The following is a 57,671-nucleotide window of genomic DNA, read 5'->3' as shown; positions in this document are numbered from 1 at the left end:
AGGCCGCTTTCATCCTCGATCAGCCAGGCCGGACGTCCCATGTCGGCGGCGATGTCGCGCAGCCGGCAGGCGTTGGCGCTGTTGGCGGAACCCACCACGATCACCGCCTCGGCTTCCCGGGCCAGCTCGACGATGGCCTCCTGGCGCTGCTCCGTGGCGTGGCAGATCGTGTTGTGCACTTCGATGTGCGGGAAGCGCCGGCGCAGGGCCTCCTCCATCCGGTCGAATTCGGCCATGCCCTGGGTCGTCTGGGAGACCAGCGCCACCCTCTCCCAGGAGGGCAGGTCCGCCGCCTCCTCCGGCTGGCGGATGCGGTGGATGTGGGCCGGGGCCACGCCCAGCACGCCCTCCACCTCGTCATGGCCCTCGTCGCCCAGGAGCAGCACCTCGTAGCCCTGCCGCACCAGCTTCTCCGCCGTGCGGTGGATCTTGGTCACCAGCGGGCAGGTGACGTCCAGCACCTCCAGTCCGCGCTGGTGGGCCTCCTTGACAACCTCCGGGCTGACACCGTGGGCGCTGATGACGAAGATGCCGTCCCGCGATCCATCCACCGAGTTGACGCTGCGCACGTCCTGGCGGGCGAAGTCATCGATGACGTGCCGGTTGTGCACAATCTCGTTCAGGATGTCGATGGGACGCTCCGGCGCGCTCTCCCGCGCCGCCTGGACCATGTCGATGGCCCGCTCGACCCCGAAGCAGAAGCCCGCCTCGCGGGCAAGATGGATGATCATGCCTCCCTGCTTTCTCCCCTTCCGGGGCATCGCTATGAGCAACTCATCGATATCGATATCGATATCGATATCGAATCAACCCTGGCCTTGGGACTCACACCAGTCCCGCTTCCAACACCGCTCGCCCCGCGGATCGGGGGTCGATACCGATACCGATACCGATCCCGATAGCGATCCGGATGACGATCCCGATCCCCTCATGCCAGGCCGAGATCCTTCGCCACCCGCTTGGCCAGATCGTCGCCGGTCAGGCCCACCGTGTGGAGCAGGATGCGGCGTTCGCCATGCTCCACCCAGTCGTCGGGCAGGCCCAGGCTTGTCAGGCGGCCGGCATGGCCGCGGGCGGCCAGTTCCTGTCGGAGCATGGCGCCGAAGCCGTTGAGGACGGCGCCCTCCTCCACCGCATAGAGCGGGCCGGCGTGCCGGGCCAGCTGGTCGAGCAGGGCCGTGTCCATGGGCTTGATGAAGCGGGCGTTGACCACGCCACAATCCACGCCACGGGCGGCGAGCAGGTCCGCCGCCTCGAGGGCCTCCCGCACCATGGCGCCGGTGGCCACCAGCACAGGGCCGTCGCCGGGCCGGAGCTGGCTCCAACTGCCCAGGGGCAGAAGCCGGGGGGCGCGCTCCGCCTCCCAGCAGAAACTGTTGTCCTTGGGGTAGCGGATGGCGAAGGGGCCGCCCTCATGGGCCAGGGCGGTGGCCACCAGGTCATGCAGCTCGTTGCCGTCGGCCGGGGCCGCCACCACCATGCCTGGCACCATGGACAGGTAGGCGATGTCCAGCGTGCCGTGGTGGGTGGGTCCATCCGCTCCCACCAGCCCGGCCCGGTCCAGCAGGAAGAGGACGGGCAGATGTTGGAGGGCCACGTCGTGCACGATGCTGTCCACCGCGCGCTGCAGGAAGGTGGAATAGATGCACACCACCGGTCGCATGCCTGCGGCGGCCAGACCCGCCGCGAAGGTGACGCCATGGCCCTCGGCGATGCCCACGTCATAGCAGCGCTCCGGGAACTGGCGGGCGAACTCGGCCAGGCCCGTCCCCTCGGCCATGGCCGCCGTGATGGCCACCAGGCGCTTGTCGCGGCGGGCGATGGGCGCCAGGATCCTCGGCACGAGGGACTGGTAGGCCGGGGCGGTGGGCCGGTCCGGCGGGGGCGGTGGCGCGGGGATGTCCCCCGTGTCGGTCAGCTTGCCGCCCACCCCGTGGTATTTCACCGGATCCTTTTCCGCCACTTCGAGGCCCTTGCCCTTGACGGTGAGGACGTGCAGGAGGCGCGGCCCGCGGATCTGCTTGAGGCGCTCCAGGATGCGGATCAGCCCGGGCAGGTCGTGGCCGTCCACCGGCCCGAAGTAGCGGAAGCCGAACTCGTTGAAGAGGAGGCCGGGCGTCACCATGGAGTGGAGGCTCTCCTCGAGGCGGCGGCCCAGCTCGCGGGCGCGGCGGCTGGTGCTGTCGGGCAGGCGGCCCAGGGCCTCCCACACCTGGTCGCGCAGGCGGTTGAGGCGCGGACTGGTCGTCATCTCGGTGAAGGTGCGGGAGAGGGCGCCGACGTTGGGGCTGATGGACAGGGTGTTGTCGTTGAGGATGACCAGCAGGTCCCGCTGGCTGATGCCGGCGTTGTTGAGGGCCTCCATCGCCAGGCCGCCCGTCATGGAGCCGTCGCCGATGATGGCAGCCACGTGCCGCTGCTGGCCCAGGTGGTGGGCGGCCTCGGCGAAGCCCAGAGCGGCCGAGATGGAGGTGGAGGCGTGGCCGGCGCCGAACTGGTCGTGCTCCGACTCGCTGCGCTTGAGGAAACCCGACAGCCCGCGGTACTGGCGGATGGTGGCGAAGCGCGTGCGCCGGCCCGTCAGCAGCTTGTGGATATAGGCCTGGTGGCCCACATCCCAGACCAGCACGTCGCGGGGCGTCTCGAAGACGCGGTGCAGGGCCACGGTCAGCTCGACCACGCCCAGGCTGGCGCCCAGATGGCCGCCCACCTGGGTGATGACCTCGATGACGAATTCGCGCAGCTCGCGGCAGACCACATCCAGACGGTCCTCGGGCAGGGCGCGCAGGTCGGCGGGCGAAGCGATGCTCTCAATCAGGCGCGGCATGCGCGCTCCTTCCTGGACACGAATGGACACGATGGTTGGCCGCGGCGGGCGGATGAGCGCCCGGGCGGGTCGACGCGGACCCGGGACGCGGGCGATGCAGGGCGGGGCGGTCTCATGCGGTCGCCACCCGGCCGGCCGGCCCCGCCTCGTCATCGAACTGGGCCAGGGCCAGGGCCAGCACCTGCTCGCGCAGGCCGGCCTCCTGCCGGACCGTGGCGCCGGCGGCGTAGCGGTGCCCGCCGCCGCCCAAGGCCAGGGCGATGGCGGCGGCGTCGCGCGGGGCCACGCAGCGCAGGTTGACCTTGGCCGCCCCGTCGTCCAGCTCACAGAGGACGATGCACATCTGGCAACCGCGGATGCTGAGCCCAAGGTTGGCGAAGCCGTCGCTGTCCTCCCGCGTGGCGCCGCTGCGGGCCAGCATCTCGCGGGTCAGGGCGAACTCCAGCAGGCGGCCCCCGGCATGGGAGCGCCGCGAGGCCAGGAAGAGGGCCAGCAGGTCGTAGCGCTCCGGCGGGTGGTTCTGGTCCAGTTCGGCATGGACCCGCTCAGGACGGGCGCCGGCCCGCACCAGGGCGGCGGCCAGCTCCAGGGTATCCCCCGTCGTGCTGCTGAAGGCGAAGCCGCCCGTGTCGGTGGTCAGCGCGGCATAGAGGGCCTGGGCCATGGCGGGACCGGGACGCACCCCCCAGGCGGCCAGCAGGGCGGCCACCACTTCTCCCGTGCTGCTCAGGCCGGGAAAGACGGCGCTCAGCCCGGCCAGGTCGTTGGCCAGGTGATGATCCAGCACGAGGGTGGGCAGGCGACGGGCCTCGATCAGGGCGGCCACCGCTCCCACGCGGCCCAGGCTGGAGACATCCAGGATGACAGCGCGATCCACGCCCTCCAGGTCGGCCCGCGCCACGTCCTCACCCTGCCAGATCTGGCCGGCGCAGCCCTCGAAGAGGAAACGGCAGTTCTCCTGCATGGGCGTCGGCAGCAGGATGACGGTGCGGCGGCCTTTCTCCTGCAGGGCCTGGGCCAGGGCGGCCAGGCTGCCCAGGCCGTCGGCGTCCGGATGGACGTGGGTGGTTAGCAGGAAGCCCCGCCCCTCCTCCAGCCAGCTCAGCACGGCGGACCAGTCGTGGGCGCGGGGGTCTCCCGCCTCGCCGCCCGATCGGGGCGGAGGCAGGCAGGGGCGCGGGGCGGCCGGGGCAGGGGACATGGAATCCTTTCAAAAACAGGTGTCCAACATAGCATTGGACCCAAGGGGTGACAAGGATGGGGGGAGGTGCGGGGAGTCCGGCGGTCTATCAGAGTGTGCCCGACAGGCTGCTAGCAGCCTGTCGGGCTTGGGCCTTGGATGGGATTCGCGCCCAAATCGTGGCCGGTTTTTCGGAAGTTTCGCAGGGCATACTGGTGGTCTGTTCAAGAAACTTGCGGAAAATCCGGACCGATTGGGGCGATGAAGACCGCCAAGTGGCCAAGTCCGACAGGCTGCTAGGCGTGGCGGAAGCGCTGGCGCATGGCTTCGATGTCCAGATCCAGCACAAGCAGGCGATCGAGGGCATGGCTGTAGTAGACCGGATCGGCCGGGCGCAGCTGCCGCAACTGCTGGGTGGCCTCCAGCACGGCCCCCCGGCAGGGCTTCTCCCGTTCGCAGAGCTTCAACCAGCGCAGGCGGTCCAGCGAGGCTTGCTCGAGGGGCAGGAGCAGGTGTTCCGGACTGGGCCGGCTCCACAGTCCCAGATCCAGTCCGTCGTCCGGCCGGCAGACGGCCCGCAGGAAGAGGTGCAGGCGGGCAGTGGCCGACCCCTTGGCCGGCCGCGGCAGAAGGTGGCCCAGCCGATGCTCGCGGCAGGCCGCCTCATCCAGCCCGTGGGACAGCTCCACCACGAAGCGGTCAAGAGTCACCAGCGGCGGGCGGGTGCCGGCCGGCCCCAGGCTGGCCTGGTACAGGTCGGCCAGGCTGCGGTGGCGCCGCAGGGCGTTGCGCAGGCCGGACAGCCACAGCCCCAGGCCCTCCGGCCCAATGAAGCCCAGCTGCAAGTCCCGGCACAGGTCATGCAACATCTGGCGGCTGGCCTTGACCAGGGTGAGGCCCGGCTGCCGCCCCAGGCGGTTGAGCAGAAGCCCCGACACCTGGCGCGAGGCCGCCGCGTCGCCCACCTGCAGCATGCAGAGCAAGTAGGCGGCCAGCTCCCGGTCGCGGGGATGGGCCAATTCGCGGGCCGGTTTCAACACATGGTGGGCAGGGGGTTGGCGCAGCTGTTCCTCGGCCAGCCCCCCCAGGAAGCGTCTCAATCGTTGCAGGCGGGCCGCCTTCACGGCCGCCCCGCCATCACGCCGCCCATGGTTGTCATTGGCTTTGCAGCACCTTCTCGATCACGTCGTAGTGCACGGCCTCGGCATAGGCGCGCAGATCCGCCTCGCTGACGGCGTTGCCCTGCACGCTGACCAGCACCTTCTGGCCGACGACCACCATGATCGTCCCATCGCGCTCCTGCGCGTCGTAGTCGAGGGTGGCCTTGTGGGCGCCGATCTTGATCAGCTTCTGGCCGGAGGAGGTCAGCATCATGGGCGAGGCGAAGGAGGCAAGCAGCATGCCCATCATCGGATTGTCGGTGGCAATGCTGATGGAGCAGGTGGAGCCCTCATCCCCGGCCGTCCGCTCGTACTGGGCATTGGCGCCGGTGGCGCCGCCGAAGAAGGCCGATCCCAGGGCGGAGCTGCCCGAATCCGTTTTCCGCCAACCGGCCAGGGCGGCGGGCAGGGCGGCTTCCAGCCGTTCACCCTTCTGCTGCCTGATCAACTGGGAGGCATAGTCCAGGCTTTGGATCGCCTCGTCGGGCTTGCCCGCCAGCCAGGCCGTGCGTCCCTCGTCGATCCAGTCGGTCACCTCGTCGGCCGGCAGGGGCCGCGTGAGCAGCAGCAGGAGAAAAGCGATCCGCAGCATGATGTGCTCCTATCCATGGTGTGGCAGGCCGGACGGGGCGGGCGGCGGGCCAGTCGCGAGGCCACGTCTCCTCCACCGGCCGGGGGAAGATACCACAGCCGGCGGCAGGGTGCAGGCGCATGGGGCGGGCCGGCCAGGCCGGATCCCGAAGCGGAAGGGCCAAGAAAAAGTCCGGCCCCCGCGCGAGGACCGGACCTGAACGGGGCTTTTTCGCCGGCTACTCGAATGAGATGAGCTCCACCTCGAAGACCAGCACGGAATTGGGCGGAATGACGTTGCCCGCGCCGCGGGGACCATAGCCCAGGTCCGGCGGAATGACGAAGCGGTACTTGCCGCCCACGCCCATGAGCTGGAGGCCTTCCGTCCAGCCCGGAATGACGCCGCCCAGGGGGAAGGTGGCGGGCTGGCCGCGCTTGACGCTGCTGTCGAACTCGGTGCCGTCGGTCAGGGTGCCCGTGTAATGGACGGTGACGGTGCTCTCGGTGGTGGGTTTGGGGCCTTCCGCCGGGGTGATCACCTCAAACTGCAGGCCGCTGGCCGTGGTCGTCACACCGCTCTTCTTGGCATTGGTCTCCAGGAACACCTTGCTCTTCTCCTCGTTCTGCTGCGCCATCTCGTCGGCTCGACGCTGGCCTTCCGTCATTTTGATGGTCTGGGATTCCTCGTCCGAGAGGAGGAGGCTGCCGCCCGTGCGGGCATCCTCCAGGCCTTGCTGGAAGGCAACCAGATCGATCTCGCCCACTTGGTCCTTGAGATAACCGCCCATGTCCATGCCGATGGCATAGCTGAACTTCTGCAAGTCCGAATCCAGCTTCTCCAGACGGACCGGCGCCTTCTTGCAGCCTCCGCTGGCGGCCAGGCACAGGGTCAGGATCGGAACCAGGATGCCGAAGCGTGCGGCAGTGATCATGCTCATGGTGTCCTCGAATTGGCCACCGGCCGGATCAACCGGCCGGCGATGAATGCTTGTTTGGCGTCACGGCGCCAAGTAAGCAAATGGTCCTCATTGTCGGCAGGCTTGCACCAAAGACCAGCCTTTCCCACCATCAGGCGTCCGGAACACGTGCCCATTCCCGCACTCACGTCAGACTGGCCGATACGAGGCGCCGCCGATGGGCACGTCAAGCAGGGAGCCTGACCATGGCCGCTCTACGTCCTCTTGTCGTGTCGCTGGCATTTGCGCTGGCCGCCGCTTCCATGGCGACCGCCGCCAACCAGGATGTCCTGGCCGAGCTGGAGGCCCGCACCCGGGCCTGGCAGGCGGCCAACCCCGGCTCCCTGCCCCACTGGCTGACGCCGGACGAGCTGGGCCGTCTGGACGAGATCGGGCGCACCTTCACCGAGACGCCACCCCCCGCCCTGCCGCCCCGCTCCATCGCCGAGTTCGAGCGGCAGGCCGCCGTGCTCGTGCGCTATCCTTTCGGCGTCTCCCTCGCCCTCATCGCCGCCCTGTCCGTGGAGACCCCCGTCCTCACCCTGGTGAGCGGACCCTCCCAGGAGAACACGGTGCGCGCCCAGTACACGTCGGCGGGTGTCAACCTGGCCAACTGTAGCTTCCTCCACGCCTCCACCAACTCCTACTGGACGCGGGACTACGGACCCATGTTCGCCCAGACGGGGGACGAGGTGGCCGTGGTCGATTTCCCTTACAACCGGCCGCGGCCCCTGGACGACGACGTTCCCTGGCGGGTGGCCGCCCACCTGGGCCTGGACTGCTACGGCATGAACCTCGTCCACACGGGGGGCAACTGGATGAGCGACGGCTACGGCGCCGCCGCCTCCAGCGACCTGGTGGTGACGGAGAACCCGGGGCTGACCATCCAACAGATCGGGCAACGGGTCCTCGACTACCTGGGGGTGGAGCGCTACCACACCCTGCCCGACCCCAACAACACCTACATCGACCACATCGACTGCTGGGGCAAGTTCCTCGACGTGGACAAGGTGCTCATCCGCGAAGTGCCGGCCAGCCACGCCCAGTACGACGAGATCGAGGCGACGGCGGCCTGGTTCGCCGCGGCCACGAGCAGCTGGGGCACGCCCTACCAGATCTACCGCGTCTGGACGCCCAACAACCAACCTTACACCAACTCCCTCATCCTCAACGGCCGCGTCTTCGTCCCTATCATGAACTCCACCTGGGACGCCGCCGCGCTGGCCGTCTACCAGGCCGCCCTCCCGGGCTTCGAGGTGCTGGGCTTCACGGGCAGCTGGGAGAGCACGGACGCCCTCCATTGCCGCGCCATCGGCCTGGCCGATCCCGGCCTCCTGCGCATCCACCACCTGCCGCTGGCCGACACCCTGGTCGCGGGCCAGCCCCGCGAGCTGCGGGCCACCATCACCGCCTGCAGCGGACAGGCCCTCATCGTGGATTCCCTGCGCTGCTGGCACCGCGTGGACGGCGGACCCTGGACGGCGTTGGCCCTGCAGGCGGACGGGGCGGAATGGCGGACTTGGCTGCCGGCGCTGGCCGCCGGGCAGGAGCTGGAGTACTGCCTGCAGGCGGCCGACCTGAGCGGACGCTTCGAACAGCATCCTTTCACTGGACGGGCCGATCCCCACCACGCCACGGCCGTGGCCACGGCCCTGGCGAGCCCCCTCCTCGCCGTGGAGCTGGTGGCCGGCCAGGTGCAGCTCAGTTGGGAGCCGGTGCCGGGGGCGGCCCGCTACCTCGTCGAGGGCGCGGCGGGACTGGCGCAGCCGTGGACCCTCCTGGCGCAGACGGTGGAGACCTCCTGGTCGGAGGCGGCATTGCCGGGCTGGACGAGGCTCTACCGGGTGAAGGCCGTCACGCCCTGAGCCGGCGGCCTGGTGGCGGGGGGGGGGCTGGGTCGACCAGCCCTGTCAGGGAGTGGCGTCCTCGGCGCGGTCCAGGAAGTCGATGAAGCGGCGATCCTGGGTGTGCAGGTGGTCCGTGATCCAGGTGCGGAACATTTCCTCATAGACGGACCGGCTGCGCAGCTGGCCCAGGGCCAGGTGCTCCTTCTCGCCGCGGAGCTGGTCCAGGCAGGCCTGGTGCAGCAGGCGGTGGGCATGGAGGCCCGCATAGCCGACCCGGCTCATGATCTGTTCTTCGGATATGAAGTGCTTCTCTAAATTACTCAACAAATCATCAAGACAATCATAAAGTTCGCCTTGGCCGCGATGCTGTCCAGCCGCATCCAGGAAGCGGGAGGTCGCCGCCTGCAATCCCTCATGCTGCTCCTCGATGAGGGCGAGGGATTCGCTCCAGGCCCGGGATCGCTCCGCCATGCTTTCCACCCTTTCCAGGAGGCCAGCGCCGGTCCCGGCCTGGCCGCCACCCACATGGTAGGTACGGGATGGAATTGAAAACAGACTCTATTGCTGAACTGATTTTGACGCCGCGTCCTCCTATGGGGTCAAGGCCGTCACCCGGAAAAGCCGGGTGCCCACCGACCGGCAGGGCAGGCTCCAATTGGTCACGGTGCATTCCGCCAGCGGCAGGAAGGGCTGGTCCAGGCCCTCGCTCTGCCAGATGCGATAGGTGGCGGCCTGGGGCACGGCCTCCCACTCCAGGCGCAGCAGGCAATTGGCCTCCTGCACGATGCGCAACCCGGCCACGGGCGGCAGGCCGCCCACCTGGAAGCTGATGGGCAGGTGGAGCAGGGGCCGGACCGGATCGTTGCTGGACAGGACAAGCAGACCCGTCCACTGGCCCTCCTCCAATCCCAGCGCGCTGGCCGTCAACATGGCTTGCAGCGACCCGCCGGGCGGGATAAGGCCCTGGGCCGGCTGCACCTCCAGCCACTGGGGCAGATCGTCCCCCGTGTGGGCAAGGGTGAAGGCCCCGCTCACCACGTGGGGATCGGCCCCGTAGATGTCGCCTGTGATGTCCCAGGCCAGGGTCAGATCGCCGCTGAAGGAGTACGGCACGTCAAGCTGCACCGTGCCCACGGCCGTCTGGTTGGGGTAGATGTTGCCCCAGCCACCGTCCGGGTCGCTCCAGGTGAGGCGGACCCCCTCCCCGGTCACGCCGTCCGTCTGGAGGCGTCCGCCCCCGGCCACCGCCAGGTCGCTGGAGGCCAGCGCCGTCACGCCGGCGGGCAGTTGCAGCGCCGCGGCGGAGGCCCACTCATTGTCGGGCGAACCATTGAAGAGGCTGAGATGAAGGGTGAGGGGCGCGCCGCTGACGAATTCCGTCTCGGCGGCGCTTAGGGTCGAGCCCAGCATGGACCGCTCCGCCGATGCCGGGCTGGGCGGACCGGCCGCGGCCAGGCTCCAGGACAGGTCGGCATGACCCGTGTTGGCGATGACAAGCTGTCCGCTGGCCGTCTGGCCGGGAAGGGCGCTGAAGAAGAGGGCCTGCGGCGTCGTCTCGACCCGCGGGGCCACCCGTCCGCTCAGGGTGAAGGCGGCGCTCCAGGCCTCACCGTCCCCCGCCTCGATTGTCAGCAGGAAGGGCAGGGCCTCGCTGTTGGCGAAAGCGGTGCTGAACTGGATCTGGAAGGCTTCGCCCAGCTGCGCCGTGGCGCCGGCCGGCAAGAAGGCCAGGGCAGGTGATCCAATGATGCCCGCCACGCCGGGGTGGGCCGAGGCCAGACTGAGGGACAGGTCCGCCGCCGCCGTCGTGCCCACGTTGGCCAAGGTGATGTGCAGCCACTGGGTGGCGCCGGGCAGGGCCAGACCATCGCCCTGCAGGCCGGCCGCCGCCAGGCTGATCCAGGGGCCCTCCGGCGCGATGGCCGTCACCAGGCCCTGGTAGGTCTCATGGTTGAAGGCGGTCACGGTCAGGGTGAGCGCCTGCCCGGCCGCCGGCGCCCCCTCCACCTCGATCTGCGCCAGGCCGGCCTCGTCGGCCAAGGCCGTACCCACGCGCCCGCCCTCGCCCCACAGGGTGGCCCGGGCGCCCGGCGCCCCGGTCTGCACGGGAAACAACGCGGCGCCCACGGGCAGTTCGGCGGCATGGCCCACGGTCAGGGCCAGCGGGCTGGCCGTGCGCAGCTGCAGGGTGGGGTCGGTGAAAATCGTCCAGGTCCGGGTCATGGCCCAGTCGGCGTAGTCGTCGTTCATGCGCATGGCGCCGTTGAAACACAAGGCGCCGAAACTGAGGCAGGCCTCGGCCGCCAGGAGGTCGGTGCATTCATCCTGGGCGGCCATGGGCGGCGCCCAGGACTGGTTGATCGTGCTGGCATAGATGCCCACCGCACCGGTGGGGTTGCCGTTGCGCGTGGCGCGCATCCAGGCCTCGGCGAAGCAGGTGGTGCCGGCGAACTGACCGTTGACGCAAGCCACGTCCACGATGAAGGGCAGGCGGTTCTCGTTGGTGAGGGCGTTGACGTGGCTGTTGGAGAAACCGGTCGTCCCCCAGCTGGTGGTGCTGCCGTGCCCGCAGTAGTTGATGAAGCCGCGCCCCTGGTTGAGGGCCGCGCTGACGCTGGCGGCGCTGGCGCCGGGATCGTAGATCTGGTCCACCACCGTGTAGGTGTAGCCCAGCAGATCGGTGCGGATGTTGTTCAGGTGGACCCAGTCCGCCTCGCCGTCGTCGCCGATGCCGGTCCCCTCGGCCGATGCCACGCCCGTCGCCTTGTGGTACCAGTCGGCTCCCGTCTGCGGATCGCGCTCGTACTCCACGCAGCGCCGCACCATCGTCTCCACCTGGGCCACGGTGGCGGCGCTGAAGCGGCCCACCAGGATGTCCGGATAATGGTCGCTGCCCGCCAGCATGGCATAGCTGGGATCGGAACTGCCCCCCGAGTGCAGGGGGCTGGGCACCTGCTCGGCGTCGCCCACCAGCAGCAGGCTGGCCAGTCCCGGGTTTTGATAACAGGCCGCCACGTAGCTCTGGATGGCCGCCGCCGTGCCGCCGGCCTGGGTGCGCGGCACCAGGTCCACCTCCAGGCCCTTCTGCCGCTTCCAGGTCACGAAGGGGGCCATGGCCTCCAGGAAGGCGTCGTGGCAGATGATGAGCAGGCGCCCCTCCTCCACGGCCGGCGTGTAGCGGGCGGCCTCGTCGTAATTGAGGAAGCGCTGGCGATAGATGGCGGCAAAATCCTTGTCAAGCCGCGCGGGCGGCTCCTGGCGCAGGAAGGGGTTGGCCCCCTCCCCCGCCGCCGGGTCCGTCTCCACCTCCACTTCGAGGCGCGTGTAGACACGCAGCAGGCCCTCCCCGGGCAGGTACTGGAAGGGCTGGAAGAGCACCGTCTGGCCGCGGTGGTCCCGCAGGATGTAGGGCTCGCGCAGCAGGGCCTGCTCGCGCGGCCAGGCGGCGGCCCGGTAGGCCGGCCCGAAGGTCCAGGGCAGATCGGCCGGATCCACGTCGCGGGTCAGGTTGCCCTTTGACGGGACCGGCCGCAGGGGCAGATCCACGTGCTCGGCGGCGATGACGCGCAGGCGGCGCGCCCCCCGGTCGGGAATGATGACGCTGGCGGCCAGCACGGGCAGTTCGGGAGCGCCCGCCTCAAGGGTGATGGCCGCGCCCGGCACGCGGATGCGCTGCCAGTCCTCGAGCCCGATGCGCTGATCGCGGGACTCGAAGCCCGCCACTTCACAGACAAGGCGGGTCAGCGCCCCCTGCTCCGCCACCAGCCTCACGCCCGTCACGGCGCCCGGCCGCGTCTCGATCCACCCGGCCCCCGCGCTCAGGCCGTGCGCCATCACCCACACCAGACTCCACCGCATCCACGTCATGGTTCATCTCCCTGGACACCGGCTGCGCCAGCATGCCTGTGCCGGATTCTTGACAATCGGACGAGGCATCCTCTGCCTGGTCGCCCCTTGTTGCTCATGCAATTCTGAACAAATCATGACAACACATTGCGCAAGACGGCCGGACCCCGGATCGCCCGACCGGCCCGCCGTCAAGCGCCTCCTCCCAGCAAAGCCCGCGCCAGCCTCTTGTCGGCCGCTCAGGCTCCTCCCGCGGGCGGCGGCGCCGTGAATCGCCTCCGCAGGACGGCCGCGCGGCAGGTCCGCCATGCGCGTGCCGCCCGAGGGCAGGGGCGTGAAGGTGTGCAGGTGGTCCCACAGGGCCCAGGGGCCCTGCTCCTGCAGGTCGCGGAAGGAGAGGGGCGGATCCCGCGCTGCGCGATCCTGGTGCGCCAGCGGAAGGGCAGGGCGGGCGGCGTGATCTCCTCCAGGTTGGCCGCGTCGGCGAAAAAGGGGAAGACCTCTTCGGGAGCGGCGGCGAAGTCCATCTGGGACTCCAGGTGGCGGATCAAGGCGACACCCCGAGCAGATCAGCCAGGGCCGGTCCCAGTTCGCCGTGCTGGAAGGTGAAGCCCTTCTCCAGCAGCCGGGCAGGTTGCGCGGCGGGGGCCTGCAGGAGCAGCTCGCGGCCCATCGCCCCTCCCGCCAGGCGGATCAGCCAGGAGGGGACGGGCAGGCGGCCGGGCCGGCCCAGCACGCGGCCCAGCTCGGCCAGGGCCTCGCTCTGGGGCAGGGGCCGCGGCGCGCACAGGTTGAAGGGGCCGTCCAGGGCGCCGTCGAGGATGAAGTCCACCGCGCGCAGCCAGTCCTCGCGATGGATCCAGCTCCAGGGCAAGTCGGGCGGGCCGACCCGCCCCCCCAGCCCCAGACGCCAGACGGGCAGCAGGCGGCCGAGCAGGCCGCCGGCCGGGTCCAGCACCAGCCCGGTGCGCAGCCAGGCCACGGCCAGTCCGGCCTCCCGCGCGGGCTGCGCCGCCGCCTCCCATTCCAGGCAAAGGCGGCCCACCACCGAGTGCGCCGCCGCCGGACCCGCCTCGTCCACCGCCGGCCAGCCCGGGCGGTAGATGCCCACCGCCGAGCCGCTCAACAGGCGCGGCTTGGCCCCGGTGGCGGCGCGGCGGGCCAGGGCTTCGGCCAGCTGCCGGGTCCGCTCGACGCGGGAGGCGCGGATGGCGGCCAGGGCGTTCCTCGTCCAGGGCCAGCGCAGGATGGGCGCGCCCGCCAGGTTGACCACCCCCTCCAGGCCGGGCGGCAGCAGGTCGGCCAGGGCCGCCACGCTGTCCGGCCAGGCGAGGCCGCGCGGCGCGACGGGCTGGCGGTCCAGGGTCCACAGCTCGTGGCCGCGCCGGGTCAGCCGCTCCACCAGGGCCCGGCCCAGCAGGCCGGTGGAACCGGCGATGAGGATCCGCATGTGGGCGCCCCCCTTAGTTCCCGGGCAAGGTAGGATGCCCGCCTGCACCATGGACGCCCGCCAATTGCCTCTTTGCCATCGGCGGGAGGAAGCTGAAGAGGGCTTGACAGGAGGGGGCGACGATGGTCCTGGTCTGGTTGACGGAATGCCTGCGCCGGCACGACAATCCAGCCCTCCACGCCGCCCATGGCGCGGCGGCCTGGGTGGCGGTGGAGGCGGATCCGCCCCTGCCGCCGCGCGCCGCCGCCTGGCGGCGGCGGTCCCTGGCCGAACTGGCCGCCCACCTGGCCAAGGCGGGCGTCCCTGTGTTGGACGCCGCGCATCTGGATGACGGGATCCTGCGCCGGCTGACCGCGGCCGGCCTGCGCGAGATCCACCTCGACGCCGGTCCCGGCCGGCGGGAAGATGCGCTGGCGCTGCGCCTGGGCGCGGCCGGACTGCCCGTGGTGCGCCATGGCCGCGGCCTGCTGCCCCTCTCCGCCTGGCTCCCGCCCGAGGAAGCGCTGCCCCGCTCCTTCAGCGCCTTCCACCGCCGCTTCCTGGCCCGGGTGGTGGTACCGGCGCCCTTCGACCTCCCCATCCTGCGCGGACCGGATCCCGGCCTCCTGGCCCGCTTCGCTTCCCTGCGCCTGATTCCGCCTCCCGCCGACGGGGGCCTGCCCCCCGGTTGGAGGCCCGGCGCGGCGGCTGCCCAGCGCGGCCTTGAGGCCTTCCTGGCGCGGGAATGGCCCGCCGACCCCGTCGCCTGGGAGCGCGCCGGCGTGGAGGCGGGGGAGCCCGGCGGCAGCAGCGGTCTCTCGCCCTGGCTGGCCCGGGGCGACCTGGGGGCACGGCAGGTCTGGGCGGGGCTGGTCCAGGCCGCCGGGGACGCCGTCCGTCGCCCCTTGGCCGATGCCCTGCAGCGGCAGTTGGTCTGGCGCGAGTACGCCCTGGCCCTGCACAGCCGCCACCCGGAGCTGGAGTGGGAGCCCCTCTCCCCCGCCTGGCGCGATTTCCCGCGCCGAACCGGGGCCTCGCGTCTGGCTGCTTGGCGGGAAGGCCGCTGCGGCATTCCCGTGGTGGACGCCGCGCTGCGTCAACTGGCCGCCACCGGCTGGATGCACAACCGCTTGCGCATGATGGCGGGCACCTGGCTGGTCAAGCAGATGGGACAAGCCTGGACCGACGGCCTGGCCGTCTTCCGCGAGTGGCTGGTGGATTGGGATGCCGCCCTCAACGCCATGAACTGGCAATGGTGCGCCGGCTGCGGCGTGGACGCCCAGCCCTGGTTCCGCCTCTTCAACCCGGAGCTGCAGGCCCGGCGCGCCGACCCTGAGGGCGCCCTGCTCCGCCGCTGGCTGCCGGAGCTGGCCGACCTGCCCCTCGATCAAGCGCGGCGGGCCTGGCTCCTGCCCGCCGACCGGCGGGCCGCCCTGGGCTATCCGCTGGCCGATCCTGATCCCGCCACCGGTCGCGCCGAGGCCCTGGGCGCCTGGGCTGTCTTCCGCGGGCGGAGAGCCTGATCAGGGCCACTTTCTGTTAATCTCTCCCGGCCGGTTGCTGGTCAGCCAGGCCACGCCCAGGTCTTCCAACTCCCTCGCCCGCCGGGGATCGTCCACCGTCCAGACACCCAGGGTCAGCCCGGCGGCGGCCAGTTCCGCGGCCATGACCCGGTCCACCAGGCTGTCCGCCAGATCCAGCCCGGCCCAGCCCGCCGCGGCCACCGTCCTCATCCATGCCCGGCGGGTGCGGGGCAGGGGCGGCTGTCGACCTTTGCGCAGCCAGAGGATGGGCAGGTCGGGCAGAAGCCGCTGGCAATGCCGCAGGGTGTCCCGGTGAAAGGAGATGAGCCAGATGTCCCGGTGGCGGCGGCCCAGCGCCCGCGCCAGGGCCTCCGCCTGGGCGGGACCCTCCTTCAATTCCAGCACGGCCAGACGGCCGGGCGGCACCCGCTCCAGGAACTCCTCGACCATCAAGGGAGCCTCGGCGGGCAGGTCGGGCCGACCGTGGCAGGCGTTGAGTCCGTGCCGTTGGCGGGAATCCAGCTGAGCCACGCGCCGGGCGTCGCCACAGCAGCGCAGGAGACTGGCGTCGTGCTGGAGCAGGAGGCGGCGGTCGGCGGTGAGGCGCAGGTCCACCTCGACGCCGTCCGCGCCCTGGGCCCAGGCGGCCGCGATTGCCGCCCCGCTCTGCTCCGGGAAGTGGGCGGAGGCGCCGCGGTGGGCGATGATCTTCAATCCGCCGCCTCCCGGGACCACCCGTCCTCGATCGCCTGCGCCAGTCCGCCCTCCGGGCAGGCCGCCCAGGTGGTGAACCGGGCGCGCAGCTCGGGCGGCGCGTTCCCCACGACGGCGGCGCGCCCCGCCCATTCCAGCAGGTCCAGGTCGTTGAAATCGTTGCCCACGGCCAGGCAGCCCTCCCGCCCGATGCCCAGCTCCGCCAGCAGGGTCGCCGCCGCCGCGCCCTTGCCGACGCCCGCCGGCTGCAGCTCGATCCACTGGCTGCGGCCATCGAGGGGGCTGGTCGAATGCAGGAGGCGCAGATCGGGAGCGCCCGCCGCCAGGCGGACAGGCCAGTCCTCGCCCGGCGGCACGATGACCAGGGCTTGGCTGGCGCCCCGAGGCCACAGGTCCGGAACGGGCGGTCCGGCGGGGAGGGGGCGGCCGTGGCGGCGGTTCCGCTCCAGGCGGAGGCGGAAGTCGGTGCCGTCCAGCCGTCCCTCCCGGAACTGGAAGCAGTGGCTGGCGGGAACCGGATCGTGCAGGCTGTAGCTGAGACCCAGGCCGTCCAGCCAGACGCCCAATTCGGCGGCCCGCCGCGGGGAGAGGCCCGGCAGCGCCCGGCAGGGACCGTCGGGCCAGCGGCGCCAGCCGGCCCCCGAGGCGAAAATGACCCAGTCCACGGGCGCCTCCCGCTCCAGCACCCGCTCCACATGGTGAAGGCTGCGGCCGGTGGCCACCACCCGCGTCACGCCGTGTCGGCCCAGGCGCCGCAGCGCTTCCCAGTTGGCGGCGGGCACGCCCGCGGCGCCGTCGCGCAGGGTTCCGTCCAGGTCGGTGAGCAAGGCCCGCATCCATCCCTCCCTTTGCCGCAATATGGCACGCGGGCGGGCGGAGGGCCGGCCTACTGGGCGTGGTCGCGGAAGCCGGTCTCGGCCACGCCCACCGTGTCGGCGGCGAGGACCAGCCCCACATGGCGATAGTAGAGGCGCAGCCAGCCCAGGGCGGGGCCGGCCGGCACGGAGTCATAGGAACCCAGGCAGCGGTTGGCGAAACAGTCGGCCAGGCCCGAGACGACAAGCAGGCCGTCGCCCACCGCCTGTTCGGCGGCCAGGGCCTGACCCAGACGGTCCTGGACGAAGGGTCGTCCACCGGTGACGGAGAGGGCCTCGTCCACCCAGACGGAATCGGGCGCGCCGGCCAGGAAAACGGCCTGGTTCTGCACCAGGCGGGAGCCAAAGCCCATCCCATGCCGGGCCAGCCAGGCGTTGAGGCCGGGCGTGTAGTGGGAAGGACGCAGGGCCACGAGCAGGCGGCCGCCCCCCGCCAGGAAGGCATCCAGTCGCGCCTGGTACTCCTGGTCCGGGGCGGAGCGCGGGTTGACCAGGATGTGCAGGCGGGAGTGCTCCGGCACCTGCCTGTCCGTGAGGACGGGCAGCAGCTCGGAGCGGTGCAGCCAGATGACGAAGCTCTCCAGGTTGAGCGGGTCCTGGGGATCCGGCTTGGCCCGCAGGGGAAAGGTGGCCTGGGAGAGCCCTTGGTCGACGCTGGCGGCCGGATGGAGGTGCCGCGCGACGGGGGCGGGATGGGCCGCCGCCTGCTGGAGACGCAGGAGGGGCAGCACGAGGAGGCCTGCCCCCAGGGCGGGCAGCACCCAGTCGCCGGCCCGCGGCGGGCGTCGCAGGATGACGCCGGCGAGCAGGAGCAGGCCCCCGCCCAGGGCCAGCCAGGTCCAGGGCAGCACGGCATTGCGATGGTTCAGCCAGGCCAGGGCGGCCAGCACCTGCTCCAGGCGCCCCGGCCAGAACATGGCGAAGTTGGAATAGGTGGTGCTGTCGGTGAAGCCCAGCACGCGGCCCCGCCCCACCTTGACCGCCGCCGCCTGCACCAGGCTGCCGAAGCGGTACTCGCTGCGGGGGGGATGGGGGTTGAAGAAGTTGCTCTCGTGGTAGCAGACGAGGGTGGCCCCCGCCTCGGCTCCTGCCATCACGACCTCGGCCCGCCAGCCGGGACGGATGGAGCAGCTGGTGAGGAAGCGGTAGTCCTTCAATCCGGCGGCGGCGGGATGGGGCAGGACCCCCTCCGCCCGCCAGACCTGGTCGGCGCGGGAGCGCAGGGCGAAGACGGCGTCGGACTTGAAGCCCAGCCCCAGGGGTTCCGCCACTTGGTTGAGCCACGTGCTCATGCCGAAGACATTGGTATGGTCGCTGATGAGGTAGAGGCCGCCGCCCTGGCGCACGAAGGCGAGGATGGCCGCGATCTCCCCGGGCTCGTAGGGCCGGGTGGGGGTCTTCAACACCAGCAGGTCCACCTCGGCCAGCGCCGTGGGCGTCAGGGGGTCGCGGGTCACGGCCAGGTCGTAATACTGGCTGAGCAGGCGCCCCAGGCCGTGATAGTTGTAGGTGGTCTTGCTGCCGAAGACATCCGGGCTCATGGGCGTCTCCACCCATTCCCAGTCGCTGTGCCCGTCGTCGATGAGCAGGCGGCCCGCCTTGGCTTCTCCCCCGTCCTGCCCCAGCAGGCCGGCCAGGAGCAGGGCCAGGCCCCCCGTCATCAGCGCCAGATCCAGCGGGCGTCCAGCCACGGGCGCCGGAGGGACGGCGACCGGCACCTCCGGCAGGAGGCGCAGGGCCAGCCAAAGGCCGGGCAAGCCGGCGCCCAGCCAGAGCAGCGGCTGCCAGGGCAGCTCATAGAAGTCAAGGGCCGCCCCCGTCTGGCACAAGAAGAGGAAGACGCCGCCCAGCCAGAGCTGCGTAAGGAGGAGGACCAGGAGCAGGTGGGGCAAGCGCCGCCAGCGGCCGCGCCACCAAAGCAGGGCGAGGGCGCCCAGCAGGGCCTGCACCAGCAGGCCCGTCCATTCGGGCGCCAGGGAGAAGGGCATGTGCTCCAGCGGCGTGCCCAGCACCAGATGGCCGTCCACCAGCGCGACGGCCAGTCCGGCCAGACGGCCCAGGCCCAGGGCCGCCCAGCCCGCGGGCGGCCAGCTCTCCACCATGGCCAGGGCTTTCACCGCGCCGCCGGACAGCAGGCTGCCCAGGAGGAAGAGCGTCCCCGCCCTCCGCCCGGCCGTGGCCAGTCCCGTCCCGCGGGCGCCGACCGCGCCGGCCAGCCCCGCCGCCGCCAGCAGGAAGAGGCCGGGCCGCCAGGCCTCCGGCAGCAGCAGGGTCAGCCCCGTGGCCGCCACCGCCTGCGCCAGCCAGGCCAGGCGTCCGTCGGCGGGCTTCGTCCCGCCCACCCAGCCCAGCGTCCAGGCCGCCAAGAGCGCCAGCCAGCCGGCGGGGCGGGAACCGGGTGGAAGGGTGAGAAGGGGCTGGCAGAGCAGCACGCTGCCCAGCGCCAGGTAATCGGCATGGCGGCGATACATGAAAGATGCAGGGTTCACGGCGCCCCTCCCGGCTCCCTGCGCGTCAAGGGCGGTCGCTGATCCTCGACGCAGCCCAGCAGGGCCAGCGCCCAGCGCCGCCGCAATCCCGGCTCATCCAGGCCGGCCGTGGCCGCCGGTGCGCCGCGGGGCGGTCCGGCCGCTATGGCCGGGGTTGTTGTGGCGCCCGGGGCGAGGGACTGCAGGAAGCGGATCTTCTCCGGCGTGGGCTGGATGCGAGGCAGGAGGGGCGCCTGGTTGCGGAAGCGCGAGGCCGTGCTGCGCCAGGTCCCCGATCGGGAGGGACCCTCCAAGGACCAGCGGCTGAAGAGTCGTTCGTCCCCCACCACGATGACCTGGCCCTCGCCCACGCCCCGCTTAAGGGCGAGGGGCAGACCCCAGCAGGAGGCCAGGGTGTCGGCCCCGCCCGCCAGATCGAGCAGGGGCCAAGCCTCCCAGAAGGTGAAGCCCAGCGGGCGCCCCGCGCCGTCCACCACCTCCGGCGCCGCACCCAGGGGCACCTCGTCCAGGGCCAGGCCGAATTCGGCCAGCAGCTCGCCGAGCGGCGCGCGGCGTCGCCCGTCGGCGGCCACGACCAGGCGGCCGCCCTTCTCCACGTAGCGCCGGAGCAGGGCGATCTCACGCTTGCTCCAGGCGCGGGCCGGACCGGCCAGCAGGAGGGCGCGGCCGCCGGCCAGCAGCTCCTCGTCCAGCAGGGGCAGGTTCAGGGGCAGCGCGCCTGAGCGGTGGCTGGCCTCCACCAGGGCGCGGGCGCTCCAGTCGTGATCCGGCGGATGGATCCAGTTGGGCTGGTGGCTGCTGTCGATCCAGACCAGATCCCCCCGTGTCCCGGGGGCGGGCGGCGGCAATCCGGGGAGACGCAGCGGCCACCAGAGGGCGGCTGCCAGCAGCGTCGCCACCAGGGCTTCACGGCGCGAGGGGGCGGCCCGCAGGAAGGGCAGGAGGCCGCCGGCCAGCAGAAGAGCCAGTCCGCCCAGGAGGAAGGGATTGTCCCGCCAGGGCTGCCGCTCCGCCTGGCGGCCAGCCAGGTTGAGGTAGAAGGGCCAGACGAGGGGATTGTTCAGGCTCATCAGGGGCGACTTGTCCCCCAGCACGACCAGCAAGCCTCGACCCACCTGCTCCGCGGCGATGAGAGGCACCGCGCCCAGGCGTTCCCCGGCATCGGGCCGGGTGTTGCCCATGCGGCCCCGCGGATTGTCCGCCTTGCCCGCGTCGGCGAAGGCCAGGCTGCCCGTGACGAGGGGCTGGGCGGGCCAGGCGAGTTCCAGGCTGGCTCCGATGCTGACGCCCAGATGCTGGCTGTCCCGCAGGCCGGTTGTGGCCGGCGCGTGGAGGAAGCGCAGGTTGTGGCTCCACAGCCAGCCGTTCAAGCTGGGAATGGCGCAGTCGTCCCGCAGGCGGATGTGGTAATCCGCCAGCAGGCTGCCCAGCCCTTCTCCAATGCCGTGGACATGGGTGTGCTCCCCCACCGCCACCAGGACGCCGCCCCCCTCCATCCAGGCGCGCAGCGAGCGGCGCAGCTCATCGTCCAGCGGCTGGTCCGGCTGCACGAGGAAGAGGACGCGGCCGGGCGGTCCCTGGCGCAGCGTCTCATCGTCGTGGACGCCGACCCGGGCGCCCCAGGCCTCCAGCACGGCGATGAAACCGCCCAGGCGGGGACTGGCGCCGTCCTCGCCGATGGGCCGCTCACCCGACCAGAGCCCCTCCCGGCGCAGGCCGACCTCCAGGCCGTCCAGACGCGCCGGGGGCGGTGCCAGGCAGAGGGCCAGCAGCAGGGCGGCGAGCAGGGGCGGGAGGGGCGACCAGCGGTGGAGAGGGCGGCCGCCCGCCCCCGCCGCCGGCGACCCCATCCGCGCGGCGCTCTCGTCCATCAGGAAGTAGAGCGGGAACAGGCCGAGGGGCAGCCAGGTCTGGAGGGCCTGGGCGTCCAGCCAGCCCAACCGCCAGCCTTGGCTGACGACGAGTGTCTGCAGCAGAAAGCCGGCCAGGGCCCCCGTCAGGCGGCGGGGGGAGCCGTCGCCGCGCCAAGCGGCCGCGCCCCGCAGCAGGAAGAAGAGGGGCAAGTGCAGCAAGGGTCCCTCGCCCAGGCGAAGCGGGCGGCCGGCGAGCCAGGCCAGCAGGGCGGACTGGGCCTGGGCCATCCACTCGAAGAGCCACCAGGTGGGCGGCAGGGCGATGAGGATGCTCGCCACCGTGCCGAGCAGGGCCAGCCGGGAGAGGAGGCGCAGGCGCTCCGTCTTCCCCCAGCACCGCAGCAGGACCAGGCCCAACCACAGCAGGGCGGACCCGGCCGGCAACGGCGCCGCGACGGCCAGCAGGGGCAGGGGCAGGAGCAGGAGGAGACGCCAGGAGAGGCGGCTGGAGGGCTGGGCGCTGCAGAGAAGGGGCAGGCCCAGCGCATACGAGAGGGCGGCCAGCAGCGCGCCGGGCCCGGCCAGGAGGGGCGGCGCCAAGCCGCTGGCGATCAAAAGAGCCAGACAGACCAGCAGGTCGCCCACGAGGGCGAGGAGTAGGACCGATGCTCGTCCGGCCTGAGGCTTCACAAGATTCCCGCGCTGCTTGGATGGCCCGCTTCAGGTCGAAAGGGCGGGGACCGGCGCCGCCGGCCCCCGCCGTGAGGACGGATTGATCCCGGTTACTTGACCAGGAGCATCTTGTTCTGCAGCACCTGTCCCTGGGTCTCCAGGATGTAGACATAGAGACCGCTGGGCAGCTCGCTGCCGTCAAAGAGGACACGGCTGGTTCCGCGCGGCGTCAGGCCGTTGACCAGCTCCTTCACCAGGCGGCCGCTCAGGTCGTAGACGGCCAAGCGCGCCGCTCCTGTCTCAGGCAGCGAGAAGCTGAGGGTGGTGAAGGGGTTGAAGGGATTGGGAACCGGCTCGCTCAGGAAGAGGCCGCTGGGCCGCTCCTCGGCGCCCACCACCGGGCAGGTGACCGGGTCCGTCAGGCACCACTGCGGATCGGTGGCGCACCACTGCGGATCGGTCGCGCACCACATGAAGTCCGTGACGCACCACTGCGGATCCGTCGCGCAGAAGACGGGATCCGTCATGCAATTCACGGGATCCGTGGCGCACCACTGCGGATCCGTGACGCACCACTGCGGGTCCGTCGGTACACAGCCAAAGGCCGGGTCGGTTGTGGAGCAATAGACAGGATCCGTGAAACACCATTGCGGGTCGGTGGCGCAGTAGAAGGGATCGGTCAAGCAGACGGCCGGATCCGTCGTGCAACCCCAGAAAGGATCCGTGGGAACGCAACCAAAGCCGGGGTCCGTCGAACAGTCGAAGGCCGGATCGGTCGTGGGTTGGCAGCCCCAACTGGGATCGGTGTGGCACCACTCGATGTTGGTCGTGCAGGTCTGCGGATCGGTGAAGAAGCACCAGTCCGGGCTGGTGTCGCAGCCGATGGCCGGATTGGTCGGGCACCAGACATAATCCGTGGCGCACATGACCGGGTCGGTCTGGGTGCGCAGGGCACCCGGACGGACCGGCCGGGCGGCGGGCTCCGTCTGTCCCACGGTGGCCAGGCCGTTGTCGTAGCGGGCCACCGTCGCTTTCGTCTGGTACTGGTAGAGGGGTGACGCCGTGTCGGCCAGCGCCGGCCACGCCAGGGCCAGCGTCAACGCGACACAGCAACACCATCGACTTTCCCGCGAGCCAGGCAGCAGTTTCATCTCAACCTCCCTTAGAATGCGGTTCAATGAGGCGCAAGCGATGCCCGGGAGGGCGGGAGCCTGGTGCCGATGATTGAACCATGCCGTGTGTGTGGGTTCGTCGCAAGCAGGAAACGACGAACGCCGACAAGAAAGGACTTTCAGCACCTGTGGCAAGGACAAAATGTCTATTCAATAAATTAATGGTCAATTGCGAACCATCTCAGAGCTCGGCCAGGCGTCGCGGCACCCGCTCCGAGATGCCGGTGAGGATCTCATAGGGGATGGTGCCCTGCCAGCGGGCCAGATCCTCCACGCGGATCTCATCGTCGCCCTGGCGTCCCACCAGCACCACCTCGTCCCCGTTGTAGGCCGTGCCATCGGGACCCAGGTCCACCATCAGCTGGTCCATGCAGATGGCTCCCACCACGGGCAGGCGCCGGCCGCGGATGAGCACCTCGGCCCGTCCGGTCATGCCGCGGGGATAGCCGTCCCCGTAGCCGACGGGCACGGTGGCCAGGCGCGTGCGGTGGGGGGCGCGCCAGAGGTGGCCGTAGGAGACGCCCGCGCCCGCCTCCACCACCTTGAAGTAGACGACGGCGCTGGTCCAGCGCAGGGCGGGCCGGGCCGCCGGGAGCAGGGGGCGGGCCGGGTCGTGCTGCACGCCGTAAAGGAGCAGGCCGGGCCGCACCAGGTCAAGGGCCGTCTCCGGCCGCGTGACCGCCGCCGCCGAGTTGGCGATGTGCCAGCGGCACGTGGGCGGCAGCAGACCCTCCACCGCCCGGCGCAGGGCGAGGAAAGGGGCCAGGGGCTCATCCACCAGGGCGGGATCCTCCCCTTCGGCGTTGGCCAGGTGGGAGTAGACGCCGCGGATCTCCAGGCGGTCCAGGGCGGCGGCGGCCCGCAGGAAGGCCTCGCCCCCGGCGGCGTGGACGCCGATGCGCTCCATGCCGGTGTCGATCTTGAGATGGACGGCGGCGCGGCGCCCCGCCATGGACGGGGCCGTCGCCTCCAGGCAGGCCTGGACCTGGCGGGCCTTGTGCAGCGAGGAGACCGTCATCTCCAGGTCGTAGTCAAGGAAGGCGGGAATCTGGTTCTCCACCAGGCCGCCCATCACGAGGATGGGGCAGGCCAGACCTTCCCGCCGCAGCAGGATCCCCTCTTCGACGAAGCCGACCGCCAGTGCCCCGGCGCCCGCCGCCAGGAAGGCGCGGGCCGCCGCCAGCATGCCGTGGCCGTATCCGTTGGCCTTGACCACGGCCATCACCCCGGCGGGACCCAATCCACAGCGCTCCCCCAACAAGGCCAGGTTGTGGCGCAGGGCCGCCGGATTGGTCCACACCTGGGTCGGCCGCAGGGGCAGGCAGGGCTGGTGGTCGATATGGTATTCCTCAAGAAAACTCACCGTGTCCCCCTTGGCCGTCGTCGGGCCTTCCTCCGCCTGAACAGTCCCGCCGGTCCCCGTGCCCGCGCATCGCTTCCGCCTTGCCCGTCACCATCGCCGCCGGTCTCAGGGCAGCAGGGTCAGCGGCCAGCCCGCCCCCGGCTCCCCCACCTGAAGTAAGTAGGTCCCCGCCGCCAGCTTGGCGGGCAATTCCAGGACCAGCCCTTGCCGCCCCCGCCCAAGGACGAGGCGGCCGCCCGCCACCCGCGCCCCGCCCAGATTGAGCAGGGTCCAGGGCTGCTCGACCGCTGCGGGGGAGATCAGCTCCAGTTGGAGACGCCGCCCGGGGACGGGATTGGGCCAGAGGGCCAGCAGGCGCGGGTGCCGCGCCGCCAGCAGGGTGAGGCTGCCGGTGGCCAGCCGGTCCAGCAGGGTCCCATCCTCGTCGCGCACCTCCACCACGAACTCCAGGGGTGAATGGGGCGCCGCCGCCGTCACCCGCCAGTCCCCGGCCGTGGCCTCCTCGCGCCAGACTTCCGCCTCGCCGGCCTCGTCGCGCCGCAGCAGCGCCTGCCAGCCGCCGGGGTGCGTGCTGCCCAGCTTCCAGGTGAGTTCCACCTCGTCCAGGCCGGGGCGGGCCTCCAGGCGCGACAGACCCGCCTGGAGGAAGCCCAGCAGGCGGACGGCGTCGGGAAGGCCGTGGCCGCGTGCCGGACTCCAGTCCTCGGGGGCGGCCAGACGCAGCAGGCTGTCCGCCTGGCGGAAGGAGAGGCGCGGCTCCCGTTCGAGGGCGAGGGCGATCAGCCCGGCCAGGGCGGGGGCCGCCATGCTCGTCCCCTGGCGCAGGATGTGGGCTCCGTCCGCGTGCCGCCAGCGCGACCAGGCTGGATCGGCGGCGAGGGCGGCACTCATGGCGCTGAACACGCCCTGGCCCGGCATCAGGACGTGGGGCCGCGCCAGCCCGTCCACCCGGGGGCCGCGGGCCGAGAAGGGGGCGGCCTCCCCCACCGCGCCCTCGCTGTATTGCCAGCGCCGGCCGGGCTCATCCGTCCACACCAGGCGATGGAGCAGGGCGCCGGCCACCAGCATGGAGTCTCCCGTGGCGGGAATGCCCAGGGTGCTGGCCGGATCGGGTTGGGCGAAAGCCAGTCCGCCCCCCCAGGCGTGCAGGGAGCGGAAGCCGGGGCCGCCGTGGCTCAGCTGCAGCTGGAAGGCCTCGCCGGCCCGCCCCTGCTCCAGGCGCAGCAGGACGCGCCAGCGTCCCCCCTCCAGGGCGGGGGGCGCCAGCTGGACGAACCACCCGGCCTGCAAGCCGGCGGGGCCCGGCTCCCGCCGGCTGCCGTCGGGCAGCAGGAGGCTGACAGCGGGGGCGTCCGGACTATCGAGCCAGGCGTCCAGGTAGAGACCGTCACCCTCGGTGGTGGTGAAGGCCAGGCTCCGGCTGCTGTTGTACTCGGCGCTGGCGTGGCGGCCCGCGGCCGCCGCGTTGCCCGCCGCGCAGACGAGGAGACGGCCGGGGCCGCTCATCGCCTCCAGCTCGTTCTCGAGCGTCGAGCTGCCGTCGTGGGCGCCCAGATGGGTCTCGAGGCTGAGGTTGATGACGCAGGGCCGGCCCAGCTGGTCGGCCGTGGCGAAGATCCACTCCGCCGCCCGCAGGATGTCCCCTTCGCTCAGGGTGCTGCGCACGACCAGGAGTTCGGCGGCGGGGGCGTGGCCGATGAAGGGTCCGCCGCCCGCCCCGCCCGGGGCCGAGCGGCCCCCGCCCGCCGCGATGGCCGCCACGTGCGTGCCGTGGCCGTCGGGATCGCGGTTGCCCGCCGCTCCTGCCTCCAGCGCCGCCCGGTCGAACAGGCCGCCCGCCACCTGGTCCCAGAGCCGCAGGATGCGGCAGCGCCCATCCAGCCAGAAGTCCCGGTGGGCCGGGTCGATCCCGCTGTCGATGACGCCCACCAGCGTGCCGGCGCCGTCATAGGGCCGGCTCAGCTCGGGGGCCCCCGCCTGGACCAGGTGGGCGCCGCTGAGGGGCAGGGCCAGGTCAAGACAGGGCTCCAGCCGACCCTCGGCCGACACGGCCCGCAGGCCGGGGTCGGCCAGCAGCTTCTCCAGCGCGGGGCCGTCCAGATCAAGCAGCCAGCGCTCCCCCGCGCGCCAGCGCACCTGGTCCGGATCCAGGGTGGGGCGCCAGCCGGGCTCCCCCAGGATGAACCAGCCGCGCCGGCCCGCTCCGTCCGCCGGCGGAAAGGGCCCCCGGCTGGTGAGGCCCGCCGCGGGGTCGGCCAGGCGGCACTCCTCGAGCAGGAGGCGGGCCGGGGCGTCCAGGCGGGGATCGCGCCAAGCCTCCGCCAGGGAGGAAGCGGCCGGCGACCAACGCAGCACGGCCAGGAGCAGCACCAGCGGCAGGAGACGGTTCATGGCCGCTCCCCGGCGCGCCGCCAGGCCTCGATCACCGTGCGGCAGAGGACTCCCTCCTCCTGACGCGGATCCAGCCGCAGCACCTCCTCCCGCCGCGCCAGGCCGCGCAGCCAGGTCAGCTGCCGTTTGGCCAGCTGCCGCGTCCGCAGGGTGAGGCGGGCGAGGCAGCCTTCCCGGTCAAGCCGGCCCGCGAGCAGGTCCAGCACCTCCTCCACCCCCACCGAGCGCAGGGCGCCGCTGTCGCGGGGCGCCCCCGCCGCCAGGGCGGCCGCCACCTCCTCCACCATCCCCTCCTCCAGCATGCGCCGCGAGCGCAGCCGGATGCGCTCCTCCAGCCAATCCAGCGGCGCCTCGAGCGAGACCAGGAGCGGACGCACGGGGCGCGGCGCGGCCTGGTCGGCCAGGGCGAGGGTGGCGGGCCGGCCGGCGGCCAGGCTGATCTCCAGGTAGCGCTCCAGCCGGACTTGGTCCCCGGCGGGAATCCAGGCGGCGGCGGGATCATGCTCCAGCACGAGGGTCCGGAACTCGGCGGGGGGCAGCGTGGCGGAGAGGCGGCGCACCTGGGCTCGCCGTCCGGCATCGGCCATGAGGGCGGGCGAGACGGGATCCAGCAGGGCGCGGAGGTAGAAGCCGCTGCCGCCGCAGAGGAGGAAGGGCAGGCGGGCGGGCGGCGCCACGGCCGGGCCGTCCCCGGGGGCGGCGGCGGCCGGGGCGAGGGGCGGCAGGCCCAGCACGGCGCGGCACTCGCGGGCGAACTGCCCGGCGCTGTAGCTGGCGGTAAGGGGGACGTGGCCCACCAGATGATGGCGCACAAGGGCGCGCTCGGCGGCGGTGGGGGCGGCCGTGGCCACGGCCAGGCCGGCGTGGACCTGCCGGCTGTCCGCCCCCACGATCTCCAGTCCCAGTTCCTGCGCCGCCTGCAGGGCGAGGGCCGTCTTGCCGCTGGCGGTGGGACCGGTCAGGATGAGCAGGAGCGGCGTCACGGTCTCATCCTTCACCCCTGCGGACTTCGGGCGGCATGGCCTGTCCTTGTGAGCGATCCGGATCGGCGCAGCGGTGTTTCATCGGGCGCCGCCGCTCAGCTACGGTCGAAGCGCCGGTTGAGCTCCCCCAGTCCCAAGGTCACCACCACGGGCCGGCCGTGGGGGCAGGTGTAGGGCTGATCGCAGGCGAAGAGCTCGTCGAGCAGGGAGCGCATCTCGGTCTGGTTGAGCGGCTGCCCGGCCTTGACGGCGGCCTTGCAGGCGACGGAGGCGGCCAGGGCCTGGCCCGGCTCGGGCAGGATGGAGGCCTCGATGCGGAACTGGTCCAGCACCTCCTGGATGAGGCCCTCCGGATGGACGCTGCGCAGCTCGGCCGGGATGCCCGTAAGGAGGACCTCGCCCCCCGCCATCTCCATGGCGAAACCCATCTGCAGAAAGGGCTCGAGCAGCTCCTCGAAGATGAGGCGGTCCTCTTCGTCCAGCTGCAGGGGCACGGGGAAAAGGAGGCGCTGGCTGCTGCCGCGCACGCTGCGCAGGGCGCCCAGGCAGCGCTCGTAGAGGATGCGCTCGTGGGCGACGTGCTGGTCCACGATGATGAGGCCGCTCTGCACCTGTGCCAGGATGTAGGTGCGGTGCAGTTGGAAGAGGCCGGGCTCGCCGTCCCGCCGGCGGTCCGCCGCCTCGAGGGAGGCGGGGTCCGTCTCCTCTGCGCGGGAGGGGCCGAAGCGCTCGCGGGCCAGGAGGGCGGAATCGAGGTACTCGCGCAGCCCTTCGCGGGCCTCGCCGCCCGCGGCCGCTCCGCTCCAGGGCCGGACATCGGCCGGCCGCTCCGCCGCGAAGAGCGGGACCTGGCGGGCGGCGGCGGGTGCCGGCGGACCCTCCCCCTCCTCCGCCGATGGAAACACGGGCTCCGCCACCTGAAAAGCCGGACCCAGGCTGGCCACCGGCCCCGAGCGCAGCGCCCGCGTCACGGCGGCCTGGACGGCGCCATGGACGAAGCGCTCGTCCTCGAAGCGGACCTCGCGCTTGGCCGGGTGCACGTTGACGTCCACGCGGGCGGGGTCGGTCTCGAGGAAGAGCAGCAGGAAAGGCGTCATCTCCCGCGGGAGGGTGGAGCCGTAGGCGGCGAAGGCGGCATGGTTGACCAGGCGGCTGGCGATGGGCCGGCCGTTGATGTAGACATGCTGGTCGCCGTGGGCGCGGCGGAAGGTGTTGACGGCGCCGGCCCAGCCCCGCACGCGCAGGCCTCCCTCGCTGTGGTCGACGGGCAGCAGGTGTTCGCGCAGGCCGGGGCCGAAGACCTGGGCGATGCGCTCCTCCTCCGCCGCGGCGGGCCAGTTGGCCAGCTCCTGGCCGTCGGAGACGAGGCGGAGGGCGACCTCGGGATGGGCCAGGGCGATGCGCCGCACCGTCTGCAGCACGTGGCGCAGCTCGCCGCGCGTGGTGGCCAGGAACTTGCGCCGGGCCGGCGTCGAGAAGAAGAGGTTGCGCACCGTGATGCGCGTGCCGGGCGGTCCCGTCCACGGCGTCTCGTCCTGGCGCCGGCCGTCGGCGATCCACAGCTGCAGGCCCCCGCCCTCCGCCGGGCAGCTGCGCAACTCGAAGCGGGAGACGGCGGCGATGGTGGCGAGGGCCTCCCCCCGGAAACCGAGGGTGGCCACCGCCTCCAGCTCGGCCAGGGTGGCCAGCTTGCTCGTGGCATGGGCCTCCACCGCGAGGCGGGCGTCCGCGGCGTCCATCCCGCCGCCGTCGTCCTCCACCTGGATGAAGTTCTTGCCCCCCGCCTCCACCACCACCTCGATGCGGCGCGCCCCGGCATCCAGGCTGTTCTCCACCAGCTCCTTGACCACCGAGGCAGGGCGCTCGATCACCTCCCCCGCCGCGATCTTGTGCACCAGGGCGGGTGGCAGGAGCCGGACCGGGCGGCGCGGGGTGCTCATGGCGCGGCCTCCCCGCCGACGGGGGGCGCCACCACGTCGCCTTCCCCGATGGTCAGGGTGGGACGCAGCAGGCGGCGCGCCTCCTCCGGATGAAGCAGCTGGTAGACAGCCAGGGCCAAGGCGAGCAGCAGACCCAGTTTGACCATGGGCAGATAGAAGGAAGGCCGCGCCGTCGGCCGGCGCAGGCTGAGCCGCTCGCGCAGGCTCGTCTCCTCCTCCGCCTTGTAGAAGAAGGGCGTGTAGCGGAACTCGCGGCCGGGGGCCTTGGGGAAGATGGGCATGGCGGTCCTCCCGCGCCTTAGGAGACCATGAGGCCGCCCACCGTGCGCAGGAACCAGTGCAGGTAGCCCAGGAGCGGCGCACGCAGGAAGACGATGACGAGCACGAGCAGGATCATGCCGAAGCGGTCCATCTGGCGGTAGCGGTCGGCCAGGGGCGCGGGCAGGAAGTGGGCCACCACCCGGCTGCCGTCCAGGGGGGGCAGGGGCAGGAGGTTGAAGGCGGCCAGCACCAAGTTGATGACGAGCAGGGCGAAGAGGACATCGGGCAGCGCCCCCACCATCAGGCCGGCGGGCAGGCGGTTGATGAGGAAGCCGGCCAGGAAGGCGAGCACCAGGTTGGAGGCCGGACCGGCCGCGGCCACGATGGCCATGTCCCGGCTGGGGTGGCGGAAATGCCAGGGGTTGACCGGCACGGGCTTGGCCCCGCCGAAGACGGGCGCCCCGCTCAGGATGCACATGGCCGGCACCAACAGCGACATGAAGGGATCGATGTGGGGGCGGGGGTCCAGCGTGAGGCGCCCCGCGCGCCAGGCGGTGGGATCCCCCAGGCGCAGGGCGGTCCAGCCGTGGGCCACCTCGTGCACGATGACCGAGAAGATGAGGACCGGCAGGCTGATCAGCAGCGATTCCATCCCCGCTCACTTTCCGCACAGAGGCAGCCAGCCCGCCGCCTGGGCCTGGCGCAGCAGGCTGAGGAGGAGGAAGGCGAGGGGGAACCAGAGGGCGTCCCGCCAGGCCTGGTCATAGCTTCTCAGGCGCACCTCCCAGGCTTCCGGCCGCTGGTAGCGCGACCAGCGGGGCCAGAAGCGGGGCACGCGCCGGCAATAGTCCTCGTAGGCGGCGCCCAGCTCCCGCTTTAGGCCCTCCTCCTCCGAGCGCACGACGAAGGGGTAGTAGAGGACGAAGGCTCCCAGCAGGGCCAGGGCCAGCCAGAGATGGTTGGCCACCAGGGCCAGCCCCGCCGCCCCCATGAAGGAGAAGAGGTAGAGCGGATTGCGCGTGACGCTGAAGGGCCCGGCCTCCACCACTTGGCGCGTTTTGTACCCCGACAGGTAGAGCAGGCTCCAGAGACGGCCCAACATGCAGCCCATCACCAGCAGGAAGCCGGTCCAGTAGGCCGCCTCCGCCGCCCGGCCCGCCGCCAGGGGACGCTCCGTGCAGAGATAGAGGAGCAGCAGCCCCAGCGTGAAGAGGCGGCTGGCCAGGATGCGGTGGCGGGGAAAGCGGCCCAGCCAGTTCACGTGCCTCCCGCCCTATTTGCCCTTTCCCGCTGCTTCCACCGTCAGGGCGGCGCCTTCCACCAGCACCGGGAAGAAATAGCCGGATCCCAGGTCGCGGTCCACGGCCAGCTTCCCCTTGGCCACGATGCGGTCGCCCACCTGGCAGGTCTGGCTGGTGGTGATGACGAGGTCGTCGCGGCCCGGCTCGCCCGTGCCGTCCATCAGGTGGATCCAGTTGGATCCCATGATCCCCTCATTGTACTTGGTCACCACGCCGCGCACCTCCACCGTCTTGCCCGCCAGCAGGCGGGGCTGGAAATAGAGTTCGGAGACGGTGTGCCCCGCCTTCTTGACGCTGCCCGCCTTGGGTTTGGCGGCGCCCGGCTTGGGAGCGCCCTGGCTGGCCAGCGGCATGCCGGCGTGGGGGTTGCCCATCGGGCTGCCGTGGGGGTTGGCCATGGCGGCCCCGCCCGCGGCGCCGCTTCCCGCCCCGGCGCTCAAGGAGTTGACGAACCAGATCTCGTCGAAGGTGCGGTTCAGCGACTTGGCCTGGAAGCCGTGCATGGCCATGCCGTCGCCCGTGCTGAGCTTCTGTCCCTTGCTCACCTTCGCCTCGGGCCCGGCCAGCCAGATCTCGCCCTGGCCCGTGTCAAGCAGGACATAGGTGTAGCCGCCGGAATTCATGGTCTGCTTCACCGTGCCGGAGAAGCCGGCCGCATCCGCCCCCGCCGCCAGCAAGGCCAGGGCCAGGGCCATCGTCAGGATCTTCATGCCTTCCCTTCTTTCTGTCTGATCGACCTCATGTCATCAGGCCCGGCCATGATAGCAAAGACCGGACCAGGGCGCTCCCCCGCCGGCCAGGCCCGAGCGGCCGCCGGGGGCGCCTCACAGTCCGATGCGTCGCAGCGCGCGGGCGACCAGCGCGGCGTCCCCCGTCACGAAGAAGTGCAGGCCGCGCGCGCCGCCCTCCAGCAGGCGTCGACCCTGGGCCGCGGCATGGGCCACGCCGATCTCCTCCCGCTGCTCGGCCGTGGCGGCGCCCCGCAGCTCCTCCACCAGCTCCTCGGGCAGGTCGACATGGAAGTGGCGGGGCAGGCTGTTCAACTGGTGGAGGCGGCTGACCACCTTGAGGCCGGGCAGCACCGGCACGCTGATCCCGGCCTCCCGGCAGCGGGCCTCCCAGGCCAGCCAGCGACCCGCGTCGAAGCACATCTGGCTCACCACCCATTGGGCCCCCGCCTCCACTTTGGCCCTCAGCCGCGCCAGGTCCTCCCGCAGGTTGGGCGCCTCCACGTGCTTCTCGGGGTAACCGGCCACGCCCACGGAGAAGCGGCCGCACTGGCGCTCGGCCAGCTCGTGGAGATAGCGCCCGGCGTTCATGTCCATCACCTGCCGCACCAGGTCGAGGGCATGGGCGTTGCGCGCCCCCGGCCGCACCTCGTGCCATTCGGGGACGTCGCCGCGCACGGCCAGGACATTGTGGATGTCCAGGTAGGAGAGTTCGATCAGGGCGTCCTCCGTCTCCTCCCGGGTGAAGCCGACGCAGAGCAGGTGGGGGACGGTCTCCACCCCGTACTGGTAGCGGATGGCGGCGCACAATCCCAGTGTGCCCGGCCGCTTGCGGTAGATGTGGCGGCGCCAGGACCCGTCCGCCCCCTCCTCGAACCAGGAGTCGGCGGCGTGGTTGGTGATGTCGATCCAGGCGGGGCGGAAGGGGAGGAGGGTCTCCACCGAGCGGCGGACCATCTCCATGCCGCCGCCGCGCAGGGGCGGGATCAGCTCGAAGCTGAAGAAGGGGTCGCCGCGTTCGGCCAGGAAGTCCGGGATGCGCATGGCCTCGCTTTCCATTAGGTTGTGCCGCGCTCCGGCCGCGCCGGAGGAGGAAAGGGTTCCGCTCGCAACCGCCATCACATGGGCAGCCGGAAGCGGCCCCGCGGGCCTCGCCGCGGCGGGTCGTCGCATGGCGTGGGTGCTTGTCCGGTCGATCGAAGTCGGGGCGCAAGGTAGTCATCGTCCGGAAAGGAATGGCCATGCCACGAGCCGACCTGGAGTCCCGCCTGGGGCGCGACCTGCTCCTCTTCGACGGAGCCATGGGCACCAGCATCCAGTTCGCCGCCCCGCCCGCCGAGGCCTTCGCCGGACACGAGGGCCTCAACGAGTGGCTGACCTTGACCCGCCCCGACCTCATCCGGGAGATCCACGCCGGCTTCCTCGAAGCGGGCAGCGACCTGATCGAGACCAACACCTTCGGCGCCTTTTCCGTCGTGCTGGACGAGTACGGCGTGGGCGGCGCCGCGCGCGAGCTGGCCCACGCCGCGGCCGCCCTCGCCCGCCGGGTGGCGGACGAGTACGCCACCCCCTCCCGCCCGCGCTGGGTGGCGGGCAGCATGGGACCGGGCACGCGCCTGGCCAGCCTGGGCCAGATCAGTTGGGCGGCCCTTGCCGCCGCCTATGAGCCGCTGGTGGAGGAACTGGTGGCGGGAGGGGTCGACCTCCTCCTCATCGAGACGGTGCAGGATCCGCTCCAGGCCAAGGCCGCCCTGGAAGCCTGCCGGCGCGTCCTGGCGCGGACGGGGCGGCGGCTGCCCGTGGGTGTCCAGGTGACGGTGGAGACGGCCGGCACGCTTCTGCTCGGCACGGAGGCCACCGCCGCGCTGGCCGCCGTCGCGCCCTACCGGCCCGCCTTCTTCGGCCTCAACTGCGCCACCGGCCCGGCCGCCATGCGACCGCAATTGCTGCAGCTGGCCGGCGCCAGCCCCTTCCCGCTCAGCGTGCAGCCCAACGCCGGCCTGCCCCGCGCCGAGGGGGGCCGCATGGTCTACGACCTGACGCCCGAGCGCTTCGCCGCCGAGCTGAGGGATTTCGTCGAGCACGCCGGCGTCAGCATCGCCGGCGGCTGCTGCGGCACCACCCACGAGCATCTGGCCGCCCTGGCCCAGGCCCTGCGCGGACGCGGCCCGGCCCCGCGCGCCCCCCGGCCCCAGGAGGCGGCGGCCAGTCTTTACAGCGCCGTGCCTCTGCAACAGCAGCCCGCTCCGCTCCTCATCGGCGAGCGCACCAACGCCAACGGCTCCCGCCAGTTCCGCCGGCTGCTGGAGGCGGGGGATTGGGAGGGGATGGTCGCCATGGCGCAGGAGCAGGCGGCGGAGGGCGCCCACCTGCTCGACGTCTGCGTGGCCTGCGTGGGCCGGGACGAGCGGGCCGACATGGACGAGTACTGCCGGCGCCTGGCCACGGCCGCCACCCTGCCGCTCATGATCGACTCCACCGAGGCGCCCGTCATCGCGGCGGCCCTTGAGCGCCTGGGCGGCCGGGCCGTGGTCAACTCGATCAACCTCGAGGACGGCGAGGGGCGCGCCCGCGCCGTGCTCGAGCTGTGCCGCATCCACGGCGCGGCCGTGGTCGGCCTCTGCATCGACGAGGAGGGGATGGCCCGCGCCCCCGAGCACAAGCTGCAGGTGGCGCGGCGCCTGCTCCACCTGGCGGGCGAGCACGGCCTGGCCCCCGGCGACCTCCTGCTCGATCCCCTCACCTTCACGTTGGCGACGGGGGATCCCGACGACCGCCACAGCGCCCTGGCCACGCTCGAGGGTCTCCGCCTCATCAAGCGGGAGCTGCCCGGCGTGCGCACCAGCCTGGGCGTCTCCAACATCAGCTTCGGCCTCAAGCCGGCCCTGCGCCAGATCCTCAACAGCGTCTTCCTCCAGCGGGCCCTCGACGCCGGCCTCGACGCCGCCATCCTCCACGCCGGGCGCCTGCTCCCCCTCCACCAGATCGCGGCGCCGCTGCAGGACATGTGCCACCGCCTCATCGACGGCGACCATCGCCGGGGCGATCCCCTGGCCGAGCTGCTGGCCGCCGGCGGCGGGGAGAGCGCCCGCCGGCCCGCCGCCGCCCGCGACGAGCGGCCGCTCGAGGAGCGGCTGCAGGCCCGCATCGTGGACGGCCGGGGGGAGGGGATGGAGGCCGAGCTGGACGAGGCCCTCGCCGGACGGCCGCCCTGGGAGCTGATCAACGAGGTCCTCCTGGCCGGCATGCGGACGGTGGGCGAACTCTTCGCCGCCGGCCGGCTGCAGCTGCCTTTCGTGCTGAAGAGCGCGGAGACGATGAAGCGCGCCGTGCGCCACCTGGAGCCCCTCTTGGGCGGGGCGGGCGGCCCCGCCCGCGGCCGCCTCCTGCTCGCCACCGTGCGCGGCGACGTGCACGACATCGGCAAGAACCTGGTGGACATCATCGTGCGCAACAACGGCTGGGACGTGGAGAACCTGGGGATCAAGGTGCCGGTGGAGGGCCTGCTCGAGGCGATCCGCCGCCAGCCGCCGGACGCCGTGGGCCTCAGCGGCCTGCTCGTGCGATCCGTCTTTGTCATGCGGGAGAACCTGGAGGTCTTTGCCCGCGAGGGGATCACGCTGCCCGTCATCCTGGGCGGCGCCGCCCTCAACCGCCGCCACGTGGAGGAGGAGCTGCGTCCCCTCTACCCCGGACCCCTCCATTACGCCCGCGACGCCTTCGAGGGGCTCCAGCTCCTCGAGTCCATCCGCGCCGCCCGGGCCGGCACGGCACCGCTGCCCCTCCCCCCGGGCGATGCGGCCGCGTCGCCGGACGGGGAGGAGGCGACCGCCCTTGTCCCGCTGCGTCCCGCCGTGCCGGCGGCGCTCGACCCCCGCCTCGACACGGCCCCCGCCGACTCCCGCCCGGCCCTCCTCGCCGAACTGCCCACACCCCCCTTCTGGGGAGCGCGGCTGGTGCCCGAGCTGCCCCTGGCCGAGGTCTGGCCCTGGCTCAACCTGAACACCCTGACCCGCGGCGAGTGGGGTTTCCGGCGGGGCCGGCTGGACGCCGAAGCCTGGCAACGCATCGAGATGGAGACGATCCGCCCATTGCTGGCGCGGCTCCAGGCCGACGCCGAGGCGCGCCACTGGCTGCGCCCGGCCCTCTGCTACGGCTGGTTCCCGGCCCAGGCCGAGGGCAGGCGCTTGTGGATCTGGCGCCATCCGGACGAGCGCGACCCGGCCTGGCACCTGGACTTCCCGCGGCAGGGCGAGGCCCCCTGGCGCTGCATCAGCGACTTCTTCGCCCCGCTCGGTTCGCCCCGGCGCGACGTGCTGGGGGTGCAATGGGTGACGGTGGGGGCGGAGGCGACAGCGGAGGCCAAGCGCCACCTGGAGGCGGACCGCTACCAGGAGTATCTCTACAGGCATGGCCTGTCGGTGGAGGCGGCCGAGGCGCTGGCCGAGGCCTGGCACCGCCGCATGCGCGAGGAGTTGGGCATCGCCGGGGAGGATTCACCCCGCCTGGCCGGGATCTTCCGCCAGGGCTACCGGGGCAGCCGCTACTCCTTCGGCTACCCGGCCTGCCCGCGCTTGGAGGACCAGCGCCTGCTGGCCGACATCCTTGGGGTGGACCGCATCGGCTGCCGCTTGACGGAGGAGTGGCAGATCGTGCCCGAGCAAAGCACCTCGGCCGTCATCGTGCACCACCCGGAGGCCAGGTACTTCTCCGTCTGAGCGCTCCGGCTAATCGATGAAGTTGAGCAGACTGACCGACATGGCCAGGGAGATCGACTTGAGCGCCGCCTGGTAGCCGGTCTGCTCGAGGGTGGCGCGCATCATGGCCTCGGCCAGGTCGGCGTCCTCCACTTCCCCCAGGTTCGAGCTGAGCATCTCTTCCCGGCTGAAGAGCTGGATCTCCGTCGCCTCCACCCGCTGCATGCGCGTCCCCAAAGCGGCCCGTGCCCCGTTGACGGCGCCGATGGTGGCGTCGATGCGCTCGAGGCTCGCGCCGGGGGCCGCCCCCTCACCCGCCAGGAGACCGTCACGCAGCGCCACGAGCGTGTGGAAGATGTCGGCCGGGCTGCCCTGGACGCCTCCCATGAACACCTCGGTGCCGCGGAAGTTGACCTGGACGTCCTCGTTCTCGGAGAGGGGGACCAGGATGCGGCCCTCCTGCGACTCCAACACCGCCGTGACCTGGGAGATGCGTCCCGCCTCGTCGCGCACGACGGCGAAGGGGGTCTTGTCCACGCGGCTGCCGGCGTAGAGGCTGTGCCCCAGGAAACGCCGGTTGGCCTCCCCGGACAGGCTCTCGAGCAGCTGGTCCACCTCCTGGGCCAGGAGGACGCGGTCCTCGGGCGTGAGCGTGTCGGTGGCGGCCTGCACGGCGAAGGCGCGCACCTCGTCCAGCTGGTCCGTCACGCGCTGCAGGCTCAGCTCGGCGTGGCCCAGCCGCATGCGCGCCGTGTCCAGGTTGCGCTGGTACTGCAGGTTGCGCGCCAGGCTGGAGCGCAGCTTGAGGATGCGCGAGGAGCCGGCGGCATCGTCGCTGGGCTTCTCCACCCGCTTGCCCGTGGTGATGCGGCGCTGGGCCGCCTCGAAGGCCTGGCCGCGCCGCTCGATGGTGAGCAGGCTGTTCTGGCCCTTCATCTGATTGGTGATGCGCATCCACCCTCCTTCCGCCGCCCCCGGTCAGCCGCTACACCAGTTTCAGGACCTCCAGCAGCATGTTGTCCGCCACCGAGACGACGCGCGCCGCGGCGGCATAGGCCTGCTCCTGGGCCATCATGCGGGTCAGCTCCTCGTCCAGGTTGACCCCCGACATGGACTGCCGGCGGGCGTCCAGCTCGGTGACGAAGGCCTGCTGGATGGACCGCTCGTCGGCGGCGCGCGCCGTCTCGGCGCCCACCTGGGAGACGAGGCTGCCCCAGGCCTCGCCCAGGCTGCGCCCGGAGAGGCCGGCCAGGCCCCGCTCGGCCAGCAGGGCGATGGCCGCCGCCGCCTCGCCATTGCCGATTCCGCCGTCGGCGCTGGCCGCCACCCGCTGGGGATCGTCCAGCACCCAGCGGCTCAGGGCGATGTCCGCCGCCCCCGGGCGGGCCGGGTCGAAGAAGTCGCGGCCGGCCCGTCCGGCCAGGTCCGAGCCCCCCCGATGCAGGGTGTTGACCTCGCGCACCAGCTCGGCGGCCAGGGCGTCCAGCTCCGCCAGGCGGGCGGGGATGACCGTGTCCCGCACCTCGAGCAGGCCGGCCAGTTCGCCCGAGCGCGGCCGGATGGCGGCGCCCGTGTCGCTCCAGTCCAGGCGGGTGAGGACGGTGCCGTCCCCGCCCGGCTCCTGCCGCAGGGAAAGGGGGACGGCATGGACGCCGTCCACCAGCGCCCGGCCGCCCACCCAGACGCGGTAGGTGCCCTGGGCGTCCTCGGCGGCGCGCACGTCCACCAGGCGGGCCAGGTCGTCCACCAGCAGGTCGCGGGCGTCGCGCAGATCGGAGGCGGAGCGGCCGCCCTGCTCGGCCGACTGGATGTTGCGGTTCAAGTCGGCCAGGCGCGCCGTCTTCTCGTTGATCTGCCGGCCGATGCTGGCCACTTCCAGGTTGGTGTCGGTGCGCTGGGCGCGCAACTGGCCGTTCAGCTGGTTGAGCCGCCCGGCCAGGCGGCTCCCCGCCTCGAGCACAGCCCGCCGGTAACTCTCCTCCGCCGGCTCGTTGCCCAGATCCGCCCAGGCGCTGAAGAAGGAGTCGAGGGCGTCTCCCACGCCCGGCGTGCCCGGCTCCCCCACCACCGCCTCGATCCCGCGCAGCAGCTGGTCGCGCTGGTCGGCGGACCCCAGGCCGGCCAGCTCCCGCCGGTAGGAGCGGTCGAAGTGCTCCAGGCGCAGGCGCTGGAGGGCGATGGGCTCCACTCCGGCCCCGATGCCGCGCAGGCGCTGCTCGCTGCCCAGGCGGGCGCCCAGCTCCAGGCGCTGCCGTGTGTAGCCCTCCGTGCTCACGTTGGCCACGTTGTGGCCCGTCACGTTGAGGGCCATCTGGTGGGCGAGCAGGGCGCTGCGCGCCGTGTCGAGCAGGCCGGTGAGGGTGGACATCAGGCCCTCCGGTCGATGAGGCGGCTGCCCGCCCCGCCCTCGCGCGGCCGGGCGTCCGGTCCGTAGGTGGAACCAGGCTGCAGACTGCCCAGCAGCCATTCCAGGCGGCGCCGGTTGAAGCGTCGGCCGCGCTCCACCAGCCGTCCGGTCAGGCCGCGCAGCTCGTGGACGCGATGCAGGCGGGTGCGCAGGCGCCGGCCCAGCACATGCAGGCGCGTCGAGAGGGCGGGCGGGCAGCGCTCCGCCACCAGGCGCAGGGTGAGGGGCGGCGGCGCCGGGAATTCGCGGGCAAGGGCCTCGAGCAGCAGGCGGCGGCGGCGCTCCTGGCCCCGCAGCAGGTGGTGGCATCGTTCGATGGCCTCGGCCCGCGCCTGGACCCGCTCCGCCTCGCCGGACTGGAGCGCCTCCAGCTGGCCGGACAGCTCCTCCTCCAGCTCGTGGTAGAGGCCAAGCTCCTCGTCCAGTCGCTGGGCGAGGCGCTCGGCCAGGTCGTGCAGGGCTCCGTTCATGGCGTCCGTCCCATCAGTTGCTCGATCTTGGCGACATAGGCGCGGGTCTCGGCGTAGGGTGGAATGCCGCCGGCGCGGTCCACCGCGCCCGGCCCCGCGTTGTAGGCGGCCAGGGCCAGTTGCCGGTCCTCGTAGCGCTCCAGCATCTGGCGCAGGTAGCGCAGCCCGCCCTTGAGGTTCTGGCGGGGGTCGAAAGGATCGCGCACGCCCAGGCCGCGGGCCGTGTCCGGCATCAGCTGGGTCAGGCCCATCGCCCCCTTGCGGCTGCGCGCCCGCTCGTCCCAACCGCTCTCCGTCTCGACCAGGGCCATGGCCAGGCGCGGCTCCACTCCCACCTCGCGGGCCACCTCCACCGCCAGCTCGCGCAGCTCGGAGACGCGGGCGCTGTCCGGCCGCCGGAAAGAGGGGCGGGCGGCCCGGCCCAGCTCGGCGGAATGGCCCAGGGCGGCCAGGGGATCGAGGGCGGCCTGCTCGCGCTCCCGGCGGCGCAGGGCGAAGGCCCGGTCGAGGCTGGCCAGACCCTGGACGGCCCACTCCTGGCCGGAGGGCAGGGCGCCCAGCTCGGCCAGGGCGCGCTCCAGCCCGGGCTGGGCGGCGGTGGCGCCCTCCTCCCGGCGCAGCTGCGCCAGCAGCGAGGAGGCGAGGCCCAGGCCGGCGCCCGCCGTCATCTCCTTGGACATCTCCTCGTTGAAGAGGCTGGTGTACCATTCGCGGCTGACCCCTTCGCGGGCGAAGAGCCCTTCCTCGAGCGAGGCCTGCATGGAGACCAGCATCTGCTCCACCAGCAGGCGTTCGAAGTCGCGGCCGGCGCCGGCCAGGGCGTCCGTCCCGGGCTCGGTCGGGCGCGGGGCCGGGCCGCTCGCCGCCGGAGCGGGGAGGCGCGGCGCCCCATCGCCCTGATTGAGGGAGCGCGTCTCCATCAGATGATCACCAGCTCGGCCTGGAGGGCGCCCGCCTCCTTGAGCAGCTGGAAAATGCTGATGATGTCGCGCGGGCTGACCCCCAGCGTGTTGAGGGCCCGCGCCACGCCGCTCACATCCGCCATGTCGTCCAGCACGATGAGGTGCGCCTCCTCGCTCGCCACGGTGATCTCGTCCTGGCGCTGGCCGCCCACGAAGCCCGTGTAGGGGTCCAGGGTGCTGCCTTGCTGGCTCTTGATGATGACCGAGAGGTTGCCGTGGGCCACGGCCACGGGCAGCAGGCGCACCTGGCGGCCCACCACCACCGTGCCCGTCCGCTCGTTGATGACGACCTTGGCCGTGAGGTCGGGCTCGATGTCGAGGTTCTCGATGAGGGAGGCCAGCTCCACCAGGCGGTTGCCCTGGCGCGACTCGACGGGCACCTCGATGCGGATCTGGGCCGCGTCGATGGCCTGGGCCAGGGGCTCGCCCAGGGCGGCGTTGAGGGCGCGGGCGGCGCGCATGGCCGTGGTGAAGTCCGGGTGCTGGAGGCTGAGCACGAGGCTGCCCTCCATCAGCAGGTTGCTGCGCATGTCGCGCTCCACCATCCCGCCCTCGGGCACGCGCCCGACCAGCGTGTAATTCTGGCGGATGCTGGAGCCGCCCGAGGAGAAGTTGAAGCCGCCGATGGAGACGGGGCCCTGGGCCCGCACCAGCACCTCCTCCCCGCCCTGGTTGGTGAGGGGCGTCATGAGGAGGACGCCGCCCATCAGGCTGCTGGCGTCTCCCAGCGAGCTGACCGTCACGTCCAGGCGGTCCCCCGCCCGGGCGAAGGCGCCCAGCCGGGCCGTCACCATCACGGCGGCCACGTTCTTGGGCTTGATCGTGCCCGGATCGAGGCGGATGCCGAAGCGGCGCAGCATGTTCTCCACGCTGCGCAGGGTGAAGGCGCTGCGGTTGCCGTCCCCCGTGCCGTCCAGGCCCACCACCAGGCCGTAGCCGATCAGGTCGCTGTGCCCCGATCCCTGGAAGGAGGCGATCTCCTTCAGCCGCACGGATGCCGCCTGGGGAGCGGCCAGGAGCCAGGCCACGAGGGCGAGCAGGAGCCAGGGCGCGCCCCCCCTGGCTTGCGCCGCCGGCCGCGGGGTGTGACGCACCCGGTTCCACGCGGAGGGGAGGCCGGTGGAACCGGGCGGCCACCCGGCTCTCTTCCATTGGGACTGTAGGAGATGAGCGTTCGAATTCCGTGTCATAGCATCCAGCCGAAGAGCCAGTTGAGGACGCCCCGGCGCTGGGCATTGCGCACGAGGCCGCTGCCCGAGTAGCGGATGACCGCGTCCGCCACCAGGTAGCTGTAGATGGTGTTGTCCGAGCCCACGTCGTCCGGGCGCACCCGGCCGGTCAGCTCCGTGATCTGCTGCTCGCCGTCGATCTCCACCACACGGCTGCCCTCGACGATGAGGGTGCCGTCGGGATCGATGGCGACGATCTCCGCCATGAGGCGGGTCTGCAGCCGGCTGGCGCGGGTGTTGCCGCCCTTCACCTTGTGCTCGTTCTTGCTGTCGGCCCCGCCGCTGATCTCCGGCACGAAGGTGAGCGGCCCGCCCGCGCCCTGCACCCCCACCTCCAGGCTGTTCTCGCGCTTGGTGTTGGTGGAGGCGCTGGTGGAGCCCGAACCCTGCTCCACGATGAGAATGGTGAGCAGGTCGCCCACGCGGAAGGCCCGCGCGTCGGTCACCCAGGAGTCGCGGCTGATCTGGGCCGCCGCGGCCAGGGCCAGGACCAGCAGACAGGCAAGGGCCGTCTTCATCCGCCCACCTCCACCAGGGCTTGTCCATCGGCCGTGAGGCGGGCCGCCATGCGCCGCCCCGTCTCGAAGAGCCGCACTTTGAAAGTCTGGCCGATGAGGGCGTCCTCGAGGGCCTCCGCCCGGGCCGAGACGCTCACTCCGCCGCTGCGCACGGTGAGGACAAGGGATTCGCCCCGCCGCACGTCGGGCACGCTCTCCAGCAGGCGCCCGGGCAGGGCGCGTCCGGCGCCGAGGGGTCGGGCCAGGCGCCGCCCCAGCACCTCGCCCAGCGGCATGAGGTCGCCGCCGGCCAGGTGGGTCGTCTCCACCCAGCGCTCCTCCACGTCCCCCTCCTCCAGCACCCGGCCGCGGGGCAGGTCGCGCCGGGCCACGGGCAAGTGCTCCCAGCGCCGCACGCGCACGGGAACGGTCAGGCGGCGCAGGATGCGCCCCTGGTCGAGGAGGCGCAGGGCCACCGTGCAGGTGCCCCGCTCGCGCAGTTGGAGAGCCTCGGCCTCGATCAGGGCCGGGGCCGGCACGCCGCGCAGGGGGGGCAGGGTCCAGTCGAAGGCCACGCTGTCCGCCCCGCTCCACGGTCCATCCGCCAGCACGGCGCGCAGGGCCGTGTCGCAGCGCTCCGCCACGTCGCCCTCCCCGCCGGCGGCGGCGCGGGCGCCACCCGTCCAGCCCGCCGCGGCGGCCAGGAAGAGGAGCAGGAACCAGCGGGCGCGTCCCATCACATCACCTCCGCAGGCTGGCGGCCAGGCCCAGCATGTCGTCGCTGGCGCGGATGGCCTTGGAGCTGACCTCGTAGGCGCGCTGGGCGGCGATCATGCCCACCATCTCCTCCACCACCTTGACATTGGAGGTCTCGAGGTAGCCCTGGGCGACCTGCCCGAACTGCTCATTGGCCGGCGTGCCCAGCTGGGGCGCCCCCGAGGCCGCCGTCTCGGCGTAGAGGTTCTGTCCCAACGCGCGCAGGCCGGCCGGATTGGTGAAGACGGCCAGCTCCAGCGTGCCGATCTGCACGGCCGAGGCCTCCCCCGCCAGCAGCACGCTGACCACGCCGTCCCGGCTGAACTGGATGTCCACCGCCCCCTGGGGCACGGTGATCTCCGGCTCGAGGGTGAGGCCGTCGCTGGTGACGATGACGCCCTCGCTGGACAGGTTGAAGGAGCCGTCCCGCGAATAGGCGGTGCCGCCGTCCAGTTGGCGGACCTGGAAGAAGCCCTCGCCCTCGATCGCCAGGTCGAGGCGGCCGCTCGTCTGCGCCACGTCGCCCTGGGTCATGTCGCGCGTCACGCTGACCGTCTTCACGCCCGTGCCCACCTGGAGGTCGGCGGGGATGACGTGGCCCAGGCTGTTCTCCACGCCGCTGCTGCGCAGGTTCTGGTAGAGCAGATCCTGGAACTGGGCGTGGCTCTTCTTGTAGCCCGTCGTGTTGACGTTGGCCAGGTTGTTGGCGATGCTGTCGATGTGCAGCTCCTGGGCGTACATGCCCGAAGCGGCGCTGTGCAGGGCACGGATCATGCCGGTCTTCCTTTCAACTCAGGACGGGTCAGCGCAGGCGCCCCAGGTCCCCCACCGCCTTGCCCAGGTTCTCGTCCTGGATTTGCAGGGCCTTGTGGGCGAAGGCGTAGGTGCGTTCCTGCTCGATCAGCTTCACCATCTGCTCCACCACCTGGATGTTGGAGCCCTCCAGCATGCCCTGGACCGGCCTCGTGGCCGTGGCCGGGGCGGGCTGGGTGTCCTCGGGCCGGGGTTGCCACAGGTTGCGGCCCAGCTTGGCCAGGCGCGCGGGCTCGTCGAACTCCACCACGCGCAGGGCGCCCACCACCGTGCCGTTCTGGGCCAGGCGCCCGTCGCCCGTGCTCTCCACCGGGCCGGGGCCCAGGCGGATCAGCCCGCCCTCGCCCAGCACGGGCAGGCCGTCCGCCGTCACCAGCACGCCCTCCGGCGAGAGGAGGAAGTGGCCGTCCCGCGTGTAGCGCTCGCCGTCGGCCGTCTCCACCACGAAATAGCCGGGGCCGTCCAGGGCGAAGTCCAGGGGCGCCCCCGTCTGCTGGAATTCGCCGGCGCGCAGGCGGGTCTCGAAGCCCTGGCGCAGGCGGTTCTCGGGGGAGGGCACGCCGCGCCCGCGGTCAAGCAGCAGGCGGCCGTCGATCATCTCGCGGAAGTTGAGGCGGTCCTCCTTGAAGGCCGTGGTGCGGGCGTTGGCCAGGTTGGTGCCCGTGATGTCCTGCTGGATGCCGCGGGCGATCATGCCCGCGCCGGAGTCCCACAGACCCTTGATCATGGGCGGAGATCCCGCAACTTGTGGCCCACCTGCCCTCCTCTGGTCCCGTCGTCCTCCCCGCCTCCTGCGCGAGGCTGGGAGTTCAGGACTTCCTCCGGTCGGGCAATCCTCGTGCCAGCTCGCGCGAGGCGTCGCCTCAGGCCAGCTCCGGGATGATCTCGTTGTTGTTCATTGGCTTGAAAAGTTCACGACTTCCGAACTTCGGCACTTTGGAAGCCTGGAGGCGGGGTGGGGCATGAGCAGGATTTTGCCCCCCAAGGGACGCAATGTGCCGGTGGATGCCGGCCGGGATGGGTGACAGAGGGCGGTGGGCGGAGCCTCAGCCGGGCCGGGATGCGCGCCGGGCGACGCGCGTCAGGGTGCCTGGCTGTCCGGAGCTTGCGCGGTGCTTAGGCAGACTGTCGGGCTCAGCCGTCGGCGCCGCGCAGGGTCTCCAGCTCGAGGCAGGCGGCGGCGGGCAGCTCGATGCGCGCGCGCGGACCCTCCCCGGCCGCGGGCCCCAAGAGGCGGATGCTCATGCCCTCGCGGGCGGCCAGGCAGCGGGGGAACTGGGCGGCGGCCTCGGCCTCGATGGCAAGCATCTGCTCGTCGGTGTGGTCCTGGTCGTGGTGGAAGAGGACGAGGCGGTTCACGCCGGCGGCCCGCGCGTTGACAACGGCCTGCTGCCAAGTGCTGTGGCCCCAGCCCTGGCGGCCCTGGCGGTACTCCTCGGGCGTGTAGTTGGCGTCGAAGATGAGCAGGTCGGCCCCCGCGGCCAGCGCCACGATGGCCTCCTCCGGCCCCGGACCGGTGTGCTCGTTGTCCGTGGCGTAGACGACGGCCACGCCCTCCGCCTCGATGCGGTAGCCCAGGCAGCCGCCCGGATGGTTGAGGCGGCGGCAGCTCACCAGGGCGTTGCCGATGGTGAAGGACTCGTCGCTGACCTCGCGGAAGGCCTTGTCGCTGGACATGTAGCCCATGTCCACCGGGAAGTAGGCGAAGTTCTGCTGCCCCTCCAGCTGGGCGCGCAGGGTGGTGTCCACCGGGCGCAGGCCGATGAACTCGAAATGATTGGCCGGGTGGAAGAGCGGCTTGAAGAAAGGGATGCCCTGGATGTGGTCCCAATGGAGGTGGCTGAGCAGGATGTGCCCGCGGATGCCGCCCGCCGGGTGGCGGGCCTGCAGCACATTGCCCAGGCGGCGGATGCCCGTGCCGGCGTCGAGGATGATGAAGGTCCCGTCCCCGGTCTCCACCGTGACGCAGCTGGTGTTCCCCCCGAAGCGCATTTTCTCCGGCTCCGGTGTGGGAATGCCGCCGCGGACACCCCAGAAATGCAGCTCCATCATACCCCCGCTGGCTGCCTTGACCGTCGGGCGCAAGATAGGAAGCCGCCGGCGGCCCCGCGTGACCTCCCTCACAGCCCGGGCGGTCGCCCGCCACACGTGCCGGTCCGCCCCGGGCCCGCTCGTTGCTCCGGCAGCGCCGGTGCCTTACCTTGTGGCCTGCGTCGGACGACCGGCACCTCCGGGCGGCCGACGCACCTGCTCCCGTAGCTCAGTGGATAGAGCGTCGGTCTCCGGAACCGAGTGCGTAGGTTCGATTCCTACCGGGAGCATGGCCCAAGCAATCGCCTCTCGGGCGATCCTATGGGCTCGCGGGAAGGGGCGGCCCATGGCCGCCCTTTCTCATGTGCGCGATGTGGTCAATCGGTCGCTCCCGCTTGGCCCATGTGGATAGCTTCCCCCCGCGCAGGCGGCGGTGGCATCTCTCCCCCCACTTCCTGAGCTTCCGACATGCCGCAGTCCTCCCGCGCCACCCTCCTCTCCTGGCTCGCCCTCCTGGCGCTGGTCGCCGGGACGGCGGGGCTGGCCTGGACCCTGCAGCGCCCCATCACCCTGAACGGGGGATTGGGCTGGGATGGCGTGGAGTACGCCCGCGTGGCGGAACAGCTCGCCCACGGCGGGCGGCCGCAGGCGGAGGCCCCCTTTGTTTACCGCGTCGGCGCGCCGGCGTTGGCGGCCTGGCTCAGCCCGGGCGACGCGCTGCGCGGCTTCCGCCTGGTCAACGGGGCCGCCGCGCTGCTGGCGCCGCTCCTGCTCTTCGCCTGGCTGGGCCGGCACGCGCCTGCTGCTGGCCGGCCTCTTCGCCACCCAGTGGCACGCCCCCCTGCGCCTCACACCCTTCTACCCCGTCCATGCCGACCCGCTCATGTGGCTCTTCTGGCTGGGCGGCCTCCTGCTCCTGGACCACTCGCGCCCGGCGCCGGCGGCGAGCGCGCCAGCCCTGCCGCCCCTGCTCCTGGCGGCCTGGCTGGCCTGGGCGGCGCTGGCCCTGCCCTGCCGCGAGGTGCTGCTCCTGCCCGCCCTGGCCCTGGCCTGCCGCGCCAACCCGCTGCTGCTCCGGCGGGCGCCGCTGGCGTCCTGGCGGGCCCACACCCGGGCGCGCCTGCGCCCCGCCCTCTTCGCCCCCGCCCTGCTCGGGCTGGCCCTCTTCCTGCTCATCCGGGCCTGGGCCGAACCCACCAACAGCTACGGTTTCGTCAAGACGGCCGTGCTCTGGCTCTGGCTGAAGAGCCTGCCCCACTACCTCCACGGGATGTGCCAGGCCTTCGGTCCCGCCCTTCTGGTGCTGGTGGCGCTGGATGGACGCCGGGCCTGGCGCAGGCTGGCCGAGCGGCAGGACCTGCTGGCGGTGGCGGCGGGCGTGGCGGCCCTGGGCTGGCTGGGGGGCAGCGACACGGAGCGCCTGCTCTACTGGGGCGCCCCCCTCCTCCTGCTGGCGGCCGGGCATTCCCTCGAACACAATTGGCGCGCCAGCCGGAGCGCCGGGCGAGGCGGGCGGGCCCTGGCCTGGCTGGCTTTCCTCGTCCTGGCCCAGGCTCTTGGCCAGCGCCTCGCCTGGCTCATCCCCGACCATCCCGGCAGCGAGGAGCTGGTCTGGCCCCTCCTCACCCCGCTCTCCTCCACCGGCCGCTACCTGGATCTCTGGAGCCAGCACGCCCGGCCCGAGGTGGCCGTCCTCTCGCTGGCGCAGTATCTGGTGGTGATGGGGCTGGGCATCTGGGGGGGCCGCCGCCTGCTGCGCGGCGCGGCAGGGTGCTCCCCCGCGGCGGGACAGGGGCCGGGCCGGGCGGGCTGAGCGGAGCCTCCGCTACTCCCCGCCCAGATCCTTCATCCAGCGGTGCAGCACCTCGCGGCTGATCCCGATGCGCTCGGCCGCCTCCTTCACGCTGACCCCCTCCTGCACGAAGCGTTCGACGTAGGCGCGGCGCAACTGCTCCAGCAGCAGGTCGCGGGCTTGGGCGAAAGGCTGGCTGGTGAGGGGCGAGTAGTCGGCCTCCTGGGCCGGCGTGCGCCGCGCCCCGCCGGGCAGGTTGAAGTGGTCGGGCCGGAGGGGTCCCCCCCCGCCGCGCACCACGGCCAGTTGCACGGCGCTCTCGAACTCGCGCACGTTGCCCGGCCAGGACTGGGCGGTGAGGGCCTCCAGCGTGCCGGGGGCCAGCTCCAGGCCGGCGCGTCCGGGGAAGTGCTTGTGGAGGAAATAGCGGAGCAGGGCGGGCAGGTCCTCCGGCCGCTCGCGCAGCGGCGGAATGCGGATGCGCAGCTGGTTGATGCGGTAGTAGAGGTCCTGCCGCATGCGGCCCTGGCGGATGCGCTCCTCCAGATCCTGGTGGGTGGCGGCCACCAGGCGGAAATCCACCTGGATGTCCTTGACGGCGCCCACCCGCCGGATCAGTCCGCTCTCGATGGCGGTGAGCAGCTTGATCTGGGCGGGGGGATCCATGTCGCCGATCTCGTCCAGGAAGAGGGTGCCGCGGTGGGCCAGCTCGGTCAGGCCGCGCTTGGCGGCGACGGCCCCGGTGAAAGAGCCCTTCTCGTGGCCGAAGACCTCGCTGTTGAAGAGTTCACGCTCGATGGCGCTGACATTCACCTCGACGAAGGCCTGCTGGCGGCGGGCGCTCGCCTCGTGGATCATGCGCGCGATCATTGTCTTGCCCGTGCCCGTCTCCCCCGTGATGAGGACGGCCAGGTCGGTGGCGGCCGCCTCGCGGATCTCCCGCTTGACGGCCAGGATCGCCTCCGACTCGCCGACCATCTGCCCCAGGGACTCCTGCAGGCGGCGGCGCAGCCAGACGTTCTCCAGCTTGACGCGGCGCAGGGCCATGCCCTTGCGGATGACGTCGAGGAAGTCCTCCCGGCTCGTGTTCTTCACCACGTAGTCGAAGGCGCCCTCCTTCATGGCGCGGACCACGGTGCGCACGCCGCTCTCCTTGGTCACCATCACCACCGGCACATCGGGCCACTCCGCCACCAGGCGGCCGAGGATGTCGAGGCCGCTCGCCCCGGCGCCCAGGTCGTAATCGAGCAGGACGAGATCGGGATCCAGCCCGCTCATCTTCTCCAGCCCGGCCTCGCCCGTCTCGGCCCAGGCGCAGTCGTAGTGGCGGCGAAGCCCGAGCTGGGTGTCCTCCACGAACTCCTCGTTGTCGTCGATGATCAGGATGCGTTCCATGACCCCTGCCGCCCCTCCGGTTCAACTTTCTTGATCTCGAGCAGAAAGGTGCTGCCCTGGCCCGGCTCGCTCCGCTCCACGGTCAGGGCGCCGCCGAAGCGGGCGAGGATCTCCCGCGAACGATACAATCCGTAGCCGCGGCCCTCGCCACCGGCGCGGCCGCTCACCCCGGCCTCGAAGATGCGCGCGAGGCGCTCGGGGGTCATGCCCGCCCCGCTGTCGGTCACGCGCAGCTGCAGGGTGGAGGGCCGTTCCCGCACTTCGATGGCCAGGCGCCGCCGCGGCAGGCCATCCATCCAGTGCAGGGCGTTGTCCACCAGGTTGTCGAGGATGAACTGGAGCTTGTCCACGGGCAGGCGGGCCAGCACCTGGCGCACTTCCCGCTCGCAGCGCAGCTCCAGCTCGACGCCGGCCAGCTCGGCGGCGCGGTCCTCCAGCACGCGGTCCAGCACCTTGAGCGGCGCCGAGGAGATGCGCAGGTCAAGCCCGTGCTGGGTGGCGGCGAGGGCCTGCTCGAGCCGGTCCAGGTTGAAGGCCAGCTCGACGAGGGCGGCCTCGGCGGGCGGGTCGCCCGCGCCCTCAAGCAGGCGGACAGCGTCGGCGACCAGGCCCTCGAGGCGCTCCTGGTCGGACCCCGCCAGCGGCCGCTCGGCGGGCGGCAGGCGGCGCAGGGCCAGCATCAGCTGCTGGAGGCTGGGCGCCGTCAGGTCCAGGAAGACGCCGCGGGCCGTCCGGTAGCGGCCCAGGATCTCGGGATCGGGCCGGCCCTCCAGGTAGAGGTTGCGCGCGCTGCGCAGCAGGCGGTCCAGGTTGCGCGTGGCCGAGCCGGAGTGGCCGAAATCGCGCAGGAGGTCCACCACCTCGAGCACGCCCGGCTCGGGGCTCTCGACGGTCTTGGCCCGCCGGGCGCGGATGCGGTCGCTGGTGTGGTAGGAGCTGAGGCCCAGGATGAGGGGCAGGGCCCACCACAGGTGCGGCTCGGTGGTCGCCACCCGCACGATGAAGCCCGCGGCCGCGCCCAGGCCCAGGCTGATGAGCAGGCCACTGCGCCCGGGATAGAGGATGGTGGCCGTCACGGCGATGCCCACCATCGCCACCAGCAGGAAGAGCCGCTTGGCGAAAGGCAGGCGGCCCTGGCCGGCCGGCAGCACGAGGGGCAGGGCCAGGCTCTGGCGGCTTAGGTTGCCCCAGGCGTCCATCGCCTGAAGCTGGAGGCGGAAGGTGCCGCCCGTCACGCCGGCGGGCAGCAGCTGGTCCAGGGGCAGGGGTCCGGGGGCGCGCCACGCTCCCCAAGGCTGGTCGTCCAGGCGGACGCGGACCAGGGTGCCGCCGTCCGTGCCCAGCGGGTCGGCCGCACCCAGCAGCAGGATGAGCCGCCGGTCGGCCGCTTCCAGCTCCCGCGCGTCCTGCAGCAGCAGGGCGACTGGGGGCAGGCGATCCGGCACCAGCCAGCCCGTCCCCCGGCTGGTGGAGAGCCAGAGGCGGCCGCTGGAATCGGCCGCCATGGAGAGGATCTCGCCCGACTCGCCATCGGCGGATTCGCCCAGCAGGCCGGCCAGGGGCCTCGTCCAGGGCGCCCCCTCGCGGGCCCGCAGATGGAGGCGCCGCTCCCCCAGCAGCCAGATGCGCCCGCTCCCGTCGGCCAGGATCTGGCGCAGGGCCTGGCCGGGCGCCGCCCGGCCGGCGGCGAGCTGCTCCGGGTAGGCCAGGGTGTCCACCTCGTTCAGCTCGTTGAGGCGCAGCAGGTAGCGGTCGCAGGCGGCCAGGATGCCGCCGAAGCCGTCGGGCGTGGCGCGGTGGACGGGGTCCGCCACGCGCAGGCGCTTCAGCTCCCCGTCCTCGAGCAGGGCCAGACCCCGGGCGCCCCCCACCAGGACGGAGGCCGGGGTGAAGGGCACCATCCAGTTGGCGCCCAGCTCGCGGCTGAGGGTGTCCAGCCGGGGGCCGGCGGCGCGCAGGATCTGCCCGGGCAGGCCGATGAGGAGGGCGCCGCTGCCCGGTTCCGGACAGATGGTGCCGGGCTGGAAGACGCGCGCGGCGGCGGGTTCCAGCCAGTCCAGCGCCGGCTCCCGCGTGGCGCCGCGGCTGATGGCGAGCAGGCGGCGCTCGCCGCCCGAGGCCAGCAGCATCCATTGGCCCTCGCGCGTCCGGCAGGTTTGCAGAGGACGCCAGCCGCCCGTCTCCCGCGGGCTTTCCCAGGCAAGGGCCATGCGGCCCTCCTGCTGGGCCAGCATGCCGCTGGCCTGGCTCTGGATCTGCAGTCGCCCCTCCGGCCGCAGCCAGGCCAGGGCCGGATGCAGTTCCGTCAAGAAGGGGGCGGGCAGGGGCAGGGCCGCCGCGGGCAGCGTCAAGGGGATCAACTCGCGGCCGGTCCACTGCTGCCATCCCGCGCCGCTGCGGACGAGGATGCCCACAGGCGATGCACTAAGGGCCAGGGGCGCGGCCGGCGGGGTGTCGGGCACGCGGTCCGGCAGGGCGACCAGGGTGCCGTCCCTGGCCGAGAGGCGCGCCAGCTGCGGCACGCCGCCCAGGCGGCCCAGCAGGAGGAGGTCGCCCCCCGGCTCCGGCTCGATGGCCGCCACCTCCCCCAGCACGCGGCGGTAGCTCTCGCGCATGGCGGCGGGGTTGCCCTCGGCGTCGAAGCGGTAGATGCCGCGGTCCAGCGTGCCGCAGACCAGGTCGCCCCCCGGCAGCAGGGCAAGGCAGCTGACCGCCATGCCGGAGAGGAGCACGCGCTCGCCCAGCCGGTCGTGGACGAGGAGCAGGCCGCGCTCGGTGGCCAGCCAGGTCGCCTCCCCATGGCTGAGCAGGGCGCGGGCGCGCCCCAGGCCCACCGGCGAGTTCAGCTCGACCGGGCGGAAGCTCTCCTCGCGCCGGAAGAGGCCGGAGTCCGCCGCCACCCAGAGACGGCCTTGCCGGTCCACGGTGAGGGCCGAGGCGCCGCCGCCCTCCCAGCCGCTGCGCAGGTCCAGGCGCACGAGGTGCCGGCCGTCCCAGCTGGCCAGGCCGTCCAGGCCGCCCAGCCAGAGCAGCCCCAGGCTGTCCAGGGCCACGGCCCGCAAGGTGGATGGATGGAGGGTGGCGGGATCGATCAGGCCGGCCCGTCCTGCCCCGGCCAGCAGCAGGAGGAGGAGCACGGCCCAGCGCGCAGGTGGGAGAGGGCGCATCATGGGCGGGAAGGTAAGGTTCAAGGGCCGCTCCGACCGGCCGGGGCCCAGGCCGACATGGGAAGGCCGGGCCGGATCACCGGCCGTCTCCGCCTATGGTCGGGGATCCGGGCGAGGATGGGGCGCTGGCCGCCAGGTTGCGCCGGTACATGGCGGGCGTCATGCGGCGCAGGGCCTTGCCCCGCGTGATGGCCTCCCAGCTTGTGTCGTCATCCGGCCAAGCCCCCGCCTCAAGCCGGGCCAGCAGGGCGGGATCGGGGGCCAGGGCGGCGGTGCCGCGGCCGGCCCGCCGGTTCCAGGGACAGCAGCTCTGGCACTCGTCGCAGCCGAAGAGCCAGGAGCCGGGCATGGGATCGAAGCCGGGGGGCAGCCGGTCGCGCCGGTTCTCGATGGTCTGGGCGCTGATGCAGCGCCCGGCGTCCAGGCATCCGGGCTTCACGAAGGCGGCGGTCGGACAGGCCGCCAGGCAGGCCGTGCAGCGGCCGCAGCGCTCGGGGTGGGGCGCGTCGGGCTCCAGCTCCAGGTCCAGCAGCAGGCCGCCCAGAAAAAACCAGGAACCCAGCCGGGGATGGATGAGCAGGCAGTTCTTCCCGATCCAGCCCAAGCCCGCCTGCCAGCCCCAGTACCGCTCGAGCAGGGGCGCCGTGTCCACGCAGGCCCGCCAGGCGACGGGGCCACGCGCCTCCTCCAGCCGCTGCACGACGCCCCGCAGCAGGCGCTTGAGGACCTTGTGGTAGTCCCGGCCCAGGGCGTAGCGGCTGATGCGCCGCCGGGGCGGCGCGGGCAGGGCGACCCGGCCGTCGTAGGGCAGGGCCACCATGAGCAGGCTGCGGGCGGAGGGCAGCAGCTGCCGCGGATCAAGGCGGGTGGCGTCGCCGCGCGGCCACCAGGCCATGGGACCGTGCAGGCCGCGCGTCGTCCATGCTTGGACAAGGGAGGCATGCCGGACGGGCCGGCAGGGATCGGCGATGCCGGCCAGGGCCGCCCCTTCGGCCCGGGCCGCCTCCTTCAGCCAGGCGGACCAGCCCACCGGGTCGGTGGGCGGCGCCCCGCCGGTGGACAGGGCCCCGCTCATGGCGCCACCTCCCGCGCCCCGGACGATGGGTCCGGCCAGAGCAGCCGCGCCACCACCGGGTAGTGGTCGCTGGGCGGCCGCCCCTCCGGCCGGGCGCGATCGATCCAGCACGCCGCGGGCCGCAGCTCGGGCGAGGCGAGGATCCAGTCGATGCGGCCGGGGGCATCCTCCGTCCGGAAACCGTTGAAGGTGGCCTCCTGGGCCGGGCTGGCGGCGGGATGCAGGTCGCGGTGGATGTCGCGCAGCGGCCGCGCCGCCGCCGGATCGGTCAGGATCCGCCAGGGCGCCGAGGCAGGGCCCGCCGCCTCGTTGAAGTCCCCGGCCAGCACAAGCGGGACGCGGGGATCCCGGGCCGCCAGCCAGGCCTGCAGCCGCGCGGCCGCGCGCTCCCGCGCCACCGCCCCCACATGGTCCAGGTGGGTGTTGACGAGGAGAAGGCGCCGCTCCGGCCGCTCCCGATCCGCCAGCAGGACCCAGCTGAACAGGCGCACGCAGGCCGCGTCGGCGTCCAGGCGTCCGGGGAGAAGGGGATCGTCCCCGTGCCAGCGGTGCCCTTCCTCGAGCTTGACGAAGTCCGCCCGCCGCCACAGCAGCGCGCACATCTCGCCCTGGCGGTCGCCGTCGTCCCGGCCGGCGCCCGCCAGCTCGTAGTCGGGCAGCAGGCGGCGCAGATCATCGGCCTGGACGGCCAGGCACTCCTGGGTCGCCACCAGATCCGCTCCGGCGGCGCGGATCCGATCGGCCACCGCCGCGCGGCGCGCCTCCCAGGCGAGTCCGCCCGTGTCGCCGCCGGCGTGGCGCAGGTTGTAGCTCATCACGGTCAGGTCCCCTGGCCCGCCCGCCGGAGGCCTCTCCGCGCCCCAGCCCGCCTTGCCCGGGTGAAACAGCAGCACGAGGAGGGCGAGGAGGCGCCACGCTCGCGGACCACAAGAAGGAAGGGACGGGGCGGCGGTCATGGGCGGCTCCCTGTTCAACGGAAGGTGGAGATCTCGGCCAGGCCGCGACGCTGGATGTCCGGCACCGTGGCGCCCTCGGCCGCATGGCCCACCACCAGCAGCAGGAAGGGGCGCTCGCTGGCGGGCCGGTCCAGCAGGCGGCGCAGGAAGGCCATGGGCGCCGGCGTGTGCGTGAGGGTGGCCAGCCCGCACTGATGCAGGACGCTGATGAGCAGGCCGCAGGCGATCCCGACCGATTCGGTGGCGTAGTAGTGTTTAACCCGCCGGCCGTCCGCCTGCTCGGACCAGCGCTGCTCGAAGACGGCGATGAGCCAGGGCGCCTCCTCGAGGAAAGGCTTGTGCTCGTCGGTACCGAGGGGGGCGAGGGCCTCCAGCCATTCCCCGGGCGCCGCGCCGCCATAGAAGCGCCGCTCTTCCTCCTCGGCCGCCCGGCGGATGGCCCGCTTGAGCTCCGGATCCGCCACCGCGACGAAATGCCAGGGCTGCTGGTTGGCGCCGGAGGGCGCGCTGCCCGCCGCGCGCAGGGCCTCTTCGATCACGGCGCGGGGCACGGCCCGGTCCGAGAAGTGGCGCAGGGAGCGCCGGCGCGCCAGGCAGGCGGCCAGGCGCCGCGCCTCGGCGGCACGCTCCTCCTCGCCGAAGGGGGGCAAGGGTGGCGGGGGAATCCGCTCAGCCACGACCGGCCTCCGCCAAGGCCGGCCCGTTGGCCAGGGCCACCCGGAAGGGGAAACAGTGGACGGACATCACGCCGGCCACGACGGCAGGGTCGGCCTGGGCGAAGGCGTGGGCGGCCGCTTCGTCCGCGGCGCGGAGGAGCACGATCCCCATCCCCTCAGGGTGCAGATCGGTGGTGCGGCCGGCCAGCAGGACGTGGCCGGCGGCGCAGTGCCCTTGCAGCCAGGTGAAATGGCGTCCGATCGCCGCTTCCTCCTCCGGCGCGGCCCCCTCCGTGAGCAGGGCGGGGCGGATCAGGCGCAGTCGGTAGAGCCAGGTCGGCATGGGTGTCCTCCTTGCGCTTGGGGCGCGGCGCCGGGTGGTCGCCGGGATCCGGCGGCTCAGGCCGGTCGGCGGGCCTGGACAAGCATCATCAGGGGCAGTCCGCCCGGATGGGAGGGATGGACCCAGCGTCCCTCGCGCTCCACCAAAAAGGAATGGCTGCGGTAGCTGCAGTAGGGGTATTCGCGCAGCCGCTCCAGCACAAGGCCCGCGTCGAGAAGGGCCTGCACCACCTCCCCGATGCCGTGGGCCCACTCCACCGTCTCGCCCACCGGACCCTGCTCCGAGGCGTAGACCAGGCCGTCCGTCCAGACGGCGGGGCCGCCCGCGCGGAAGTAGGGCGCCTCCAGCCGCAGCCAGCCGCCCGCGCGCTCCTCGGGGGCGAACATGCCCAGGGCGGGATGGAAGTCCCGCAGCAGCAGGCGGCCGCCCGGCTTGAGCAGCCCGGCCACGACCCGCCCCCAGGCCTCCAGGTCGGGCAGCCAGCAGAGGGCGCCGCCGCCCGTGAAGACGAGGTCGAAGGTCTCGGGCAGACGCTCCGGCACCTGGCCCAGCTCGGCCTCCACGAAGCGCGCCTCCAACCCGGCCCGCGCCGCGATCTCCCGCGCCTTGGCCACGGCGGCTGGACTGAAGTCCACGCCCGTGACACGCGCCCCCCGGCGGGCGAGGCTGAGCGTGTCCAGGCCGAAATGGCACTGCAGGTGGACGAGGGTGAGGCCGTCCAAGGGGCCCAGCTCGTCGATGAGGTCGGCGTCCAGCGTGCCGCGTCCGGCCAGGAAGCCCTCCACGTCGTAGAAAGCGCTGGCGGCATGGGGCGCCACGGCGGCGTCCCAGATGCGGCGATTCTGCTCGATGGCCTCCCGCTCGGTCATGGCGTCACCTCTGGCAAGGGCACTACGGCTTGAGGGCGAAGGTGACCGTCACCACCGCCTTGACCATTTTGTCGATGCTCTCGGTGGAGTACATGCCGTAGTCGGCCACCTCCACCGAGTGGGGCGGGGTCACCTGGAGGATGCCCTGGCGCGCCGCCGTGAGGCCGCCCAGGCGCCGGCCGCCCCCGGCCAGGATCTCGGCCCGGCGGCGGGCGTCGGCCGCCGCCTTGCCCAGCAGCTCCAGTTTCATCTCCTCCAGGCTGCCCAGGAAGTACTCGGGCGGCTGGCTGTTCCAGGCCACGCCCTCCCGCAGCAGCTCCTCCGTCCGCCGCGCCAGGGCGGCCACTTCGGCCACGCGGCTGGACTGCAGGCGGAGCGGGCGCTCCAGCTGCCAGGCCTCCACCGTCGCCGTGGGCGTGCCGTGGATGTCCTGGCGGTAGATGGTCCAACTCGTCAGGGGCAGCCACTCCCACTCCCCGGCCGCCACGCCCTGCGCCTGCAGCCAGGCCTCCACCCGCCGGCCCTGCTCCTCCAGCCGGCGCGCCGCTTCGCCCAGATCGGCGTGACGGGCCTGGATGCCGCCCCGCCAGACCGCCAGGGTGGAGACGGCGGGCAGCTCGGCGTAGCCCTTCACGGTAAGCCCCTCCCCCACCGAGCGGGCGGCGAGGAAGCTGCGGCCCCAGATCCAGGAGGAGGCGACCAGGGCCAGCCCCAGCACCAGCGCGGCGAGCCACTGCCCGCGACGCTCCCCGTTGATGATGTTCATGTCGTGCTCCCGTGAATGGCCAGGGCTTGCCGCTCGGCCCGGCGCAGGCCGGCGGCGACGCGCTGGAAGGAATGGTCGACCAGGTCCTCCACCAGGGCCGGCGGCAGGCTGCCGTCCAGCGCCAGGGTGTTCCAATGCTCCTTGTTGAGATGGTAGCCCGGCGTGACGGTGGCGAAGGCGGCGCGCAGCTCCAGGGCGCGGGCCGGGTCGCACTTGAGGCTGAGGCGGGGCGGCTCGCCCTCCTGGGTGAGCAGGGCGAAGACGCGACCGCACACTTTGTAGACCCACACCCCCGGCCCGAAGGGCTCCTCCTCCGTGGCCAGGGGAAAGGCCGCCAGGCGCTGGCGCAGGGCGGAACGGCCCAGGGTGCTTCGCGGCATGGCGCCTCCTTTTCACAGTCCGCCGCCCGCCCCGGGCCTCGCGGCGCTGCTCCACACATGGCCGAGGGATCAGGCGCGGCGTCGCCTGCATCCCTGCTTCAGCTGCAAGGTCCGCTCTGGGGCCGAGGGATCAGGCGCGGTGTCGCCTGCATCCCGGCTTCAGCAGCGACGCCCGGCAGGGCGTCGTCTGCTGCAAGCAGCCACTCTTCACCTACCTGCATAACGTCTACAGCAGCATTGCCCACTCACGGGCCGAGGGATCAGGCGCGGTGTCGCCTGCATCCCGGCTTCCGCAGCCGCACCCACCCATGGGCCGAGGGATCAGGCGCG

The 57,671-nt window shown here is 72.5% G+C and carries 45 protein-coding genes, 1 tRNA gene and 2 pseudogenes (1 of these 48 running past the window's edge); 5 read left to right on the top strand and 43 right to left on the bottom strand.

Features of this window, described 5'->3' with window-relative positions:
- The 6 genes from ispH to Q8O14_09290 form a co-directional block, all read right to left on the bottom strand.
- On the bottom strand, positions 1-731 hold the 5' portion of the coding sequence (gene ispH, locus Q8O14_09315) for a 4-hydroxy-3-methylbut-2-enyl diphosphate reductase (GenBank protein MDP2360937.1). Its footprint begins 178 nt before the window's first position; the window shows 731 of its 909 coding nt (coding positions 1-731); it begins with the start codon at positions 729-731; its stop codon lies beyond the left edge, outside the window.
- Between the two features lie 197 nt (positions 732-928).
- The gene (dxs, locus tag Q8O14_09310; protein MDP2360936.1) at positions 929-2,827 is read right to left on the bottom strand and encodes a 1-deoxy-D-xylulose-5-phosphate synthase; all 1,899 of its coding nucleotides are present in this window, start codon (positions 2,825-2,827) and stop codon (positions 929-931) included.
- Positions 2,828-2,939: 112 nt separating this feature from the next.
- Entirely contained in the window at positions 2,940-4,028 is a 1,089-nt protein-coding gene (locus tag Q8O14_09305; protein ID MDP2360935.1) for a DHH family phosphoesterase, read from the bottom strand.
- Positions 4,029-4,303: 275 nt separating this feature from the next.
- On the bottom strand, positions 4,304-5,131 hold the full coding sequence (locus Q8O14_09300) for a DUF2400 family protein (GenBank protein ID MDP2360934.1): 828 nt from the start codon (positions 5,129-5,131) through the stop codon (positions 4,304-4,306).
- A 31-nt stretch (positions 5,132-5,162) separates the two neighbouring features.
- Complete coding sequence (locus Q8O14_09295; protein MDP2360933.1) at positions 5,163-5,759, bottom strand: hypothetical protein; 597 nt, start codon at positions 5,757-5,759, stop codon at positions 5,163-5,165.
- A gap of 217 nt (positions 5,760-5,976) precedes the next feature.
- Positions 5,977-6,675, bottom strand: coding sequence for an FKBP-type peptidyl-prolyl cis-trans isomerase (locus tag Q8O14_09290; GenBank protein ID MDP2360932.1), 699 nt, complete (start codon positions 6,673-6,675; stop codon positions 5,977-5,979).
- 224 nt (positions 6,676-6,899) lie between these two features.
- Between Q8O14_09290 and Q8O14_09285 the strand changes: the two genes are divergently transcribed.
- Positions 6,900-8,558, top strand: a complete 1,659-nt coding sequence (locus tag Q8O14_09285; protein MDP2360931.1) for an agmatine deiminase family protein — start codon at positions 6,900-6,902, stop codon at positions 8,556-8,558.
- A gap of 45 nt (positions 8,559-8,603) precedes the next feature.
- On the opposite strand, the gene Q8O14_09280 is transcribed toward Q8O14_09285, so the two are convergent.
- The 3 genes from Q8O14_09280 to Q8O14_09270 form a co-directional block, all read right to left on the bottom strand.
- Positions 8,604-9,011 carry a hemerythrin family protein gene (locus Q8O14_09280; GenBank protein ID MDP2360930.1) on the bottom strand — a complete coding sequence of 136 codons (408 nt, stop codon included), beginning with the start codon at positions 9,009-9,011 and terminating at the stop codon, positions 8,604-8,606.
- 120 nt (positions 9,012-9,131) lie between these two features.
- Entirely contained in the window at positions 9,132-12,407 is a 3,276-nt protein-coding gene (locus Q8O14_09275; GenBank protein ID MDP2360929.1) for a C25 family cysteine peptidase, read from the bottom strand.
- A gap of 526 nt (positions 12,408-12,933) precedes the next feature.
- Positions 12,934-13,836, bottom strand: coding sequence for a TIGR01777 family oxidoreductase (locus tag Q8O14_09270; GenBank protein MDP2360928.1), 903 nt, complete (start codon positions 13,834-13,836; stop codon positions 12,934-12,936).
- Between the two features lie 122 nt (positions 13,837-13,958).
- On the opposite strand from Q8O14_09270, the gene Q8O14_09265 reads away from it, so the two are divergent.
- Complete coding sequence (locus tag Q8O14_09265; protein ID MDP2360927.1) at positions 13,959-15,338, top strand: deoxyribodipyrimidine photo-lyase/cryptochrome family protein; 1,380 nt, start codon at positions 13,959-13,961, stop codon at positions 15,336-15,338.
- Here Q8O14_09265 and Q8O14_09260 read toward each other — a convergent pair whose 3' ends face one another.
- From Q8O14_09260 to Q8O14_09195, 14 genes are all read right to left on the bottom strand, one after another.
- Complete coding sequence (locus Q8O14_09260) at positions 15,339-16,052, bottom strand: glycerophosphodiester phosphodiesterase family protein (protein ID MDP2360926.1); 714 nt, start codon at positions 16,050-16,052, stop codon at positions 15,339-15,341.
- Positions 16,049-16,888, bottom strand: coding sequence for an HAD hydrolase family protein (locus tag Q8O14_09255; GenBank protein MDP2360925.1), 840 nt, complete (start codon positions 16,886-16,888; stop codon positions 16,049-16,051). Before Q8O14_09255 ends, Q8O14_09260 begins: the two co-directional genes overlap by 4 nt.
- Positions 16,889-16,938: 50 nt before the next feature.
- Positions 16,939-19,416 carry a hypothetical protein gene (locus Q8O14_09250; protein ID MDP2360924.1) on the bottom strand — a complete coding sequence of 826 codons (2,478 nt, stop codon included), beginning with the start codon at positions 19,414-19,416 and terminating at the stop codon, positions 16,939-16,941.
- Entirely contained in the window at positions 19,413-21,959 is a 2,547-nt protein-coding gene (locus Q8O14_09245) for a DUF4350 domain-containing protein (protein ID MDP2360923.1), read from the bottom strand. The genes Q8O14_09250 and Q8O14_09245 overlap by 4 nt, the downstream gene beginning before the upstream one ends.
- 92 nt (positions 21,960-22,051) lie before the next feature.
- The gene (locus Q8O14_09240; GenBank protein ID MDP2360922.1) at positions 22,052-23,092 is read right to left on the bottom strand and encodes a T9SS type A sorting domain-containing protein; all 1,041 of its coding nucleotides are present in this window, start codon (positions 23,090-23,092) and stop codon (positions 22,052-22,054) included.
- A gap of 202 nt (positions 23,093-23,294) precedes the next feature.
- Positions 23,295-24,476, bottom strand: coding sequence for an alanine racemase (alr, locus tag Q8O14_09235; protein MDP2360921.1), 1,182 nt, complete (start codon positions 24,474-24,476; stop codon positions 23,295-23,297).
- A gap of 105 nt (positions 24,477-24,581) precedes the next feature.
- Positions 24,582-26,867 carry a S8 family serine peptidase gene (locus Q8O14_09230; GenBank protein MDP2360920.1) on the bottom strand — a complete coding sequence of 762 codons (2,286 nt, stop codon included), beginning with the start codon at positions 26,865-26,867 and terminating at the stop codon, positions 24,582-24,584.
- Positions 26,864-27,850, bottom strand: coding sequence for a tRNA (adenosine(37)-N6)-dimethylallyltransferase MiaA (locus Q8O14_09225; GenBank protein MDP2360919.1), 987 nt, complete (start codon positions 27,848-27,850; stop codon positions 26,864-26,866). The genes Q8O14_09230 and Q8O14_09225 overlap by 4 nt, the downstream gene beginning before the upstream one ends.
- Positions 27,851-27,945: 95 nt before the next feature.
- Positions 27,946-29,790, bottom strand: coding sequence for a DNA mismatch repair endonuclease MutL (gene mutL, locus Q8O14_09220; protein ID MDP2360918.1), 1,845 nt, complete (start codon positions 29,788-29,790; stop codon positions 27,946-27,948).
- A complete protein-coding gene (locus Q8O14_09215) occupies positions 29,787-30,071 on the bottom strand; it encodes a hypothetical protein (protein ID MDP2360917.1) in 285 nt (94 codons plus the stop codon). Before Q8O14_09215 ends, mutL begins: the two co-directional genes overlap by 4 nt.
- A 17-nt stretch (positions 30,072-30,088) precedes the next feature.
- Positions 30,089-30,703, bottom strand: a complete 615-nt coding sequence (locus tag Q8O14_09210; GenBank protein MDP2360916.1) for a site-2 protease family protein — start codon at positions 30,701-30,703, stop codon at positions 30,089-30,091.
- Positions 30,704-30,709: 6 nt separating this feature from the next.
- Positions 30,710-31,312, bottom strand: coding sequence for an isoprenylcysteine carboxylmethyltransferase family protein (locus Q8O14_09205; GenBank protein MDP2360915.1), 603 nt, complete (start codon positions 31,310-31,312; stop codon positions 30,710-30,712).
- A 12-nt stretch (positions 31,313-31,324) separates the two neighbouring features.
- A complete protein-coding gene (locus tag Q8O14_09200; protein ID MDP2360914.1) occupies positions 31,325-32,062 on the bottom strand; it encodes a DNA-binding protein in 738 nt (245 codons plus the stop codon).
- A gap of 114 nt (positions 32,063-32,176) precedes the next feature.
- The gene (locus Q8O14_09195) at positions 32,177-33,124 is read right to left on the bottom strand and encodes a methylenetetrahydrofolate reductase (GenBank protein ID MDP2360913.1); all 948 of its coding nucleotides are present in this window, start codon (positions 33,122-33,124) and stop codon (positions 32,177-32,179) included.
- A gap of 197 nt (positions 33,125-33,321) precedes the next feature.
- Between Q8O14_09195 and metH the strand changes: the two genes are divergently transcribed.
- Positions 33,322-36,798 (top strand): methionine synthase, encoded by a 3,477-nt coding sequence (gene metH, locus Q8O14_09190; protein MDP2360912.1) that lies wholly within the window; start codon positions 33,322-33,324, stop codon positions 36,796-36,798.
- A 9-nt stretch (positions 36,799-36,807) separates the two neighbouring features.
- Here metH and flgL read toward each other — a convergent pair whose 3' ends face one another.
- From flgL to Q8O14_09135, 11 genes and pseudogenes are all read right to left on the bottom strand, one after another.
- Positions 36,808-37,731 carry a flagellar hook-associated protein FlgL gene (flgL, locus tag Q8O14_09185; GenBank protein MDP2360911.1) on the bottom strand — a complete coding sequence of 308 codons (924 nt, stop codon included), beginning with the start codon at positions 37,729-37,731 and terminating at the stop codon, positions 36,808-36,810.
- A gap of 31 nt (positions 37,732-37,762) precedes the next feature.
- Positions 37,763-39,145, bottom strand: a complete 1,383-nt coding sequence (gene flgK / locus Q8O14_09180; GenBank protein ID MDP2360910.1) for a flagellar hook-associated protein FlgK — start codon at positions 39,143-39,145, stop codon at positions 37,763-37,765.
- A complete protein-coding gene (gene flgN / locus Q8O14_09175; GenBank protein MDP2360909.1) occupies positions 39,145-39,654 on the bottom strand; it encodes a flagellar export chaperone FlgN in 510 nt (169 codons plus the stop codon). Before flgN ends, flgK begins: the two co-directional genes overlap by 1 nt.
- Positions 39,651-39,986, bottom strand: a pseudogene (locus Q8O14_09170) (lytic transglycosylase domain-containing protein). The gene flgN and the pseudogene Q8O14_09170 overlap by 4 nt, the downstream one beginning before the upstream one ends.
- Positions 39,987-40,286: 300 nt before the next feature.
- Positions 40,287-40,415, bottom strand: a pseudogene (locus tag Q8O14_09165) (rod-binding protein).
- Positions 40,416-40,573: 158 nt separating this feature from the next.
- Positions 40,574-41,710 (bottom strand): flagellar basal body P-ring protein FlgI, encoded by a 1,137-nt coding sequence (locus tag Q8O14_09160; GenBank protein ID MDP2360908.1) that lies wholly within the window; start codon positions 41,708-41,710, stop codon positions 40,574-40,576.
- 92 nt (positions 41,711-41,802) lie between these two features.
- Positions 41,803-42,363 (bottom strand): flagellar basal body L-ring protein FlgH, encoded by a 561-nt coding sequence (locus Q8O14_09155; GenBank protein MDP2360907.1) that lies wholly within the window; start codon positions 42,361-42,363, stop codon positions 41,803-41,805.
- Positions 42,360-43,079, bottom strand: a complete 720-nt coding sequence (gene flgA / locus Q8O14_09150) for a flagellar basal body P-ring formation chaperone FlgA (protein ID MDP2360906.1) — start codon at positions 43,077-43,079, stop codon at positions 42,360-42,362. Before flgA ends, Q8O14_09155 begins: the two co-directional genes overlap by 4 nt.
- 4 nt (positions 43,080-43,083) lie before the next feature.
- Positions 43,084-43,872, bottom strand: coding sequence for a flagellar basal-body rod protein FlgG (flgG, locus tag Q8O14_09145; GenBank protein MDP2360905.1), 789 nt, complete (start codon positions 43,870-43,872; stop codon positions 43,084-43,086).
- A 28-nt stretch (positions 43,873-43,900) separates the two neighbouring features.
- Entirely contained in the window at positions 43,901-44,638 is a 738-nt protein-coding gene (locus Q8O14_09140) for a flagellar hook-basal body protein (GenBank protein ID MDP2360904.1), read from the bottom strand.
- Positions 44,639-45,045: 407 nt separating this feature from the next.
- The gene (locus Q8O14_09135) at positions 45,046-45,963 is read right to left on the bottom strand and encodes an MBL fold metallo-hydrolase (protein MDP2360903.1); all 918 of its coding nucleotides are present in this window, start codon (positions 45,961-45,963) and stop codon (positions 45,046-45,048) included.
- Between the two features lie 197 nt (positions 45,964-46,160).
- On the opposite strand from Q8O14_09135, the gene Q8O14_09130 reads away from it, so the two are divergent.
- A tRNA-Arg gene (locus Q8O14_09130) sits at positions 46,161-46,232 on the top strand.
- Between the two features lie 371 nt (positions 46,233-46,603).
- A complete protein-coding gene (locus tag Q8O14_09125) occupies positions 46,604-47,755 on the top strand; it encodes a hypothetical protein (protein MDP2360902.1) in 1,152 nt (383 codons plus the stop codon).
- A gap of 12 nt (positions 47,756-47,767) precedes the next feature.
- Here Q8O14_09125 and Q8O14_09120 read toward each other — a convergent pair whose 3' ends face one another.
- Genes Q8O14_09120 through Q8O14_09080 form a run of 9 tightly spaced genes read right to left on the bottom strand, consistent with a single transcriptional unit; the run spans position 47,768 to position 57,341 of the window.
- On the bottom strand, positions 47,768-49,129 hold the full coding sequence (locus Q8O14_09120) for a sigma-54 dependent transcriptional regulator (protein ID MDP2360901.1): 1,362 nt from the start codon (positions 49,127-49,129) through the stop codon (positions 47,768-47,770).
- On the bottom strand, positions 49,114-52,320 hold the full coding sequence (locus Q8O14_09115; GenBank protein MDP2360900.1) for an ATP-binding protein: 3,207 nt from the start codon (positions 52,318-52,320) through the stop codon (positions 49,114-49,116). Before Q8O14_09115 ends, Q8O14_09120 begins: the two co-directional genes overlap by 16 nt.
- Before the next feature lie 52 nt (positions 52,321-52,372).
- Positions 52,373-53,371, bottom strand: a complete 999-nt coding sequence (gene queG / locus Q8O14_09110) for a tRNA epoxyqueuosine(34) reductase QueG (protein MDP2360899.1) — start codon at positions 53,369-53,371, stop codon at positions 52,373-52,375.
- Positions 53,368-54,327 (bottom strand): endonuclease/exonuclease/phosphatase family protein, encoded by a 960-nt coding sequence (locus Q8O14_09105; protein ID MDP2360898.1) that lies wholly within the window; start codon positions 54,325-54,327, stop codon positions 53,368-53,370. The genes queG and Q8O14_09105 overlap by 4 nt, the downstream gene beginning before the upstream one ends.
- A 14-nt stretch (positions 54,328-54,341) precedes the next feature.
- Complete coding sequence (locus Q8O14_09100) at positions 54,342-55,004, bottom strand: nitroreductase family protein (GenBank protein MDP2360897.1); 663 nt, start codon at positions 55,002-55,004, stop codon at positions 54,342-54,344.
- Positions 54,997-55,326: a YciI family protein gene (locus tag Q8O14_09095; protein MDP2360896.1), complete on the bottom strand. Its 330-nt coding sequence runs from the start codon at positions 55,324-55,326 to the stop codon at positions 54,997-54,999. The genes Q8O14_09100 and Q8O14_09095 overlap by 8 nt, the downstream gene beginning before the upstream one ends.
- A 56-nt stretch (positions 55,327-55,382) precedes the next feature.
- A complete protein-coding gene (locus Q8O14_09090; GenBank protein ID MDP2360895.1) occupies positions 55,383-56,195 on the bottom strand; it encodes a class I SAM-dependent methyltransferase in 813 nt (270 codons plus the stop codon).
- A 22-nt stretch (positions 56,196-56,217) separates the two neighbouring features.
- Complete coding sequence (locus Q8O14_09085; GenBank protein MDP2360894.1) at positions 56,218-56,961, bottom strand: SIMPL domain-containing protein; 744 nt, start codon at positions 56,959-56,961, stop codon at positions 56,218-56,220.
- Complete coding sequence (locus tag Q8O14_09080; GenBank protein ID MDP2360893.1) at positions 56,958-57,341, bottom strand: MmcQ/YjbR family DNA-binding protein; 384 nt, start codon at positions 57,339-57,341, stop codon at positions 56,958-56,960. The genes Q8O14_09085 and Q8O14_09080 overlap by 4 nt, the downstream gene beginning before the upstream one ends.
- Between the last annotated feature and the right edge of the window lie 330 nt (positions 57,342-57,671).

This window comes from bacterium (assembly GCA_030685015.1).
GTDB lineage: Bacteria > CAIWAD01 > CAIWAD01 > CAIWAD01 > CAIWAD01 > CAIWAD01.
This window is presented reverse-complemented; position numbering and strand designations above follow the sequence as displayed.

Coding starts and splice junctions, on each gene's coding strand:
- Q8O14_09080 (MDP2360893.1), bottom strand. CDS start 57,341: ATGCCGCGAAGCACCCTGGGCCGTTCCGCCCTGCGCCAGCGCCTGGCG.
- Q8O14_09090 (MDP2360895.1), bottom strand. CDS start 56,195: ATGACCGAGCGGGAGGCCATCGAGCAGAATCGCCGCATCTGGGACGCC.
- Q8O14_09275 (MDP2360929.1), bottom strand. CDS start 12,407: ATGACGTGGATGCGGTGGAGTCTGGTGTGGGTGATGGCGCACGGCCTG.
- flgN (MDP2360909.1), bottom strand. CDS start 39,654: ATGAACGGAGCCCTGCACGACCTGGCCGAGCGCCTCGCCCAGCGACTG.
- Q8O14_09085 (MDP2360894.1), bottom strand. CDS start 56,961: ATGAACATCATCAACGGGGAGCGTCGCGGGCAGTGGCTCGCCGCGCTG.
- Q8O14_09265 (MDP2360927.1), top strand. CDS start 13,959: ATGGTCCTGGTCTGGTTGACGGAATGCCTGCGCCGGCACGACAATCCA.
- mutL (MDP2360918.1), bottom strand. CDS start 29,790: ATGAGCACCCCGCGCCGCCCGGTCCGGCTCCTGCCACCCGCCCTGGTG.
- flgK (MDP2360910.1), bottom strand. CDS start 39,145: ATGTCCACCCTCACCGGCCTGCTCGACACGGCGCGCAGCGCCCTGCTC.
- Q8O14_09280 (MDP2360930.1), bottom strand. CDS start 9,011: ATGGCGGAGCGATCCCGGGCCTGGAGCGAATCCCTCGCCCTCATCGAG.
- Q8O14_09135 (MDP2360903.1), bottom strand. CDS start 45,963: ATGATGGAGCTGCATTTCTGGGGTGTCCGCGGCGGCATTCCCACACCG.
- Q8O14_09195 (MDP2360913.1), bottom strand. CDS start 33,124: ATGCGCATCCCGGACTTCCTGGCCGAACGCGGCGACCCCTTCTTCAGC.
- Q8O14_09240 (MDP2360922.1), bottom strand. CDS start 23,092: ATGAAACTGCTGCCTGGCTCGCGGGAAAGTCGATGGTGTTGCTGTGTC.
- Q8O14_09290 (MDP2360932.1), bottom strand. CDS start 6,675: ATGAGCATGATCACTGCCGCACGCTTCGGCATCCTGGTTCCGATCCTG.
- flgA (MDP2360906.1), bottom strand. CDS start 43,079: ATGGGACGCGCCCGCTGGTTCCTGCTCCTCTTCCTGGCCGCCGCGGCG.
- Q8O14_09210 (MDP2360916.1), bottom strand. CDS start 30,703: ATGGAATCGCTGCTGATCAGCCTGCCGGTCCTCATCTTCTCGGTCATC.
- Q8O14_09305 (MDP2360935.1), bottom strand. CDS start 4,028: ATGTCCCCTGCCCCGGCCGCCCCGCGCCCCTGCCTGCCTCCGCCCCGA.
- Q8O14_09105 (MDP2360898.1), bottom strand. CDS start 54,327: ATGACCGCCGCCCCGTCCCTTCCTTCTTGTGGTCCGCGAGCGTGGCGC.
- dxs (MDP2360936.1), bottom strand. CDS start 2,827: ATGCCGCGCCTGATTGAGAGCATCGCTTCGCCCGCCGACCTGCGCGCC.
- Q8O14_09285 (MDP2360931.1), top strand. CDS start 6,900: ATGGCCGCTCTACGTCCTCTTGTCGTGTCGCTGGCATTTGCGCTGGCC.
- queG (MDP2360899.1), bottom strand. CDS start 53,371: ATGAGCGGGGCCCTGTCCACCGGCGGGGCGCCGCCCACCGACCCGGTG.
- Q8O14_09255 (MDP2360925.1), bottom strand. CDS start 16,888: ATGCGGGCCTTGCTCACCGACCTGGACGGAACCCTGCGCGACGGCGCC.
- Q8O14_09230 (MDP2360920.1), bottom strand. CDS start 26,867: ATGAACCGTCTCCTGCCGCTGGTGCTGCTCCTGGCCGTGCTGCGTTGG.
- Q8O14_09215 (MDP2360917.1), bottom strand. CDS start 30,071: ATGCCCATCTTCCCCAAGGCCCCCGGCCGCGAGTTCCGCTACACGCCC.
- Q8O14_09095 (MDP2360896.1), bottom strand. CDS start 55,326: ATGCCGACCTGGCTCTACCGACTGCGCCTGATCCGCCCCGCCCTGCTC.
- Q8O14_09270 (MDP2360928.1), bottom strand. CDS start 13,836: ATGCGGATCCTCATCGCCGGTTCCACCGGCCTGCTGGGCCGGGCCCTG.
- flgG (MDP2360905.1), bottom strand. CDS start 43,872: ATGATCCGTGCCCTGCACAGCGCCGCTTCGGGCATGTACGCCCAGGAG.
- Q8O14_09140 (MDP2360904.1), bottom strand. CDS start 44,638: ATGATCAAGGGTCTGTGGGACTCCGGCGCGGGCATGATCGCCCGCGGC.
- Q8O14_09155 (MDP2360907.1), bottom strand. CDS start 42,363: ATGAAGACGGCCCTTGCCTGTCTGCTGGTCCTGGCCCTGGCCGCGGCG.
- flgL (MDP2360911.1), bottom strand. CDS start 37,731: ATGCGCATCACCAATCAGATGAAGGGCCAGAACAGCCTGCTCACCATC.
- Q8O14_09200 (MDP2360914.1), bottom strand. CDS start 32,062: ATGAAGATCCTGACGATGGCCCTGGCCCTGGCCTTGCTGGCGGCGGGG.
- metH (MDP2360912.1), top strand. CDS start 33,322: ATGCCACGAGCCGACCTGGAGTCCCGCCTGGGGCGCGACCTGCTCCTC.
- Q8O14_09120 (MDP2360901.1), bottom strand. CDS start 49,129: ATGGAACGCATCCTGATCATCGACGACAACGAGGAGTTCGTGGAGGAC.
- Q8O14_09295 (MDP2360933.1), bottom strand. CDS start 5,759: ATGCTGCGGATCGCTTTTCTCCTGCTGCTGCTCACGCGGCCCCTGCCG.